General features: G+C 66.3%; 47 protein-coding genes and 1 tRNA gene (1 of these 48 running past the window's edge). 9 read left to right on the forward strand and 39 right to left on the reverse strand.

Annotation, left to right across the window (positions count from 1 at the left end; all coding sequences use genetic code 11):
• Together GAK28_RS20080 and GAK28_RS20085 are read left to right on the forward strand one after the other, a co-directional pair.
• Positions 1-262, forward strand: a 262-nt coding sequence (locus GAK28_RS20080; protein WP_291774508.1) for an IS3 family transposase, incomplete at its 5' end; no start/stop codon positions are given.
• Positions 263-381: 119 nt separating this feature from the next.
• Positions 382-1,344 (forward strand): XVIPCD domain-containing protein, encoded by a 963-nt coding sequence (locus GAK28_RS20085; RefSeq protein WP_291783625.1) that lies wholly within the window; start codon positions 382-384, stop codon positions 1,342-1,344.
• A 543-nt stretch (positions 1,345-1,887) separates the two neighbouring features.
• Here the strand turns inward: GAK28_RS20085 and GAK28_RS20090 are convergent.
• The 19 genes from GAK28_RS20090 to GAK28_RS20180 form a co-directional block, all read right to left on the reverse strand.
• On the reverse strand, positions 1,888-2,193 hold the full coding sequence (locus GAK28_RS20090) for an STAS domain-containing protein (protein ID WP_291783628.1): 306 nt from the start codon (positions 2,191-2,193) through the stop codon (positions 1,888-1,890).
• Between the two features lie 11 nt (positions 2,194-2,204).
• Positions 2,205-3,386, reverse strand: a complete 1,182-nt coding sequence (locus GAK28_RS20095) for a methyl-accepting chemotaxis protein (protein WP_291783630.1) — start codon at positions 3,384-3,386, stop codon at positions 2,205-2,207.
• A gap of 14 nt (positions 3,387-3,400) precedes the next feature.
• Complete coding sequence (locus GAK28_RS20100; RefSeq protein ID WP_291783632.1) at positions 3,401-4,528, reverse strand: chemotaxis response regulator protein-glutamate methylesterase; 1,128 nt, start codon at positions 4,526-4,528, stop codon at positions 3,401-3,403.
• Between the two features lie 73 nt (positions 4,529-4,601).
• Positions 4,602-5,261 (reverse strand): chemoreceptor glutamine deamidase CheD, encoded by a 660-nt coding sequence (gene cheD / locus GAK28_RS20105; protein WP_291783635.1) that lies wholly within the window; start codon positions 5,259-5,261, stop codon positions 4,602-4,604.
• Positions 5,258-6,130 (reverse strand): protein-glutamate O-methyltransferase CheR, encoded by an 873-nt coding sequence (locus GAK28_RS20110; RefSeq protein ID WP_291783637.1) that lies wholly within the window; start codon positions 6,128-6,130, stop codon positions 5,258-5,260. The genes cheD and GAK28_RS20110 overlap by 4 nt, the downstream gene beginning before the upstream one ends.
• 3 nt (positions 6,131-6,133) lie before the next feature.
• On the reverse strand, positions 6,134-7,840 hold the full coding sequence (locus tag GAK28_RS20115) for a methyl-accepting chemotaxis protein (protein ID WP_291783639.1): 1,707 nt from the start codon (positions 7,838-7,840) through the stop codon (positions 6,134-6,136).
• An 84-nt stretch (positions 7,841-7,924) separates the two neighbouring features.
• A complete protein-coding gene (locus GAK28_RS20120) occupies positions 7,925-8,437 on the reverse strand; it encodes a chemotaxis protein CheW (protein ID WP_291783642.1) in 513 nt (170 codons plus the stop codon).
• Between the two features lie 146 nt (positions 8,438-8,583).
• The gene (locus tag GAK28_RS20125; RefSeq protein WP_291783645.1) at positions 8,584-10,545 is read right to left on the reverse strand and encodes a chemotaxis protein CheA; all 1,962 of its coding nucleotides are present in this window, start codon (positions 10,543-10,545) and stop codon (positions 8,584-8,586) included.
• A 37-nt stretch (positions 10,546-10,582) separates the two neighbouring features.
• The gene (locus GAK28_RS20130) at positions 10,583-10,945 is read right to left on the reverse strand and encodes a response regulator (RefSeq protein WP_291783648.1); all 363 of its coding nucleotides are present in this window, start codon (positions 10,943-10,945) and stop codon (positions 10,583-10,585) included.
• A gap of 11 nt (positions 10,946-10,956) precedes the next feature.
• Positions 10,957-11,274, reverse strand: a complete 318-nt coding sequence (locus tag GAK28_RS20135; protein WP_291783650.1) for an STAS domain-containing protein — start codon at positions 11,272-11,274, stop codon at positions 10,957-10,959.
• Positions 11,275-11,353: 79 nt separating this feature from the next.
• On the reverse strand, positions 11,354-12,394 hold the full coding sequence (gene queA, locus GAK28_RS20140) for a tRNA preQ1(34) S-adenosylmethionine ribosyltransferase-isomerase QueA (protein WP_291783653.1): 1,041 nt from the start codon (positions 12,392-12,394) through the stop codon (positions 11,354-11,356).
• Between the two features lie 81 nt (positions 12,395-12,475).
• A complete protein-coding gene (locus GAK28_RS20145) occupies positions 12,476-13,624 on the reverse strand; it encodes a hypothetical protein (RefSeq protein WP_291783656.1) in 1,149 nt (382 codons plus the stop codon).
• A gap of 288 nt (positions 13,625-13,912) precedes the next feature.
• The gene (locus GAK28_RS20150) at positions 13,913-16,285 is read right to left on the reverse strand and encodes a hypothetical protein (protein WP_291783660.1); all 2,373 of its coding nucleotides are present in this window, start codon (positions 16,283-16,285) and stop codon (positions 13,913-13,915) included.
• Positions 16,282-17,475: a DUF3142 domain-containing protein gene (locus GAK28_RS20155; protein WP_291783662.1), complete on the reverse strand. Its 1,194-nt coding sequence runs from the start codon at positions 17,473-17,475 to the stop codon at positions 16,282-16,284. The genes GAK28_RS20150 and GAK28_RS20155 overlap by 4 nt, the downstream gene beginning before the upstream one ends.
• 170 nt (positions 17,476-17,645) lie before the next feature.
• A complete protein-coding gene (locus GAK28_RS20160) occupies positions 17,646-18,248 on the reverse strand; it encodes a response regulator transcription factor (protein WP_291783666.1) in 603 nt (200 codons plus the stop codon).
• The gene (locus GAK28_RS20165) at positions 18,245-19,381 is read right to left on the reverse strand and encodes a sensor histidine kinase (protein WP_291783669.1); all 1,137 of its coding nucleotides are present in this window, start codon (positions 19,379-19,381) and stop codon (positions 18,245-18,247) included. The genes GAK28_RS20160 and GAK28_RS20165 overlap by 4 nt, the downstream gene beginning before the upstream one ends.
• On the reverse strand, positions 19,378-20,550 hold the full coding sequence (locus GAK28_RS20170; RefSeq protein ID WP_291783672.1) for a sensor histidine kinase: 1,173 nt from the start codon (positions 20,548-20,550) through the stop codon (positions 19,378-19,380). The genes GAK28_RS20165 and GAK28_RS20170 overlap by 4 nt, the downstream gene beginning before the upstream one ends.
• A 45-nt stretch (positions 20,551-20,595) precedes the next feature.
• Positions 20,596-21,375 carry an ABC transporter permease gene (locus tag GAK28_RS20175; protein WP_291783674.1) on the reverse strand — a complete coding sequence of 260 codons (780 nt, stop codon included), beginning with the start codon at positions 21,373-21,375 and terminating at the stop codon, positions 20,596-20,598.
• On the reverse strand, positions 21,372-22,295 hold the full coding sequence (locus GAK28_RS20180) for an ABC transporter ATP-binding protein (RefSeq protein WP_291783677.1): 924 nt from the start codon (positions 22,293-22,295) through the stop codon (positions 21,372-21,374). The genes GAK28_RS20175 and GAK28_RS20180 overlap by 4 nt, the downstream gene beginning before the upstream one ends.
• A gap of 231 nt (positions 22,296-22,526) precedes the next feature.
• On the opposite strand from GAK28_RS20180, the gene GAK28_RS20185 reads away from it, so the two are divergent.
• Positions 22,527-24,023, forward strand: a complete 1,497-nt coding sequence (locus GAK28_RS20185; protein ID WP_291783680.1) for an aminotransferase class III-fold pyridoxal phosphate-dependent enzyme — start codon at positions 22,527-22,529, stop codon at positions 24,021-24,023.
• A gap of 20 nt (positions 24,024-24,043) precedes the next feature.
• On the opposite strand, the gene GAK28_RS20190 is transcribed toward GAK28_RS20185, so the two are convergent.
• Positions 24,044-24,388 (reverse strand): hypothetical protein, encoded by a 345-nt coding sequence (locus tag GAK28_RS20190; RefSeq protein WP_291783683.1) that lies wholly within the window; start codon positions 24,386-24,388, stop codon positions 24,044-24,046.
• Between the two features lie 105 nt (positions 24,389-24,493).
• Between GAK28_RS20190 and GAK28_RS20195 the strand changes: the two genes are divergently transcribed.
• Together GAK28_RS20195 and upp are read left to right on the forward strand one after the other, a co-directional pair.
• Positions 24,494-24,817 carry a PsiF family protein gene (locus tag GAK28_RS20195; RefSeq protein WP_291783686.1) on the forward strand — a complete coding sequence of 108 codons (324 nt, stop codon included), beginning with the start codon at positions 24,494-24,496 and terminating at the stop codon, positions 24,815-24,817.
• Positions 24,818-24,964: 147 nt separating this feature from the next.
• Positions 24,965-25,609 carry a uracil phosphoribosyltransferase gene (upp, locus tag GAK28_RS20200; protein ID WP_291783688.1) on the forward strand — a complete coding sequence of 215 codons (645 nt, stop codon included), beginning with the start codon at positions 24,965-24,967 and terminating at the stop codon, positions 25,607-25,609.
• Between the two features lie 34 nt (positions 25,610-25,643).
• On the opposite strand, the gene GAK28_RS20205 is transcribed toward upp, so the two are convergent.
• Together GAK28_RS20205 and GAK28_RS20210 are read right to left on the reverse strand one after the other, a co-directional pair.
• Entirely contained in the window at positions 25,644-26,222 is a 579-nt protein-coding gene (locus GAK28_RS20205) for an XRE family transcriptional regulator (RefSeq protein WP_291783693.1), read from the reverse strand.
• A gap of 3 nt (positions 26,223-26,225) precedes the next feature.
• Positions 26,226-26,672 (reverse strand): SgcJ/EcaC family oxidoreductase, encoded by a 447-nt coding sequence (locus tag GAK28_RS20210; protein ID WP_291783696.1) that lies wholly within the window; start codon positions 26,670-26,672, stop codon positions 26,226-26,228.
• 470 nt (positions 26,673-27,142) lie between these two features.
• On the opposite strand from GAK28_RS20210, the gene GAK28_RS20215 reads away from it, so the two are divergent.
• Positions 27,143-29,446, forward strand: coding sequence for a TonB-dependent receptor (locus GAK28_RS20215; RefSeq protein WP_291783698.1), 2,304 nt, complete (start codon positions 27,143-27,145; stop codon positions 29,444-29,446).
• A 189-nt stretch (positions 29,447-29,635) separates the two neighbouring features.
• Entirely contained in the window at positions 29,636-32,371 is a 2,736-nt protein-coding gene (locus GAK28_RS20220) for a lamin tail domain-containing protein (protein ID WP_291783701.1), read from the forward strand.
• 237 nt (positions 32,372-32,608) lie between these two features.
• On the opposite strand, the gene pip is transcribed toward GAK28_RS20220, so the two are convergent.
• Positions 32,609-33,565, reverse strand: a complete 957-nt coding sequence (gene pip / locus GAK28_RS20225) for a prolyl aminopeptidase (protein ID WP_291783704.1) — start codon at positions 33,563-33,565, stop codon at positions 32,609-32,611.
• A 103-nt stretch (positions 33,566-33,668) separates the two neighbouring features.
• Positions 33,669-35,042, reverse strand: a complete 1,374-nt coding sequence (locus tag GAK28_RS20230; RefSeq protein WP_291783707.1) for an FAD-binding oxidoreductase — start codon at positions 35,040-35,042, stop codon at positions 33,669-33,671.
• Between the two features lie 124 nt (positions 35,043-35,166).
• On the opposite strand from GAK28_RS20230, the gene serA reads away from it, so the two are divergent.
• Positions 35,167-36,402, forward strand: a complete 1,236-nt coding sequence (gene serA, locus GAK28_RS20235; RefSeq protein WP_291783710.1) for a phosphoglycerate dehydrogenase — start codon at positions 35,167-35,169, stop codon at positions 36,400-36,402.
• On the opposite strand, the gene GAK28_RS20240 is transcribed toward serA, so the two are convergent.
• The 12 genes from GAK28_RS20240 to thrS form a co-directional block, all read right to left on the reverse strand.
• Positions 36,396-37,346 (reverse strand): sensor domain-containing diguanylate cyclase, encoded by a 951-nt coding sequence (locus GAK28_RS20240; protein ID WP_291783713.1) that lies wholly within the window; start codon positions 37,344-37,346, stop codon positions 36,396-36,398. The genes serA and GAK28_RS20240 overlap by 7 nt on opposite strands.
• Complete coding sequence (locus GAK28_RS20245; RefSeq protein WP_291783715.1) at positions 37,343-38,659, reverse strand: homocitrate synthase; 1,317 nt, start codon at positions 38,657-38,659, stop codon at positions 37,343-37,345. The genes GAK28_RS20240 and GAK28_RS20245 overlap by 4 nt, the downstream gene beginning before the upstream one ends.
• Positions 38,660-38,766: 107 nt before the next feature.
• Complete coding sequence (locus tag GAK28_RS20250; RefSeq protein ID WP_291783718.1) at positions 38,767-39,624, reverse strand: tetratricopeptide repeat protein; 858 nt, start codon at positions 39,622-39,624, stop codon at positions 38,767-38,769.
• A 260-nt stretch (positions 39,625-39,884) separates the two neighbouring features.
• Positions 39,885-39,961, reverse strand: a tRNA-Pro gene (locus GAK28_RS20255).
• A 46-nt stretch (positions 39,962-40,007) separates the two neighbouring features.
• Positions 40,008-40,364, reverse strand: coding sequence for a MerR family transcriptional regulator (locus GAK28_RS20260; protein WP_036114913.1), 357 nt, complete (start codon positions 40,362-40,364; stop codon positions 40,008-40,010).
• Positions 40,345-40,644, reverse strand: coding sequence for an integration host factor subunit alpha (ihfA, locus tag GAK28_RS20265; protein ID WP_144909793.1), 300 nt, complete (start codon positions 40,642-40,644; stop codon positions 40,345-40,347). Before ihfA ends, GAK28_RS20260 begins: the two co-directional genes overlap by 20 nt.
• Before the next feature lies 1 nt (position 40,645).
• Positions 40,646-43,027 carry a phenylalanine--tRNA ligase subunit beta gene (pheT, locus tag GAK28_RS20270; protein WP_291783768.1) on the reverse strand — a complete coding sequence of 794 codons (2,382 nt, stop codon included), beginning with the start codon at positions 43,025-43,027 and terminating at the stop codon, positions 40,646-40,648.
• A 34-nt stretch (positions 43,028-43,061) separates the two neighbouring features.
• Positions 43,062-44,054: a phenylalanine--tRNA ligase subunit alpha gene (pheS, locus tag GAK28_RS20275; protein WP_291783770.1), complete on the reverse strand. Its 993-nt coding sequence runs from the start codon at positions 44,052-44,054 to the stop codon at positions 43,062-43,064.
• Positions 44,055-44,155: 101 nt separating this feature from the next.
• Complete coding sequence (gene rplT / locus GAK28_RS20280; RefSeq protein ID WP_291783773.1) at positions 44,156-44,515, reverse strand: 50S ribosomal protein L20; 360 nt, start codon at positions 44,513-44,515, stop codon at positions 44,156-44,158.
• 15 nt (positions 44,516-44,530) lie between these two features.
• Positions 44,531-44,728: a 50S ribosomal protein L35 gene (rpmI, locus tag GAK28_RS20285; protein ID WP_036114929.1), complete on the reverse strand. Its 198-nt coding sequence runs from the start codon at positions 44,726-44,728 to the stop codon at positions 44,531-44,533.
• 303 nt (positions 44,729-45,031) lie between these two features.
• Complete coding sequence (infC, locus tag GAK28_RS20290; protein WP_291783831.1) at positions 45,032-45,574, reverse strand: translation initiation factor IF-3; 543 nt, start codon at positions 45,572-45,574, stop codon at positions 45,032-45,034.
• A gap of 27 nt (positions 45,575-45,601) precedes the next feature.
• On the reverse strand, positions 45,602-47,503 hold the full coding sequence (thrS, locus tag GAK28_RS20295; protein ID WP_291783780.1) for a threonine--tRNA ligase: 1,902 nt from the start codon (positions 47,501-47,503) through the stop codon (positions 45,602-45,604).
• A 239-nt stretch (positions 47,504-47,742) separates the two neighbouring features.
• Here thrS and GAK28_RS20300 point away from each other — a divergent pair, with 239 nt between their 5' ends.
• Positions 47,743-48,753, forward strand: coding sequence for an NAD-dependent epimerase (locus tag GAK28_RS20300; RefSeq protein ID WP_291783782.1), 1,011 nt, complete (start codon positions 47,743-47,745; stop codon positions 48,751-48,753).
• Between the two features lie 54 nt (positions 48,754-48,807).
• Here GAK28_RS20300 and recD read toward each other — a convergent pair whose 3' ends face one another.
• The 3 genes in view from recD to recC are tightly spaced (each overlapping or abutting the next) and all read right to left on the reverse strand, a layout consistent with a single transcriptional unit that may run on beyond the window.
• Entirely contained in the window at positions 48,808-50,685 is a 1,878-nt protein-coding gene (gene recD, locus GAK28_RS20305; RefSeq protein WP_291783784.1) for an exodeoxyribonuclease V subunit alpha, read from the reverse strand.
• On the reverse strand, positions 50,682-54,329 hold the full coding sequence (gene recB / locus GAK28_RS20310; RefSeq protein ID WP_291783786.1) for an exodeoxyribonuclease V subunit beta: 3,648 nt from the start codon (positions 54,327-54,329) through the stop codon (positions 50,682-50,684). Before recB ends, recD begins: the two co-directional genes overlap by 4 nt.
• On the reverse strand, positions 54,326-57,671 hold the 3' portion of the coding sequence (gene recC, locus GAK28_RS20315; protein WP_291783788.1) for an exodeoxyribonuclease V subunit gamma. 77 nt of this gene lie beyond the right edge of the window; 3,346 of the gene's 3,423 nt are visible here — the last part of the coding sequence; the start codon falls outside the window, past its right edge; its stop codon occupies positions 54,326-54,328. Before recC ends, recB begins: the two co-directional genes overlap by 4 nt.

A 57,671-nucleotide genomic window follows, 5' to 3' on the forward strand; every position in this document is an offset into this window, starting at 1 on the left:
GCGCGAGCACCGCGCCCTGTTGGAGCAATACGCTTTGATCGCCAGCATGAGTGCCAGAGGCAACTGCTACGACAACGCAGCAATGGAGAGTTGGAACCACAGTCTGAAGGTCGAGGCCATCCATGGTGAACACCTCGCCACACGGGAGCAGGCCAAGGCTCATGTGTTTGACTACATTGAGGTTGACTACAATCGGATCCGGCTGCACTCGACCCTGGGCTACCTCAGCCCAGAGCAGTACGAGCTGGCCAATGTCGCTTAGATAGGTGTCCGTAAATCAGGGGCAAGATCAGCTTTCTCAACATCACTGTTCCTGGCTCTCACTCCGACATCGGCGGCAGCTACCACGTCGACGGCCTCGCCATCCTCAATGGCAACCTGATGACCGATTTCATCAACGCGCATAGCGATGTGCCGTTGCTGGAGCGGCGGCCGGAGCCTGACGATCCTTCGCGTTATGTGATTCATCGTTCCGAGGAACATCTGTTCATCTACGGGACCTCGACCTTCGAACGCGACGGTATGCGCGATGTCGTCGGCTCCCAGATATCGCCGCCGCATTGCCGCCTGGTGGAGGTATGCGCACCGCCGGAGCCGCTTGATCCTGCGTTGCTTCCCCTGATCGGTGAGCGGCATCCGGTGCAGGTCCATGCGCCGGTGATTCCTGAGATGCCCGCGTTGGCTACACAGGGACCCTCCATGGAACAGCAGCCGCCAACCAGTGCCCTGACGGCCGAGCAGGTACACGCCGTGCTGCATGAAAGGACGGTCGACGATGCGCATCGGGTCAATCTCACTCCGGGTAACGAACACGATGTCGCGTCGCCTGCATCGGGTGCGGTCGACTTGCCGTCGCTTTCGTCTCCCCTGTCATCCCTGGAGACATCGTCCTCTTTGGAGCAAGAGGCGGCGGTGTCCACGCGCGACCCGCGCCACCCAGACCATCCCGATAACAGGATGTTCGATGCCATCTCGATCCATCTCGGCGAAATTCACGCGCATGCAGGCATCGACCTTACCCGGGAGCAGATGGATAACCTGAGTGCCGCTGTCCTGGTCGCTGCCAAGAAGAGCGGGCTGGAGAACGTAACCGATGCGATGTTGGGCCGGAACGACAATGGGCAATTGAACGGCACGGTCCATGTGTTCGATGCGTTCCATGGCGATATCCGGGATCCGCGCACGGGGTGGGCGGGGTTGGATGCGTCCAAGGCGATCAATATTCCGGTGGAGGTATCGGTGGATCGGCTGGAGGGCGTCAACCAGGGTATCGAGCAACAGCAACAGGCGATGGCTGTCGAGCGGGCGCAGCAGCAGGGTTTGGGGATGTCGATGGGGTTGTAGGTAATGTTGGGGGCCTTCGGTTTCATGGCGTTCTATAGGGGCGCGCTTGCGCGCGATCGCGGGTTGCCGCGAGCACCCATCGCGCGCAAGCGCGCTCCTACAGGTCAACGGGGGCGCGAGCACCCATCGCCGATCGCATCGGCAATTCCCACAAGGGTGCCTCACCATACGGAGAGCCGTCGGGCCGCCGCCGGGGCGCGACTTGAGGAGCCGAGGGTAGGTGGGCGAAAAAGGCCGCGCAGCGGTGGCGGTTAGGATGACCGCCATTCCTCGCCGAGGCAGGATGCCGAGTCGAGGAACCTCGACCACCTGCCCGAGCCCGAAGGGGCGAAGCCATAAGACACCGGCCGCGCAGCGGCCAACCTTTCCCGAGGGACGGCGGAGCCGGCGCGCCCCGGCGGCGGCCCGGCGGCTCCACTAGCCACGCCCGAGCGCCGATGCGATGCCGCAGGCGAGCCCCACCCTACGAAGCGAACAACAGCCATAAAAAACGCCCCGGTCTCCCGAGGCGTCTCCGTGACATCCCTTTCGGTGTGGGTACCGTCAGTGCACGGTGAAAAGCTTATCGAAGCCCGCAATACGCAGCGTGTTACGAAGCTGGGGACTCGCGTTGACCAGGCGAATGTCCGCGCGGTCGCCGCCAGCATGCTCGCGCAGGAGCATCAGCATGCCCAGCGCGGAGCTGTCCATGGTGGCGACGTCTTCCAGGTCGAACACGTAGCTGCGCGCGGCGGCGATGTCGCCCAGGCAGGCATCATGGAAGACGCGGTGGATCGAGAAGTCGAAGCGCTCACCCAGGTGGAGGGTGAGGCAGCCCTGTTCGGTGTCGTGGTGGATGTTGATGGCCATGATGGAATCCCTCAGAACAGGTCGATGTCGCCGGCGGCCATGGACTGCTGCAGCGCGGGGCCGCGCGAGCGCAGGCGGGCGCGTTCGCGCTGCTCGGCCAGGCGGGTGCGCACGCGCTGGGCGCGGGCACCCAGCTCGTTGGCATCGGTCGGCGCGCAGGCCAGCTCTTCGATATCGCGGGTGCAATCGGCGGTGACTTCCTGCAGCTCGACCAGGCGGGAACGCGTCTGGTGCAGCAGCTGGCTCAGGATGTCCTCGAACTGCAGCGAACGGATGGTGGTGGACACGTCGTTGCCCAGGCCGCGGTTGATCGTGGCGGCCTCGTCGGCGGCGGCGCTGGTGCGGGCATTCGTTTCGGTGATGTTCGACATCATCTCGTCGATGTCACCCTTGGCCTGGAGGGCCACGTTCATGTCCTGCGAGGCCATGTGGCCGACCAGCTCACGCAGCTGCTCCATCGCCGTGCGCGAACGCTCGACGTGGGTACCGATCTTCTCGTTGAACTGGTTGCTGTGCTGGGCGAGGTTGCGGATCTCACCGGCCACCACCGCGAAGCCGCGACCGGATTCACCGGCACGAGCCGCTTCGATGGCCGCGTTCAGCGCCAGCAGGTTGGTCTCTTCGGCGATCGTGTTCACGTTCTTCAGCAGGGCGAACACCGCGTCCATCTCCTTCGCCATGCCGTCGATGCGGTAGACGATGCGCAGGCTTTCGCGCGACAGCTGGACGATCAGGCCGACGAAGTGTTCCAGCAGGCCGGCGGTGCGGGAGGCGAAGTCCTGCACCGAGATGCCCTTGCCGCCGCTCTCGATGATCTCACCGAGCAGCTTCTGCTGCTTGCCGGTCTTCTGCGACAGGCCATTGAAGCCGCCGCCCAGTTCCGCGACGGCGTCGCGCAGCAGGTCCAGGGCCTGATTCAGTTCGCGGCTGGCGTGGCCCAATTCGTCCACGATGGCGCTGCGCACGTCTTCCATGGCTTCGCGCACGGAGGCCGCGTCGCTGGACGTGCTGTTGAGCACCACCTCGACTTCAGGCACGGGCGCCGGGCGCAGGCTGATCGCGATCCAGGTCGCGGTGAGCAGCGCCACCACCACCGGGGCGACCCAGGCCGCGTGGAACACGAGGACCAGGAGCAGCGCGACGCCGCTGGCGGCAAAGCCGAGGCTGCGTTCGTTCTTGGGAATGACCATCATGGAAGTCTCGTTCTTCAGGTGCCGACGCGCGCGGCGGCGGAAACGGGTGTATGGGCAAGCGCGAGCAGCCGCGCGGCGATAGCGTCCAGGGCCAGCATCTCGCTGGCCGCGCCGGCCTTCCAGGCGGCGCCGGGCATGCCCCAGACGACCGAGCTGGCCTCGTCCTGGACGAGGGTCGGCGCGCCGGCTTCCTTGAGTTCGGCCAGGCCACGCGCACCGTCGTCGCCCATGCCGGTCAGCAGGCAGCCGATGGTGGCGGCGCCGACACTCGCGGCCATGGAGCGGAACAACACGTCCACCGACGGCTTGTGCCGGTTCACCGACGGGCCATCGTGCAGGCGGCAGACGTGGCGGGCACCGTCCCACATCACCAGCAGATGCTGGCTGCCGGGGGCGATGTAGGCGTGGCCGGGCTGGATGGGCTGTCCGTCGCGGGCTTCGCAAACCTTCATCGCCGAGCAGGTGTCCATGCGCGCCGCGAAGGGGCCGCTGAAAGCGGCGGGAATATGCTGGGTGATGACGATCGGCGGCGCCGTCGGCGGCATCGCCTCGAGCACCACGCGGATCGCCTCGGTGCCACCCGTGGAGGCGCCGATGGCGATGATGCGGGTACCGCCGCGCGTACCCGGCGTCTGCGCACGCGGCAGCACCGCGTCGGCGGACAGGCGCGGGGCCACGTCGAGCTTCACGACATCGAGCTTGGCCACGTCGATCTTCGACACGGCGGTGCGCTCGCGCGGACGCGCGCCCGCGGCGAGGCGGACCTTCGCGCAGATCTCCGGCGCGTGGTCCATGAAGGTGTTGGCGAGGTCGGCGGCCGGCTTGGTGAAGAAATCCACCGCGCCCAGCTCCAGCGCGCGCAGGGTGACGTCCGCGCCGCGCTCGGTCAGCGTGGAGACCATCACCACCGGCATCGGACGCAGGCGCATGAGGTTCTCGAGGAAGGTCAGGCCGTCCATGCGCGGCATCTCGACGTCGAGCGTGAGCACGTCGGGATTGAGGGCCTTGATCTTCTCGCGCGCGATCAGCGGGTCCGGGGCCGTGCCCACCACCTCGATACCCGGATCGGATTCGAGCATGGCGGTCAGCACCTTACGAACCAGGGCCGAGTCGTCGACGATGAGGACGCGTACTTTCTGCATGGGCTCTTGCCGCTGGGTTGGCTGGACATCCTTGTCGGCAAGCCGACCGGACCGTGGAACAGGAAGCGGAGCGTCAGAACAGCTCCACCTCTCCCTTTATCGGATCGTCGGCCAATCGCTTGAGGTACCGCTTCTCGCGATCGGCCAGGTGTGTGTCGTGGATGGCGCGCAGCTGGCGCACGCGCACCTTGCCGCTCACCGGGAAAAACTGGACATGGCGCGGATAGATGTCACCCACGTCGGCCGCGCAGAGCTTCAGCTTCTCCGTGGCGATGTACCGCTGCACGAAGGCGATGTTGCGCTGGCCGATGTCGGTCATCGTGGACAGCACGCGACCGCCGCCGAAGATTTTCACCTCGAGGTCGTCGCGACGGCCGCCGGCCTTGAGGATGGCGTTGATCAGCTGCTCCATCGCGTCGTTGCCGTAGCGCGCGGCGCGGCCGACGGTGGAGCTCCAGCCGTCGCGCTCGCCCGTGGGCTCGGGCAGCATGAAGTGGTTCATGCCGCCAATGCGACGGCGCGTGTCGCGGATGCAGGCCGAGACGCAGGAGCCAAGCACGGTCGAGATCATCTCTTCCTGCGTGCTCACGTAGTACTCGCCAGGAAGGATCTTCACCGTCACCACTTCCTGGGCGGGATCCCAGAAACGGCGCACGTGCTCGAAGCCGGGCAGCACGCTCTTGGGATCGAACCCCACGAAGGTACGGGGTTGTGCGACGAAGGTGTCGCTCATGTGCGCTTCCGGTAGACCGTGCGGCCGATCAGGTCGAAGTCCTCGGACAGTCCGTACATGGATTCCGAGTGTCCGAGGAAAAGATAGCCGCGGCTTTCCAGCATGCCGGCATAACGAGAGAACAGGCGCTGCTTCGTGGGCTTGTCGAAATAGATGACCACGTTGCGGCAGAAAATGGCATCGAAGCGGCCCTGCATGGGCCATTCGTGCAGCAGATTGAGCGGCTGCACCGTCACGAGTTCGCGCAGGCGCGGATGCACGCGGGCATAGCCGTCGTAGGCACCTTCGCCGCGCTGGAACCAGCGCTTGCGACGGGCGTCGTCCACGCCACCCAAGCGGTCCACCGGATAGACACCCTTGCGGGCGACTTCCAGGGCCTGCGGCGACAGGTCGGTGGCGAGGATCTTCGCGTCGATGGACGCGCCGCTGCGCTCCAGCGCCTCGGCCAGCACCATGGCGATGGCGTAGGGCTCCTCGCCCGTCGAACAACCGGCCGACCAGATACGCAGGCGGCCGCCCTTCTTTTCCGCGAGCCAGCGCGGCAGCAACTCGTCCACCAACATGTCGTAGTGGTGCATCTCGCGGAAGAACGAGGTGACGTTGGTGCTGATGCAGCTAGCCAGCTCGCCCAGCTCGGAGGCGGGATCGTTGCGGAGCACGTCGCAGTACGCGGCGAAGCCCGACAGGTTCAGCGCGCGCAGGCGGCGCAGCAAGCGCCCCTGCACGAGCTGTCGCTTGTGTTCGCCCAGCGAGATACCGCAATGCTGGAGCACGAACTCACGCAGGAAGGTGAACTCGGCTTCGCCGAGGACCGGACCGGAGGCGCCCGCCGGAACGACGGCATCGCCGTTGTTGACGAGCGCGTTCATCGATCAGAACTCCTTCCACACGCCGCTGTCGGCGGATTCCACCGGGCGCGACGGACGGGCCGCCGGGGCGCTGCTGCGCACCTGGGCGAACACGGTCTCCATCTCCACCTGGGTGGCGTCCTTGCGCGGGGCGCGGGCGGCGGCAGCCTGGCCGCTGACCTGGAAGAACGACACCTGGCGGCTCAGCTCGGTGGCCTGCTCGTGCATCGCACGAGCGGCGGCGGCCGACTCTTCCACCAGCGCAGCGTTCTGCTGGGTCATTTCGTCCATCTGCAGCACGGCGTGGTTCACCTGGTCGATACCGGCCGACTGCTCGGAGCTGGCCGCGGCGATCTCGGCGACGATGTCGGTCACCTTCTTCACGCTGTCGACGATCTCGGCGAGCGCCTTGCCCGACTGGTCCACCAGCTCCGAACCGGTCTTGACCTTGTTCGCGCTATCGTTGATGAGGCCCTTGATCTCCTTGGCGGCACCGGCCGAACGCTGGGCCAGGTTACGCACCTCGGTGGCGACCACGGCGAAGCCGCGGCCCTGCTCGCCTGCACGCGCCGCTTCCACGGCGGCGTTGAGCGCCAGCAGGTTGGTCTGGAACGCGATCTCGTCGATGAGGCTGACGATGTCGGAGATCTTCTTCGACGAGGCGTTGATCTCGCGCATGGCGACGACGGTCTGCGCGACGACTTCACCACCCTTCTCCGCCTGCTCGCGGGCACCGCGAGCGAGCTGGTTGGCGTGGCTGGCGTTCTCGGCGTTCTGCTTCACGGTGGAGGTCATTTCCTCCATCGACGAGGCGGTTTCTTCCAGGCTCGAGGCCTGTTCCTGCGTGCGCTGCGACAGGTCGTCGTTGCCGCGCGAGATCTGCTGCGCGGCGGTGCTGACCGAGGTCGAACCGTGGCGCACTTCGGTGACGATGGCGGCGAGGCGGTCGTCCATCGCGCGGAAGGCGGACTGCAGCTGGCCCAGCTCGTCGGTGCGGGTCACCTGGATGTCGTGACCGAGCTTGCCGGCGGCGATTTCGTGAGCGATGGCCACCGTCTGCGACAGCGTGCGGATGACCGAGCGGATGACCAGCACGGCGATGGCGAGGCAGATCACCAGGCCGATGAGCAGCGAGGCGATCGACAGCGCGCGGATCGTCTTGTACTGCGAGGTTTCCTTCTCGAAGATCGCGGCGGCTTCGTCGCGCTTGGCTTCGATCAGCTTGCCGAGCTGGGCCTGGCGGTCCATCAACAGCGGGCGGACCTGCATTTCGAGCACGTCGGTGGAACCCTGGTCACCCTGATTCAGGGCGTCGACCATGTCGTTCTTCGCCGAGCCGTAGTCGTCGTTGGTGGCCTGCCACTTTTCGAACAGCTTCTTGATGTCGTCGGACATCCGCACCTTCAGGAAGGTGGCCTTGTTGGCCTCCATCTCGTTCTGGTACTTCTGGAACTCGGCGACTTTCTGCTTGACCTGGTCGGGGTTGCCGACCTTGGCAGCGGCCTCACCCAGCACCACGAACGACATCAGCGATTCGGTGTTCACCCGGCTCAGCAGCTCGGACGGAACCAGCTCTTCCTCGTAGATCTGGCGCATGCCTTCGTTCTGGAAGTGCATCGCGCCCAGGCCCACCGCCGCGCCGCCGAACAGCATCAGCGTGAGCAGGCCGAGCACGCCGTAGAGGCGTCCGCGAATGGTCAGGGCGGGAATCTTAAAGTTGAACTTCTTCATCACGGTTCCAATCGTCAAGGTGCGGCAAGGACGTTCCGGGCATCACACACCGAACGGAGCTCCCCCCCGCCGGCGTTCTTACGCTCAGGCGACGGCTTTCGCTTCGGGGGAAGCCAGGGCGGCTTCCAGCATTTGTGCGTCCTGCGGCTGAAGCAGGCGATCCACGTCGAGCAGGAGAACCATGCGCTCGCCGACGGAGGTGAGTCCCTTCAGGTATTCGGTATCGACGGTGGTGCCCATGTCGGGCACGGGGCGGACGCTGCCAGGCGCGACCTCCACCACGTCGGAGACGGCATCGACCACGATGCCGAACTGGCGGCCGGCCACCATCACGATGACGCAGACGGTGGTGGCGGTGTATTCCTCGCGGGTAAGGCCGAAGCGCAGGCGCAGGTCCAGCACCGGCACGATGGCGCCGCGCAGGTTGAGCACGCCGAGCACGTAGGACGGGGCCTGCGGGATGCGGGTCACCGCTGTCCAGCCACGGATTTCGCGGACGGCGAGGATATCGACGCCGTATTCCTCGTTACCGAGGTTCACGGTGAGGTACTGCGCGGCCTCGTCGGTCGCGATGGCGCTGATGGCTGGCTGATTCATGTCGTTCCCACGGCGGATCGATACGGCGGCTGTGGCCCCCTTCGGGAGGGGTATCGGCAGGGAACGGGGCGACTTGAGGGAAATCTCGCGCGAAATACGGCCGGATACGGGCATCCCCGGTGGGAGCCGCCCCGGCAAATACCTCGTCAGGCCGCCTTGCGGCGGCCCTGCATGCGGACCAGGCCGGTCACGTCGGCGATCAGGGCCACCGAGCCGTCGGCCAGGATGGTGGCGCCGGAAATGCCCGCGACGCGGCGATAGTTGGCTTCCAGCGACTTGACCACGGCCTGCTGCTGGCCGATCAGTTCGTCCACGAACAGGCCGATGCGGGTGCCTTCGGCCTCCACGATGATGACGATGCCCTGGTCCACGCCCAGCCGGCTACCGTCGCAGCCGAACACGTCGTACAGGCGGACGATGGGCAGCCATTCCTCGCGGAAACGGAACAGCTCGCCGCCGCCGACCACGCTGCGCACGGCATCGGCCTTCACCTGCACCGACTCCACGATGGAGACCAGCGGCACGATGTAGGTCTCGCCGCCCACGGCCGCGGTGAGGCCGTCGATGATCGCGAGGGTGAGCGGCAGCGTGATGGTGAACGTGGTGCCCTTGCCGTGCACGCTGCGGATACTGACCGTACCGCCCAGGTCCATCACGTTGCGGCGGACCACGTCCATGCCCACGCCACGGCCCGAGAGGTCGGTGGTGGCGGCGGCGGTGGAGAAACCCGGCTCGAAGATCAGCTCGGCCACGGCGTCGTCGGACATGCCCTCGCCCGAGGCGATCAGGCCACGCTGCACGGCCTTGGCCACGATGGCGTCGCGGTTGAGGCCCGCGCCGTCGTCGGCCACTTCCACCACGATGGAGCCGCCACGGTGGAAGGCCTCCATGCGCAGGGTGCCGGTGTCGGTCTTGCCGGCGCCGAGGCGCTTGGCCGGAATTTCCAGGCCATGGTCGATGGCATTGCGGACCAGGTGGACCAGCGGGTCGCCGATCTTCTCCAGCACCGTCTTGTCGAGTTCGGTGGTCTCGCCGCGCAGGTCGAGCACCACCTTCTTGTCCAGCTTCTGCGCGAGGTCGCGGACCAGGCGCGGGAAGCGGTTGAACACCGTGCTGATCGGCAGCATGCGGATGCTCATCACGCTCTCCTGCAGCTCGCGCGTGTGGCGCGCCAGCTGGCCAAGGCCGTGACGGAACATCTCCAGCTGCGCATCGGGCACACCGTCGTTGAACTGGCTGAGCATCGCCTGGGTGATGACCAACTCGCCCACCAGGTTGATGAGCATGTCGATCTTCTCGATGCCCACGCGCACCGAGCTGGCTTCGCTATTGGTCGCCACTTCGCGCACGGCGCGCGGTGCGGCGGCCGGGGCCACCGCCACGGGAGCCGCCGGGGCGGCCACGCGCGGGGTGACGGTCAGTTCGCAGTCGCCGTCCACCCAGTCGAACACGCCTTCGACGGCGGCACGCTTGGCGCCGGCATCGAGACGCAGCTGGTAGGCAAGGTACGAGGCCGTCGGGTCCATATCGGCCAGCGACGGCAGCTTCGAGGCGTCCACCGTGGTCGTCAGGGGGCCCAGGGCCTCCAGTTCGCGGAACATGCGCGCCGGATCGTTACCGGACTTCAGCAGGTAGTCGAACGGGCGGAAGGCGATGTCCCAGCCTTCCACCGTCTCTGTCGCGGCAGCGGCCTTGGCCTGTGCCGGGGCAGCCGAGCCGCCGGAGACCATGGCCGACAGCTCGGCCAGCAAGGCCTGGCTTTCGGCGGTGGCACCGGGCTGGCCGGCCATCTGCAACGAGAGCATGTCGCGGATGATGTCGCCCGAGCGCAGCAGCAGCTCGACGACGGCCTTTTCCATCGGACGGCGGCCGCTGCGGACCTCGTCCATCAGGTTCTCGGCCACATGGGTGAAGGCCGCCACGTCGGCAAAACCGAACGTGGCCGCGCCGCCCTTGATCGAGTGGGCGGCACGGAACACGACGTTGATCAATTCCGGATCGTCGGCACCCTCGTCCAGCGCCAGGAGCGCCTGCTCCATGGCGTCGAGGCCGTCGAGGCTTTCCTCGTGGAAGGCCTTGTGGAATTGCGCCAGATCGACTTTGGACATGGTGGAACCCTGGAAAGACCGAACGTCGTGGAGTGGATCAGCCGAGCACGCGGGCGACGGTCGCCAGCAGCTGGTCGGGATCGAACGGCTTGACCAGCCAGCCGGTGGCACCGGCCGCCTTGCCTTCCATCTTCTTGTTGGTGTCCGACTCGGTGGTCAGCATGAGAATGGGCACGCCGCTGTAGCCGGACATCGTGCGCATTTCACGGACCATCGAGATGCCGTCCATGACGGGCATGTTCACGTCGGCCAGCACCAGGTCGAACTTGTGAACACCGGCCTGGTCGAGCGCCGCGCGGCCGTTATCGGCCTCTTCGACGTCATGGCCCGCGCCGCGAAGGGTGAAGGCCACCATGCTGCGCATGGAAGCCGAGTCGTCTACCGCAAGAATCTTTGCCATCGGTGCACCTATCAGTTCACGCCGGCAGGCGCCGGCAGTTCAATCAATTCGTTGAGGCCCAGCACGGCCACGCCGCGCCGGAGGCTGTCGCTCGCGCCGGTCCAGCCAACCGCGAGGCCGGCCACGCGCGCGTCACGGGAAAAGGCGGCCAGCACCTGGAGACCGGCGGTGTCGACCTGGCCGACCGCGCTGCCATCCAGGTCGACGGGAGCGCCAGCGCCGAGGGCGGCCAGCAAGGTATCGCGCAGCGCCGGCGCCGCGCCGATGCGCAGGTCCGCGTCAAGCGCAATGGTCGCGCGTGCGCTGTCTTTGGAGGATTTCCTGGCCATGGTCCCTACCTGTGATTCCCCGTGACACTTCGCCCCGGGGAGGTGTTCGGCAGGCTTATCGGCCCTAGGCCGGAAACCTTTAGGCCGGCCGGACAACCGGCGGCAGGATCAGCATGGCGTCGCCGTAGGAGAAGAAGCGATAGCGCTGGAGCACGGCGTAGCGGTAGGCGTCGAGGATCGCTTCCTTGCCCGCCAGGGCGGAGACCAGCATGAGCAGGGTCGACTGCGGCAGGTGGAAGTTGGTGACCAGCGCGTCCACGCTGGTGATCTTGTAACCGGGGAAGATGAAGATCTGCGTCTCGCCCGCGAACGGACGCAGCACGCCCTCGACCGTGGCGCTTTCCAGCGCACGCACCACCGTGGTGCCCACGGCCACCACGCGGCCGCCGGCGGCACGCGTGGCGCGGATCTTCTCCACTAGCGAAGCGCCCACGTTGAGCCATTCGCGGTGCATGACGTGGTCGCGCACGTCCTCGGCGCGCATGGGCTGGAAGGTGCCCGCGCCCACGTGCAGGGTGACGTAGCCGAAGTCCACGCCACGCTCGCGCAGGCGCTCCAGCAGGGCTTCGTCGAAATGCAGGCCGGCCGTCGGCGCGGCCACCGCGCCCGGCTCGCGGGCGAACACGGTCTGGTAGCGCTCCTTGTCGGAGGTGTCGGCGCCGCGTTCGATGTAGGGCGGCAAGGGCATCTCGCCCAAGCGGGAGAGCACGCGCTCCAACGGCTCGTCGCCCTCGAAGCGCAGCATGAAGAACTCGCCGTCGCGCCCCAGCACAGTGATGACGCTGCCGTCGGCCAGGATGATCCGGCCGCCTTCTTTCGGCTTCTTGCTGACACCGAGCTGGGCCCGCGCCTCGTGGGCGCCGGTGACCCGCTCGATCAGGATCTCGACCGCGCCGCCCGACTCCTTGTGCCCGTGCAGGCGCGCCGGAAGCACGCGGGTGTCGTTGAAGATCAGCAGGTCGCCGGGCTGGAGCATGTCCGGCAGCTCGTAGAACTTGCGGTCCTTCTTGGTGCGCGCCGCCGCGTCGAGCACGAGCAGCCAGCTCCCCGAGCGGCGCTCAAGCGGAGCCTGGGCGATCAGGTCGGGCGGCAGTTCGAAGTCGAAGTCGGATTTCTTCACGAGGCGGGCCGGTGGCGCAGGGGGGCGTCGATTATCGCGCAATCGGCCGGGCCATGGCGGGAGCGCCCCGGCCACGCGCGATCAGGCGCTTCCGATGTCGATGTCGAAGGTGAACAGGATGCCGAGCAAGGTCATGGCCAGCACCGAAATCGACAGCCATAGCGCGCCGAAGCGTGGACGCTCCTCCGCCCAGGCCGCCAGCGCGATGAAGACGCCCGGTGCGACGCCGATGTAGCGCGTCATGGAAATCAGCGTGCCCGTGGACAAGGGAGCCAGCACGGTCAACGCGGTGAACACGGCCAGATCACGCCATCCGCGCCTCCAGCAGGCGACGACGCTGCATAGCGCCACGACGGTGAGCGAAAAATTCAGGAGCCTCGGATTCCAGGGCATCGCGATCTTGAGCGGCCGATTGACGTAGTCCATCAACGCGACCCACGGCGGTTGCAGCTCGCGCCCCCATTTGATCTGGATGTCCTTGAAGGCGAACGGATTGCCGGTGATCTTCCACAGATAGACCATGTAGGCAGCCAGCCCTACCCCGATCAACGCCAGTTTCGCCACGTCCATCGGGCGGCGTTCGCCACGGAACCAGCGATCGATGAAGATGGCTGGCGCGAGGAAGACGCCGTTCACGCGTGCGCCGCTGGCGATGCCGCCCAGGATGGATGCCCACCACAGACGCTCCGATCGGGCCGCCAGGAGCGATGCCGTCGCCAGCAGGAAAAACAACGACTCACTGTGGGGCAACATCATGAAATACGTGGTGGGCCAGAAACACGCGAAGAGCACGGCCATGTCCGCGACACGATCCGAACCCACAAGACGACGCGCCAGCGTCCACAGCATGCCCAGGCCCAGCCAGGTCAGGACGTTGGCGAGAAGCAACCCGGACCATACCCATTCGCCGGTCAATGCGCCGGCGGCGCGCCACGCCAGGGGATGCAGGGGAAAGAACGCCCAGTTGGCCGCGCGCGAGGTGTCGAACGGACGCTTCTCGTACCCCTCCGTCGCGATGGCGCGATAGAACGTCGCATCCGCCCGGATCGCCACGTTCGACAATCCGTCCGCAACCGCCTGCGGAGAAAGCCGCAGGGACATCCGGTCCTCGGCACCCCAGTGATCCGCGAGCCCTTGCTGAAGGAGCGGAATGGCCGTGAAGACCAGCACGAGCAGCAGCCGGGATATCGCAAAAGGCAGAAACGCCCGGCGCACACCGAGCGGAATCATCCTCGCCAAGCATGACCACGATGAACGCCACCGTGACGAAACGGTGGATTCAGAAACGACGACATCCATAGATTCCCCTGCGCCAGCCGACAGTCCTCGAAGCCGCGCGATGTTACGACATCCCGTGAGTCGGCCGCCAAGGCGGCGTGTAAGTCACGAGCTGCTAAGCGGGCCGCCGTGAACCGTGAGCCACGTCGAGCGCACGGTTCACGCTTTACAGCAGGGCGCTTTGTGCCCTGCGACTCACCGCTCCGATCCATCGCGCGCAAGCGCGCTCCTACATGCGAATCACGTGCTTCGCTTGCGGCGGCGGACGACCACCCAACCGATGCCGGCCAGCACGAGCACCACGATGGCGATCTCGGCCGGCAGCCACTGGCGGACCACGTGCTTGACGGCGCGGATCTGCTCGGCGCGCTTCAGTTCACGGGCTCGGGCGAAGTCGGGTTCCTCGCAGTTCCAGCCGAACGAGTCGGCCCAGTCGACATAGGGGCCCTGCTTCACGTAGCGGGCGTAATACGCCTGCGCGCGTCGCTGCCGTTCGTTGAGCGGCTTGCTGGTGTCGCCGTCCTCGGCCTCGTTGTAGTCCGGCGGCCCCTGGAGCATCCAGTGCGTCGCCATGCACAGCGTGGCCGCGAAGGCCTGCGAGCGCGGCGGCAGCAGGTCGGCGGCGGACACGGCCTTGTCGGCCGCGAGATAGCGGTAATGGAAGCGACGGTCCGGCTGTGCGGCGCTGGCCTGGAAGCGCTGGCGCTCCCCTTCCGTCACGTCGTCGCCCTTGAGGTCCTCCAGCTTGTGGCCGCTACCGCCCTGGAAGCCGCCACCGTTGTCGGCGTAGTCGGGGCCTTGCTCGTAGCCGATCAACTCCATGCCGTGTTCGCGCGCGATCTTCGCGGCGGTATAGCGTGCCTCGGCCTTGCCGATGTCGGTCCACGCATGGTCGCCATCGTGCAGCGCCTCGACATAGGCCTTCGCGGTCGCGCGCAGGTCGACTTCGGCATAGCGCTTGTCGATGCCATCCGGGAAATACGCGTAGGCGTCGTCATAGCGTCCCGCGCGCATCAGGCGACGGGCCAGCAGCCAGCGCAGATGATCGGTCACCGGCAGCGGCTGGTAGGCCTGTTCCTTGTCGTCCTTCGCGGGAGCCGGCGACGCCTTCGGCGCATGCGCGTCCACGAAGGACTTCAGCTCGTCCACCGTCAGCACGCGCTCGGCGATGTAGTCCATGTCGTTGCCGTAGCCGATACCGGCGGAATCACCGTCCTCGTCGTACACGTTGCCGTCGCCGCCAACCTGGGTCGCCGCTTCGTACATGTGGTTCATGGCCTCGACGTACTCGCCGCGAGCCAGGGCCAGCACGCCACGCTCGCCCATCACCTGTTCGATGCTGGACGGCTGCAAGGCGGCCTTGGGATCGTCGGCCTTCGGGAAGGCCTTGGCCGCCTCGGCGTACTCGCGCACGGCGGCGTCGCGATCACCCTTGCGCAGCGCCAGCTTGGCGCGCACCCAGGCGGCGAGCGGACCGTCCGCCTTCGCGGCCAGGCGCTCGGCATCGTCGTAACGCCCCAGTTGGTAGTTCAGCGAGGCAAGGCGATCGGCGGCCGCGACCTTGTCGGGCGCCACCTTGGCGATGGCGTCCACGAGCGTCGTCAGCACCGGCTCCGGCTTGCCGTCAGCGGTTTGCGGCGCGACGCGAGCCAGCGCGTAGGTGACCAGCAGGCGCTGCGACACCGGGCCATCGACGAATGCCGCCACCTGATCGGGATGACCCAGCACCGCGCCTGCGATCGCCGCGAGCGACTGCACTGCGCTGTCGGAACCATGGCCCGCCTGCGCCGCGTACAACGCGATGGCGTGTTTCAGGTCGGCCGGCGCCAGCTTGGCGACGCATTCCCGGTCATTGACCAGATCGACCCAGAGGCAGGATTCGCCACCGGCGCGAAGGCTCAGCGCCGCCTCGGCACCGAAGCTCGCCACGGCCAGGCCCTGGGCATCGGACGCGCCAGCCAGCACGCGGGCACGGACCTGCTGGAACGCCTTCGCGGCCGCGTCGCGCTCCGTCGTGGCCTGTGCGCCCGAAGCATCGTCGGCGCGCAGCGTGTGAATCCGGCCCAGCATGTAGGCCGCCCAGGCGCCACGGTGGGTCGCCTGGTCCTGCGGCAGGGCCAGCACGGCCTCGAAGCGAGACTGCGCGGCGTCCAGTCCGGCCCCGTCGACCGCATTGCACGACGATTCGGTGGTCGCGTCGCCCTCGGTATCGGCGGACGCCTGCGCGTTCTGGCAATCGGCGCCCGACAACTTCCAGGCCACCGCGCCCGCGACATAAAGCCGAACGTCTTCCGGCAAACCGGTGCTTGCGGCGTAAGCCTGATCGCTCGACGGCGAATCCATCAACGCCTTCACCTTCGCCATCTGGTCGGCAGGCAGGTCGTCGGCGATCTTGGGCCCGGACTCCCAACGCTCCGCCTCGACCGCCTTCAGTCCGTCGGTGGCGGGCAACAGGTGCGCCGCTTCGAAGGCGAAGGTGTTCTGCGGCACGGTAGCCAGCGAGCCAGCGCGGTCGTCGAGCATCTGCGACGGGAAGTCCGGGCCGCAGGCCCAGGCAACCGCGCCGGCGAACGCGATGGCACAACCGATCGCGAGCGTGGAGGGCTTCATCATGAAACGGGCTTTCCTTGATGGGATGACAGGGAGAGGGTCGTGCCGGGCGCACAGCGCGCCCAGCCGATGGGTCGTGATGCATGAGCCGGCAGCGGACGCGCCTGCACGGCGACAAGCGACAGGCCATCGCCGGTACGGCGTAACGCGTAGCCGTCGATGCCGTCCGCCACCGTGCAACCTGCGGGCAGCGCGACTCGTGAGGGCGCTTCGACGTCCATGCCGCCGGGGTTTTCGATCACGATGTCAGACGGGCCATCGGCTGTCGGGGTGTTCAGGGACACCGTCACCGGCTGGGTATCGACATGGCCAGTGACGACGCCGCGCCAGGTGGCCAGACTCCAGGCGCGCGTGTCTTCCGGCGTCGGCAGGCGAAACCAAACCAGGCCGCCCAACCGGGCAGGACGATGCGCTTCGAGACGCTGCACGAAGGCAAGCACCGTCGATGGCGCCGCGTACAGTTCCGAGGCGACGGCGCCAGAGGCCAACGCGGCGGATTCGCTTTCCACCGCCAGCAGGGAACCGTCCGCGTTCCAGCTCACCCGCGAGCCGTACGTCGGCAACGCCACGCGGAACGGTTTGCGCGTGTGCGCCGAGAAGTCAGTGATCCAGCCAGCGGCTACATCGGGGTCGAACAGCCCCGCCTGCGGTGCCTGCACGGCATGAACCTGAAGCACGGCCTCGTCGGGAACGGCGAGCAAGGCATCCAGATTCGACGAACCCAGCCAGGTCGGCAGCGCGGTGATCGACAGAGGCGTGGCGCCAAGGCGGTCCTTCAGTTGGCGAAGGAAGGTGGTGTAAGCGGGAAGCCGCGAGGTGGGGCAGTCGTAGTCGATCTCGATACCGGCCATGTGGGGCCAGCGTCGACGCACCTCGTCGATGTGTCCGATGAGTTCATCGGTATCGAAACGAGCCAGTCGGCCGTCGATGCGCACCACGGCGATGGCGGGACGTCCGCCTTGCACGGGGAGATCGGGCGTGAACACATGGAAACGACCGTCACGATCGGCCTGCGCCGCCAGGACGCGCCAATCGCGCACGAGATCGTTCGAGGCCGCGATGGCATCGCGAAGGCCCGGGGTCCACTGGCGCTGCCAGATATAGGCGTCATGGGTAAGCGGCGGCGCACGATCGCAGGCGGCGAGCAACGCAAGCGCCACGAGCGACGACACTGTCCGAACGATCTTCCTCACGCCGTGGGCCCCTTACCGCGCGGGATACGCGCCGGGGCATTTTATCCTTTGCAGGCGTGGACGGATGCTGAAGCCCCGGCCCCCTGTTTGGCCGTAGGAGCGCGCCTTGCGCGCGACCCGCGGCAGCGGCAACCTGGCCCGCTGCCGCGGGTCGCGCGCAAGGCGCGCTCCTACAGCCAGCCTTTTTGGCGGGCCAGGCGATAGGCTTCGATGCGATTGGCGGCGCCTAGCTTGCCGATGGCTTCGGACAGGTAGTTGCGGACGGTGCCGTGGGAGAGATTGAGCTGCGTGCCGATGTCGCCAGCCGAATGCCCCTCGCCCGCCAGGCGCAGCACCTGGCGCTCGCGATCGTTCAGCGGATCGGCCTCGGACCAGGCCTCCAGCGCCAGCTGCGGATCGATGGCGCGGCCGCCGCGATGCACCGTGCGCAGCGCGTCGGCGAGGTTCTCCGCCGGCGCGTCTTTCAGCAGATAGCCGCCCACGCCCGCATCCAGCGCACGACGCAGGAAACCGGGACGCGCGAACGTGGTCACGATCACCACCTTCACCGGCAGTTCGTGGCGCCGTACCCGCTGGGCGATCTCCAGGCCGGTCAGGCCGGGCATCTCGATGTCGGTGACCAGCAGGTCGGGTTTCAGGCGTTGCAGTTCGCGCCACGCGGTTTCGCCGTCGGGCGCCGAGCCGAGCACCTCGATATCCGACTCCAGGTTGAGCAGCGCCGACAGCGCACCGCGCACCATCGCTTGGTCTTCGGCCAGCAGCACGCGGATCATGCGGCGGACTCCGACAGGCACGGCACGAGCGACAAGCCGATGTCCAGCGTGGTGCCCTGCCTTGCCGGCGAATCGATTGCCAGCCGGCCGCCGATCTGGCGTATGCGTTCACGCATGCCCGAGACGCCATTGCCGTGCGCGGCGAGCCCGCCGCAACCGTTGTCCGTGATCCGCATCGAGAAATCCTGTCCGTTCCGGGTGATGACCACGCGCGCGACCGTGGCCTGCGAGTGGCGATGAATATTGGTGATGGCCTCGCGCAGTACCAGCGACAGCGAGGCCTGCGCGGATGTCGGCAAATCGAGACCGTCGGGCACCTCGACATGGAAGGCGATGCCGGACGCTTCCAGCATCAACCGCGCGGAAACCAGCTCACTGGCAAGATCCCCTGTGCGCAGACCGGTGACCGCGCTGCGCACCTCGGCGAGCGTGTGCCGCGCGACGCGCTCCACCTCTTCCATCTCGCGCTGCGCCCGCGCCGGATCGGCCAGCGCGAGGCGCCGGGCCAGCTCGGACTTCAGCGTGATCAGCGAGAGCGTATGGCCGAGCAGGTCATGCAGGTCGCGACCGATGCGCTCGCGCTCCGCCAGCGTGGCCAGGCGCCGGACCTCGCCCTGCGACAGGCGCAGCTCGGCATCGCGTCGCGCCGAACGCACGTAGACAAAATTGCTCACCCCGCCGATGACGCCGCTCACAAGCACCAGGGCGACGTGGATCAACGGCACGTGGAATAGCAGGTGCCAGACGGCCGCGACCAGCGTCGCCACCACCGACATGGTCAGCCAGGTACGCAGACGTCCCTCAAAGGCCAGGAGCGACAGGCCGATGACTACGTAGCCCAGGGCCATGGCATTGACCGGCCAGAGCACGAAGCCGACGGACACGATGGCGACCGCGTTCCAGACCAGGCGCCGCAGCGGCCCGAAGAACACCCCCAGGCAACACGCCACATAGATGGGAATCGACAAGGCCGTGGGCACGAACCATGTCCATGCGAAACCCTTCATGGACCACGGTGCCTGGACCAGGGCGATCAGCCAGAAGGTTTGCAGCACGATCTGCCATTTCAGCAGCGCTGGGGAATTGAGGCTCCCCAGCAATGAATCGGCCCGCGCTCGTGGCAGCGCGATCATGACGGCAGGCTCTGTGCCACGGTCGCAAGCGGCTTGGCAAGACGATCGCCTACTTGCATCGGCACCGCGACGCGCAGACGCGTACCCTTGCCGCGCGGCGATTCGATGGTCAGCGTGCCGCCCAGTGCGCGTACGCGTTCACGCATGCCGCCCAGGCCGTTGCCTTCTTCGGTGACGCCACCACGCCCGTTGTCCGCGATGCAAAGCACCAACTGATTGCCGTGCACCTCGACCTTCGCCTCGGCGACGGAGGCCTGGGCGTGCCGATGGATATTGGTCACCGCTTCGCGCAACACCAGCGCGAGGCCGGCTTCGAAACGCTCCGGCAACGCAGGCAGGTCGCTGACGTAGTCGAAGTTCACCATCGACGCGTTGAGCATCAGTCGCGCGGACGCCAGCTCGGCTGCAATGCCGGTGGCACGGATACCGGTGACCGCCGAGCGCACCTCGGCAAGCGCATGGCGAGCCACCTGTTCGGCCTCTTCCATCTCGCGTCGCGCCGCGTCGACATCGCGATCCATCAGGCGACGCGATAGCTCCAGCTTCAGCGTGATCAGCGACAGCGTATGGCCGAGCAGATCGTGCAGGTCGCGGCCGATGCGCTCGCGCTCCACCGTGGCTGCAAGGCGACGCACCTCGTCATGGGAAAGCTTCAGCTCGGCGTCGTGCTGCGCGCTGGTGCGGTAGAACTGGTTGACCAGGCCCACCGAGAAGGCGATCAAGGAGACCATCATCGCGGCCTGCCAGGGCCAGTGCGTGATGAGCATGGCCGCGGCGACGAAACAGCCGATCAGCAGGAAGATCCGTACGAGCGCGATGCGCAGCGGCGCCATCACGCCGATGAAGGAACAGGCGTAGACCATGTAGCAGGCCCCGCCATTGTGGTTGATGTAGAGCGTGGCCAAGCCCATTGCCGCCATTCCCAGCGCGAACAGCACGGCGTAACGCATGGGGCGGATCTGCACCTGCCAGTACATCAGCAGGAACAGCGGCAGCGTCACGGCGGTGACCGCGAGCCAGTGCGGCGGAAGCTTTTCCGTGCCGAGCAGGTCGACGAAGACGTAGACGATCCAGATCAGGTGGAAATAGCTGGCGAAGCGAGCACGCGGCTTGTCGCGGAAGCGGCTCCACAGCGAATCGGGCGTCGGCTGGAACCACGGGCTTGCCATGAGCGTATCCGTCGAGAGTCTTGGCGGGTTGGAGGCCATGCTACTTCAACCGTGGCGGCGCAGGCGACGGGCCGCCAGCGTCAGGAAAACCGCGGTGAAACCGACCAGCACGAGCGCATGGAGCGCCACCCCGCCCTGCCCCAGGCCGACGGCCGAAAGCGCCAGCTGGTCCAGATGGTAGGCCGGCCAGATCGGTGCGATCGCCTGGATGAAACCGGGCATGACCGACAGCGGGAACCACAGGCCCGACAGGAAGGCCATGGGCAGGTAGACGAGGTTCACCGCTCCGGGCGCGCCCTGCCCCTTCACCAGTGTGCTCAGCAGCAGACCGAGGCCGCAGAACGGCAGCGCGCCTAGGATCTCCACGAGGTAGAAGGTCGCGACACGCGTCGGCGTCATGTCGGCGCCGGCCACGAAGATCGCCAGCACGAGCAGGATGGTCGAGACGATCGCCGCGACCAGCAAGGCCATGCACATCTTGCCAACGAGATAGGCACCCGGCGGCATCGGCATCGCACGTTTCAGGGTAAGCAGACCGGAGTCGCGCTCCAGCGCCAGCGATACGCCGAAGCCGAACAGGCCCGGCGCCATGACGCCGAACGTGCCGTACGAGGCGAGCAGGTAGCGCGTCGCCTCCGGACCGTTCGCCTTGGCCAGCACGATGCCGAACATGATGTAGAACACCGGCGAAAACAGCAGTGTCGGCAACAGGAAGCTCGGCGTGCGCAGGTAGCGCAGGCATTCCGCGCGGGCCTCCTGCACGTAGGCGTTGAACAGGCGGCCGGCGGTCATGACCGGGCTAGAGGTGCTGTCGATCATGTTCATGCGGCCTCCCGGGCGGCGTCGGCCGCATCGGTTTCACGGGTGATTTCGGTAAAGGCCTCGGCGAGGCCAGCGCGCTGCACTTCGAGTTCCGAAAGCGACGGGTCCGCGTCGAGCAGGCGGCGCACCACGGACTCGGCACTCGCCGTCGCGATGCTCAAGCGTCCCTCCGGCTGGCGTTCCACGGAGATGACCTCCGGCCAATCGGCGACCACCGTGTCGACCAGCGAGGTCACGCAGCGGATGCGGCGAACGGCGACACGGGCACGCAGGGCATCCACCGTACCTTCGGACACCACCCGTCCCTTCGCGATGACGCACACGCGGTCGGCGAGCGATTCGGCTTCTTCCAGGTAATGCGTGGTGAGCACCACCGCGCAACCCTCGGCGACCAGGCGACGGATCGCCGCCCACAGCGACTGGCGCGAGGTGATGTCCATGCCCACGGTGGGTTCGTCGAGGAACAGCAACTCGGGACGCCCCACGAGGGCCAGCGCGAACTGCACGCGCCGCTGCTGGCCGCCGGACAGGTCCGCATAGCGCCGCTCCATCAGGTCCTGGATCGCGGCCACTTCGGCGCATTCACCCAGCGTGCGCAGCTCCGGGTAGTAGCTGGCGGTAAGGCGCAGCAGTTCGCGCACCTTCAACGTCGGCGGCAGGTTGGCGGACTGGAGCATGACGCCGATGCGCCGACGCGCCTCGATGTCCTGCGGATCCCGGCCGAACAGGCTCACCTGGCCGGCGTCGGCGCGGTGTAAGCCCAGCAGCAAGCCGATGCTGGTGCTCTTGCCGGCCCCGTTGGGCCCGAGCAGCGCGAGCAGTTCGCCGCGGTGGATATCAAGGTCGATGCCGTCCAGCGCGACGATCGCGCCGTATCGCTTGGAAACCTTGTCGAGTCGTGCGATGCGGTTGTCGTAGGTCATATGCCCTCCCTTGCGATGCAACATATTCCGACGCAACCCCTTGGCGGCAGTCGCTTGCGTCATTGTGCGGATGTGACAAGCGTCACCCGGGGGTTACGCGTGTAAAAACCGCATGGTATGCTGGGAAAATAATCCCTTTAGTTATATGCACTTAGGCGCCATTTCGATATATAGACGAAAGGGATATCCCCGCGTTATCGCTGTTACTTCGAATTACTTGAGGAGTGGGTTATGGACGTCATCGGTCTCCTGCGCGAATTGCGTGAGTTTGGTGGTCAGCAGCGCACGCGAGGGTTGCCCGATGCGACCATCGAACGCTTCGCCCGCTCCGATGCCGCCCTGGGCCGCGCCGTGGAAGAAGCCGTGGCCTACCATCGCGCCCTGCGTGCCGACATGGCCGATTTCCTGCGCCTGGACGAAGCCGAGCAGATCCATCGCCTGCAGGCCGGCCTGGTCAACTTCTATCCCGACGACGGCGTGAACCCGTACGTGCCCGCCGCCGCGCGCGGTCCGTGGATCGTTACGCTCAAGGGCGCCGTGCTCCATGACAACGGTGGCTACGGCATGCTCGGTTTCGGCCATAACCCGGAGCACATCATCGAGGCGATGTCGCGCCCGCAGGTGATGGCCAACGTGATGACCGCCAACGTGGCGCAGTTGCGCCTGTCCGAGGCGCTGAACCGCGAACTCGGCCGCAGCCGCGGCGGCAGCCCCTACTCGCACTACCTCTGCCTGAATTCCGGTTCGGAGTCCGTCACGCTGGCCGGCCGCATCGCCGACGTCAACGCCAAGCTGATGACCGATCCGGGCGCGCGCCACGCCGGTCGCACCATCAAGCGCCTGGCCGTGAAGGGCGCCTTCCACGGTCGTACCGAACGTCCCGCCATCTATTCGGATTCCTCGCGCCGCAACTACCAGCAGCACCTGGCCAGCTTCCGCCACGAAGACACCCTGATCACGGTCGAGCCGTACAACGTTGCGCAACTGCGCGAGGCGTTCGCCGAGGCCGATCGCCAGGGCTGGTTCATCGAGGCGATGTTCCTGGAACCGGTGATGGGCGAAGGCGATCCGGGTCGCGCCCTCACGCCGGATTTCTACGCCGCCGCGCGCGAACTCACCCGCGCCCACGGCACCCTGCTGCTGGTCGATTCCATCCAGGCCGGCCTGCGTGCCCATGGCGTGCTGTCCATCATCGATTACCCGGGCTTCGAATCGCTGGAAGCGCCGGACCTCGAGACTTTCTCCAAGGCGCTCAACGCCGGCCAGTACCCGCTGTCGGTGCTGGCGGTGTCCGAACGCGTCGCCGGCCTGTACCGCAAGGGCATCTACGGCAACACGATGACCGCCAACCCGCGCGCGCTGGATGTCGCCATCGCAACGATGCATGAGCTGACCGACGACGTACGTCGCAACATCCGCGAGCGCGGCAAGGAGTTCGTGGACAAGCTCGAGCAGCTGAAGGGCGAACTCGGCGGCCTGATCACCAAGGTGCAGGGCACCGGCCTGCTGTTCTCGTGCGAGCTGGCCCCGGAATTCAAGTGCTACGGCGAAGGCTCCACCGAGGAGTTCATGCGCGAGCGCGGCATCGGCGTGATCCACGGCGGCGCCAATTCGCTGCGTTTCACCCCGCATTTCCGCGTCACCAGCGCCGAGGTCGACCTCATCGTCGAGGAAGTGCGGCACGCACTGACCGAGGGGCCGCGTCGGTCGGAATCGAAAGCCGCCTGACAAGCACGACACGGGGAGCGTCAGCCGCCGCCGACGCTCTCCGACGACTCGCGGACTGCCGAGAAACCGACACATCGGATCTTCAGGCCAACCCCCATGATGGGCTCGACGGAGACCTCCCATTCATCGGAGCCATCCATGCGACGGACCATGATGTAGCCCACGATGCTCTCCGCGAGCGTCCCCTGGATTTCACAGTCACGCACACCATCGAACGACAGCCGGGTACGGAGGTCGTCCATCGCTTCGAAAACGATATCCAGGGTCTCCTCCCTCCAGTGGAGCTCCCTTACGCGTCCGTCGTGATATCCGAAGCCGGAAAGCACGCCTTTCTCCGATACATGCAACGCAAGCTTTGTTTCCATCGATCATGCCCCCTGGACGGCCCGGAAGGTAACAGTCGCCCGTTCATCCGAACAGTCGTAAGCTCCGAGCCGCCGGATTGGCCCGGCGTCACGTAGGGGTTCGCCATGCGTACGCAGTTCCGTGTCCTTGCCGTATCCACCCTCCTCGCCTTCGCCGGGTCCGCGCTCGCGGCCGCCCAGGCGCCCGCCGCCAAGCCCCTGACTCCGCAGCAACAGCGGATGAAGGACTGCAATGCGCAGGCCTCCGGCAAGAAGGGCGACGAGCGTAAAACCTTCATGAGCAGCTGTCTGAAGGGCGAGCAGCCCGCCGCGGCCGCCGCCCCTGCCACGCAGCAGGAAAAGATGAAGACCTGCAACGCCGACGCTACCGGCAAGAGCCTGAAGGGCGACGCGCGCAAGGCGTTCATGAGCACCTGCCTCAAGAAATAAGCCATTCGGCGAACCCGAATCGCGGACACGGTCCGCTCCCACCCCTTCGGTAGTGAGCTTGCTACCAACGGGGTGGGAGCGGACCGTGTCCGCGATACCGGGTTGCGACCGAACTACAATAGGGTTTTCAGACATGCCCGGCTGCCCATGAAGATCGTCGAAGTCCGTCACCCCCTCATCCAGCACAAGCTCGGCCTGATGCGTAAGGCCGGCATCAGCACCAAGGAATTCAGGGAGCTGGCCTCCGAGGTCGCCGCCTTGCTCACCTACGAGGCCACGGCCGACCTGGAAACCGAGACCAAGACGATCGACGGCTGGGCCGGCCCGGTCGAGGTCACCCACATCAAGGGCAAGAAGGTCACCATCGTGCCGATCCTGCGCGCCGGCCTCGGCATGCTGACCGGCGTGCTGGAGATGATCCCCGCCGCCCGCGTGAGCGTGGTGGGCCTGCAGCGCGACGAGGAAACCCTCGAACCCGTGGCCTACTACGAGAAGCTCACCGGCGGCATGGACGAGCGCACGGCGATCATCGTCGACCCCATGCTGGCCACGGCGGGCACCCTGGTCGCCACGGTGGACATGCTCAAGGCGGCCGGTGCCAAGCGCATCAAGGGCCTGTTCCTGGTCGCGGCTCCCGAGGGCCTGGAGCGCGTCAAGGCCGTGCACCCGGACATCGAGATCTACGTGGCCTCGATCGACGACCACCTGAACGAGCTGGGCTACATCATCCCCGGCCTCGGCGATGCCGGCGACAAGATCTTCGGCACCAAGCAGCTGCCGGCGCACCGCTGAGCGCAGCGCGCAAGGATTGAGCGCGCCAGCGCGCTCAATCCTTGAAGATGGCCGGCGTACCCACCCAGATCATCCGCACCTCGTCCGTACCGATGTTGCGCACCCCGTAAGGGTGGCGCTGGTCGAAATGTGCGCTGTCGCCCGCGTTGAGCACGAACTTCTTCTTGCCCACGTTCATTTCCAGCGAACCGCTGAGGATGTACCAGAAGCCCTCGCCTTCGCGATGGATGGTCGGTGCCGCCAACCCCGGCGGCACGACCAGCCGCAAGGCTTCCATCTTGCGCTCGGGATGGCGCCCACTGAGGCGTTCGTAGACCACCGACGAACCCAGGTCGATGCGCTCGTGCTCGTCGGCACGGCGCATGATCTGCCCCGGATTCGGCACGCTGACGAAGTAACCCACGTCCACGCCCAACGCCTGCGCGATCGCCTCCAGCGACAACAGCGACGGTGAGGCCAGGTTGCGCTCCACCTGGGAAAGGAACGGAATCGACAGGCCCGAACCTTCGGCGAACGCCTTGAGCGTCAACCCCAACCCCCGTCGTCGATCGCGGATCGCCGCGCCGATCGTACGCGCGGCGTTCCTGTCGATCGGCGCGTTGCGATACTCCATGCGTCAGGAGGTGTGGTCGTTGGCGATCAGCCATCGACCGCCCTGCTTGTGGAACAACAAGGTGGTGATGCCGGTCGCGGTACTGCCATCGGCCTGATGCAAGGTGTAGCGACCTACGACAAAGGCGTATTGCGAGCCCAGCTCCTTCGCGTCGAGCACCTGGAGGCTCAGCTTGCCCATGTCCGCGCCCTTCTTGAAACGCGGCGCGTACTTGGCCTTGATCGCCTCGTAGCCCTCGGTGACGCCGCTGCTGTTGATGTAGCGCGTGGTGGGCGCGTTTTCGTAGAGCTGCATGAAGGTGTCGAGGTCGCCGGCCATCCACGCCGCGGCGCTGGCGTTCAAGGCCTTCTCGATCGACGCACGCACCGGCTCGGCGGATGTTTCAGCGCGCACCGGTGCCACCACCGCGACGGTGAGGGCCGTGCACAACAGCAGGGTCAGGTTCTTCATGGCGCTCCATGGATGACGATGGAAAAAGATGGGACGAATGGGGAGGCGGCCGCTCGAGGGCGGACGGGCAGGAGCCTGTACGTTGTCCTGGATCGAACATGGATGGATCCCCTGCCCCCCGGCTGGAAAGGGCCACCTACGATGTGTCCGGTGACCTGGGTTGCATCCTAGCCGGAATTGCTTGACGGCATCAAAACTTTTTGATCTAATCAAATCACGTGAAGACACCTTCGCCGACGCGCCTTGCCGGGCGCCGTCGCGCAGGCAGCAAGGGCCAGGGATGCCGACATCCACCGCGCCATCCGTTTTCGCAACGCGCACCACCCGATAGCCCGCCTCTGGGGAGAGAGGGGCACCGCCAGGCAAGGCTTCCGCTCCGGACATCGCGTCCGTGGCACGGCGTCCCATGGTCTTTTTCCAGGCCGCCTGGCGAACGAACGCTTCGACATCAGACAACGAGGGGGTTAGGCATGAACCATCGACACGAACGCGCCCTGCTGTGCACGGCGATCCTGGCCGCCCTTCTGGCTGGCTCCGCGTACGCCCAGGACGCCACGCCGAACAAGCCCGCGGCATCGAAGAAATCCGACGAGGCACCCGTCGCACTGGACAGCATCACGGTCACCGCGACCAAGCGCGAGCAGGACGTGCAAAAGGTGCCGATCAGCATGGCCGCCTATACGGGCGAACAGCTGGAACGCCAGGGCATCACCAGTCTTTCGGACCTGTCGCGCATCGCGCCCGCGCTGAGCGTGGCCTCGTCCGGTCCCGGCGCGAACAACCTGATCGTGCGCGGCATCTCGTCCAGCGCCGGCTCCGCCGCCACCGTCGGCTACTACCTCGACGACGTACCGATCGCCGCGTCCAGCAATGCGGCCCTGATCTCCACGCGCGGTGTGATCGATCCGTCCGTGTTCGACATCCAGCGCGTGGAAGTGCTGCGCGGTCCGCAAGGCACGATCTATGGTTCCAGCTCGATGGGCGGCACGGTGAAGTACGTGACCAACCCGCCCGACGCGAACAGCACCGAGGTGCGTATCAAGGCCGACGCCTCCGGCACCTATCACGGCGGCCCCAACGGCAACATCAACGGCGTGGTGAATATCCCGCTACTGCAGGACAAGGTCGGCCTGCGCATCTCGGCCTACTACCGCGACGACGACGGCTATATCGACCGCTACCGCATCGATCCGAAGAACTACCTCGCGGCCGATCCGAATGGCGGCAAGCAGGACAACGTCAACACGTACAAGACCTACGGCACGCGCGTCGCCCTGCTCATCACCCCGGATGACACGCTGACCATCACGCCGAGCTTCATCTACCAGTACGCGAAGGTCGGCTCGCCGTTCACCTACGACAAGATTCCTGCCACGTTGCAGGACCCTTATCAGGTGCGCGACGTCAGCGAGGCTAACGTCCAGAAATCCACCATATCCAACCTGGCTATCCACAAGCAGTTCGATGCGTTCGAGCTGATGTCGTCGACTTCGTACTTCACGCGCAACATCGACGTGAAGGACGACAGCTCCAAGGTGATCAACTACTTCTTCAACCTGCCGAGCGTGTATCCGACCACGATGTTCGGCCATTACAAGAACAAGGAATTCACCCAGGAAATCCGCGCGACGAGCAAGTTCGACGGTCCGTTCCAGGCCATCGTGGGCGCGTTCTACCACGACGTGGACGCACCGCTGAGTTCGGCGATTCCCTATCCGGCCGGATTCAACCAGACCTTCGGCACGCCCTTCCCCACGTATTCGACCATCTACGCGGGCGCGCGCCATGCCACGCTGGACGAGTACGCACTGTTCGGCGAGCTGTCTTACAACATCACCGACAAGCTCAAGGCCAGCGTCGGCCTGCGCGCCTTCGAAGTGAAGCAGACCTTCCAGCAGAGCGGCGACGGCCCGCTCAACGGCGGCCCCAGCAATATGCGCAACAGCTCCAAGGACTACGGCAGCACGCCGAAGTACACCTTGCAGTACCAGATTTCGCCGGATCACATGATCTATGCGACGGCCTCGCAGGGTTACCGTCCCGGCGGTCCGAACAACCCGGCACCGGCGGCGTTGTGTGGCGCAGAGGTGAACGGACTGGGCTTGAGCCAGTCGCAGCTGAGCAAATATGGCCCGGATTACCTGTGGAACTACGAGATCGGCGCGAAGACGGCATGGCTCGACCATCGCCTGCTGATCAACGCCTCGGTCTACCACATCGACTGGACCAAGGTGCAGCAGCAGATCGTGCTCGGCTGCGGCTACAACATCACGGCCAACTTCGGTGACGCGGTGAGTCAGGGCGGCGAGCTGGAAATCAGCTACATGCCGGTGGCCGGACTGACCCTCGGCGCAGGCTTCGGCTACACCGATGCGCACCTGAAGAGCGATGTGCCCGGCACGCCGGCCAAGAACGGCGACCGCCTGACCAACGTGCCGCGCTTCACCGGCTCGCTGTCCGCGGAATACCGTCGCCGGGTCAACGCCGAGTACATGGGCTTCATGCGTGCGGATATAGGCTTTATCGGCAACGCGACCTTCCTTTACGACCGCACCAGCCCGTTCTATCGCCGTGGCGGCTTCGCCACGACCAACCTACGGGTCGGCGTGGAAGGCAACAGCGGCTTCGATGTCTCGCTGTACGCGACAAACATCTTCGACAAGCGCGGCGAAACAGACCTGCCGGTCGCGATTTCCGCCGACCTGCCCACGACCCGCCGCGTCGCGTTGAACCAGCCGCGTACCGTCGGCGTGACCGTGCAATACCACTACTGAGCCCGTTGCCGGGCCGCGCTCATCGCGGCCCGGCGTCTCTAGCAGAAAGTTTCGTAGGAATCTGTCACATCCCCCTGTCACAAACTTGCGGCACACTCCGCAAGCGGGCCTGACAGGGGGAACGCCGCGCCAGGTCATGGCGGGTGCTTCGGGTCGCGTACAACCTAAGGACTCGAAGGGGAACAACGCATGCGTTCGACCACGACTCGGCGCGCCCTCTGGGCGGCGCTGACCGGCCTTGCCGCCATTGCGCCGCTCCAGGCTGCCGATCTCTCGATCACCCAGTTCCGTGTCCGCGGTCCCGCGGGCGGCAACGACGAATTCATCGAAGTACAGAACACCGGCACCGCGCCGCTGGACCTGTCGGGCTACAAGCTCAACGCGTCGAACGCCAGCGGCACGACCGGTACGCGCTTTACCTTCCCGGCCGGCGCCACCGTGGCCCCCGGTTGCTTCGCCCTGCTCGCCAACATGGCGGCCTCGGGCTACTCCGGCAGCGTCACGCCGGACTTCAAGTACAGCACCGGCATCACCGACGACGGCGGTCTCGCGCTGCTGAACACCTCCGGCACCGTCGTTGACCAGGTCGGCCTCAGCACCGGTTCGGCGTACAAGCTCGGCACCGCGCTCACCAGCCTGGGCAGCAGCAACGCCGACCAGGGCTATGGCCGCAAGACGAACGCCGCCGGCTTCCCGCAGACCACCGGCGATAACGCCGCCGACTGGATCAAGGTCGCACCGACCGCGCCGCGCAACAGCACGTCGCCCTGCGTCGCCCAGGGCCCGGCCCTGTCGATCGCTGACAGCACCGTCAGCCTGCGCAACAGCGATGACGTGCAGATGCCGTTCACCGTCACGCTGACCAAGGCTGGCGGCGAAGACGTCACCGTGCACGCCGCCACCGCCGACGACACCGCCACCGTCGCGGCCGGTGACTACGATGCGCTCAACACCACGCTGACCATCCCGGCCGGCTCGACCAGCGCCACGGTCAACGTCACCGTGCATGGCGCCAAGGCTGCCGGTCCGGACAAGGCGTTCCGCGTGAACCTCACCGACGCCACCGACGGCATCACGATCACCAAGGGTTCCGCCATCGGCGCGATCCTCAACGAGATCCCCGTCGCCGCCGAAATCTGGCAGGTCACCGGTCGTGGCCAGGTCTCGCCGATGCTCGGCAAGCGCGTGTCCACCAAGGGCAATATCGTGACCGCGGTCGGCCCGGCCGGCTTCACGATGCAGACCCCGGACAACCGCGCCGACGACGACGCGCTGACCTCGAACGGCATCTACGTGTTCACCAGCGCGGCCCCGACCGTGAAGATCGGCGACCAGGTGGACGTCGAAGCAACCGTCGACAACTACTACAACCTGCCGGAGCTGAAGAACGCGACGGTCACCACCACGATGCACGGCGCCCGTCTGCCGAAGGCCGTCGTCTTCAACGACAAGGTGCCCTCGTCCGATCCGAACGCCCTGTCGTGCGGCACGACGAACTTCCAGTGCTTCGTCGGCATGCGCGTCACCATCGACGACGGCATGATCACCACCGGCAACCTGCGCTTCAGCAACGAGCCGTTCGCCGAGGTCTATATCACCGCCAACGGCAAGCGCTCACTGCGCGAGCCGGGCGTGCGTTACACCGTGCCGGTGCCCGATGGCGTGAACCTCGGCAACTGGTCGGGTAACCCGCAGGTGCTGAAGATGAACACGGCCGACTACGGCGCCGTGCCGGTCAACACACCGTTCAACGCGGGCACCACCTTCCGTGCGGAAGGCGTGATCTCGTATGCCTTCGGCGCGTACACCTTCATACCGACCAAGGTCACGGTCAAGAAGGCCGCACCGCTGCCGCGTCCGGTCGATGCCCGTCCGTTCTTCGCGGTGCGCGTGGGTGCGCTGAACACGGAGCGCTTCTGCGATACCGAGTTCAACACGACCTTCACCTGCAGCGGCGGTAGCAAGGAGCCGTCCGCCGACGACGTGAAGCTGAAGACGCAGCGTCTGTCTGCGTACATCGGTAGCGTGCTGAAGCTGCCGGACATCCTGTCGGTGGAAGAGGTGAAGAGCCTCACCGTCCTGCAGGGCCTCGCCAAGCAGCTGGGTGACGACTACCCGGCCCAGTACGAAGCCTTCCTGCAGCCGGGCCACGATCCGAGCGGCATCAACGTGGGCTTCCTCGTGCGTACGGATCGCGTGCGCGTGGTGAACGTCCGCCAACTCGACGCCGACGCGACATGGCAGGACCAGGGCAACACCTCGTTCCTGCACGACCATCCGCCGCTGCTGCTGACCGCCGACGTCCCGACCCTGCTCGGCCGCATGCGCGTCAACGTGATCGCGGTGCATCCGAAGGCCCGCCAGAACGTCGACAAGACCGGCACCACGGCTGACCGCGACCGCCAGAAGCGCTTCCTCCAGGCCCAGTCGCTGGCGACCCAGGTGCAGGCGTTGCAGACCGACCGCAAGAACCTCTTCACCCCGCTGCTGGTGGTGGGCGACTTCAACGCCTATCAGTTCACCGACGGCTTTGCGGACGTGGTCGGCCTGATATCGGGCAAGTACGACGACAGCCAGAATCTGCTGAAGCTCGGCAAGAACATCGTCAAGCCCACGCTGTGGAACGCGGTGGATTCGGTACCGGCGAACGACCGCTACTCGTTCCTGTTCACCGAGAACTTCGGCAACGTGCAGGGCCAGGCCCCGCGCTCGGTGCCGACGCACCAGGTGCTCGACCATGCGCTGCTGAACGTCAACGCCCGCGCCCTGTTCCTGCGCATGCAGTACGGCCGAGACAACCTCGACGCGCCGGTGCAAACGCTGGACGACGCGGCCAAGGCCACCGACGCGAAGAAGGCGATGGGTTCGTCCGACCACGACGGTTTCGTGGTGGACATGCTCGCGCTGCCGACCATCCTGCTGTGATGTAAATGAAAAACGCCCGGCGCGATGCCGGGCGTTTTTTTGTGCGAAAGCGCCCGTTTTTACCGGGCGCTTTCTTTTTTTGTAGGAGCGCGCTTGCGCGCGATCCCGCGATAGCGGGCCAGAGTGCCGCTGCCGCGGATCGCGCGCAAGCGCGCTCCTACACGGCGTTAGCCCATCAATCGACGTTAGGCCGTCAACCGCGGTTAGGCCATCAACCGCCGTCAGGCCGCCAATCGATCAGCCGGCGAAACGATCCGTGGCCTTGACCAGCTCGCGCGTGATGCCAGGCTCGAACGCCGAATGGCCGGCGTCCTGCACGACCTTCAGCTCGGCCTCCGGGAAGGCGCGATGCAGGTCCCATGCGCTGCGCATCGGGCAGACCACGTCGTAGCGCCCCTGCACGATCACCGTCGGGATGTCGCGGATCTTGCCCACGTCGCGAAGCAGCTGGCCGTCGACCTCGAAGAAGCCCGCATTGACGAAGTAATGGCATTCGATGCGCGCGAAGGCCAGGGCGAACTCGTCCTCACCGCTGGAGGCGATATGGTCGGGATCCTGGTAGAGGTAGCTGGTGGCGCCCTCCCAGACCGACCACGCGCGCGCCGCGGCGACGCGCACCGCCGGATCGGCGCTGGTGAGGCGACGGTGGTAGGCGCTGATCAGGTCGCCGTGCTCGGCCTGCGGAATCGCCGACAGGTAGGTTTCCCAGGCGTCCGGATACAGGTCGCTGCAACCGGACTGGTAGAACCACTCCAGCTCCGAACGACGCAGCGTGAAGATGCCGCGCAACACCAGCTCGGTGACGCGCGTGGGATGCGTCTCGGCATAAGCCAGCGCCAGCGTGGAACCCCACGAACCGCCGAAGACCTGCCAGGCGTCGATGCCCAGGTGCTCGCGCAGGCGCTCGATGTCGGCGACCAGGTCCCAGGTGGTGTTGTCGGTGAGTTCCGCGTGCGGCGTGGACTTGCCGCAGCCGCGCTGATCGAACAGGACGATGCGGTACTTTGCCGGGTCGAAGAAGCGACGGCAGCGTGGGTTCGTGCCACCGCCCGGACCACCATGCAGGAACACGACCGGCTTGCCGTTCGGGTTGCCGCTTTCCTCGAAGTAGAGCGTGTGGAGGGGCGAAACCTTGAGCGTGCCGCTGTTGTACGGCTCGATCGCCGGATACAGGTCGGTGGAATCCTGGGCCATGACGGGTCCTTGGGAGGGGCGGGGAAATGCCAAGGCTAACTGTGTACGGTGGCCCACGCCACTGTAGGAGCGCGCTTGCGCGCGATCGCGCGCAAGCGCGCTCCTACAGGAGCTTGCCGGGATTCATGATGTTTTTTGGGTCCAGGACGGCCTTGATGCCGCGCATCAGGGCGATTTCCGCCTCGGAGCGCACGCTGCCCAGCCAGGGCTTCTTGACCAGCCCGATGCCGTGCTCGGCCGAGATGCTGCCTTCGTGCTTCCGCAGCGTTTCGACCAGGAGCGCGGTGACATGCTCGCATTGCGCGACGAAGACCGCGTTGTCGAGATCGTCGGGCTTGAGCACGTTGATGTGCAGGTTGCCGTCGCCGATGTGGCCGAACCAGACCACGTCGACATGGGGATATCCCGCCGTGAGCAGTTGCTGCATCTCCTCCATGAAGGCCGGCACCACGGAGATCCGCACCGAAACGTCGTTCTTGTACGGCTTGTAGCGTGCGAGGCTTTCGGTGATGCCTTCGCGCAGACGCCATAGCGCGGCGGCCTGGGCGTCGCTGGAGGCGATCACGCCATCCACCACCCAGCCCTCTTCCACGCAGCGCTCGAAGAAGTCCAGCGCGTTGGCCTCGCCGGCCGCGTCGAACTCCGTCACCACGTAGTACGGATAGTCCTCCGCAAACGGCTTTTGCGCGCCATGGGCCGTCACATGGGCCAGCGCTCGATCAGTGAAGAATTCGAAGGCCTCCAGGCGTAGGCGATGATGGGCCTCAGCGAACACCTTCATCAGGGCGTCCATCGCCGGCACGGCCAGCAGCATGACCTGCGTGCGCGGTGGCGGTGCCGTGAGCCAGAGGGTCGCCTCGACGACGATGCCCAGCGTGCCCTCGGAGCCGATCACGAGGTGGCGCAGGTCGTAGCCGGAAGCGTTTTTTACCAGCGCCTTGTTGAGGTCGAGCAAGTCGCCCGTGCCCGTGACCACCTTCAGGCCGGCGATCCACTGTCGCGTGTTGCCGTAGCGGATCACGCGAATGCCGCCGGCATTGGTCGCGATGTTGCCGCCGATTTGGCAGGAGCCGCGGGCGGCGAAGTCCACCGGATAGACCAGGCCGTGATCGCGGGCGGCTTGCTGCACCGCCTCAAGGGCAATGCCCGGCTGGACGGTGAGGGTGCGGTCGACGGCGTTGAAGTCGAGGACCTTGTTCATCCGGTCGAGGCTAACCACCAGCTCGCCCTGGGCGGCGACGGCGCCGCCCGACAGACCGGTGCGGCCGCCTGAGGGAACGATGGCCACGCCGGCGTCCGCCGCCCAGCGGACGATCGCCTGGACCTGCGCGATATCGGCCGGAAAGGCCACCGCCAGGGGCGCCGGCGTCCAGCGCCGGGTCCAGTCGCGACCATGATGCTCGAGGTCGCCGGGGTCGGTCGACAGCTTGAGGTCGGGCAACAGGCGGGCAAGCTCGGACAGGCGCGGGTCGGTCATGGGCGGCATCGCTCGGGTGATCCGTCGAGGGTGCCAGCGCCAGGCGACGGCGTCCACTGCACTGCAACATTCCTGTCGTCCATCTGGCATAGTGGATGTCCATCCACGCGGAACCTGACCGGCCATGAAGCGCACGTCGTATCCGAAAGAGGACATCAAGGTCTTGCTGCTCGAAGGCGTCAGCCGCAGCGCCCTCGACACCTTCCGCCAGGCCGGATACACGCAGATCGAGTTCCATGAGAAATCCCTGCCCGACGACGAGCTGCGTGAGCGCATCGCCGACGCGCACATCGTGGGCATCCGCTCGCGCACCCATCTCAGCGCCGATGTCCTGGCCCATGCGCGCCGACTGATCGCCGTGGGCTGCTTCTGCATCGGCACCAACCAGGTCGATGCAGCCGAGGCCGAACGCCTGGGCGTGCCGGTCTTCAACGCGCCCTACTCCAACACCCGCAGCGTCGCCGAGCTGGTGATCGCCGAGACGATCCTGCTGGTCCGCCGCATCCCCGAGAAGAACGCCGAATGCCATCGCGGCGGCTGGTCGAAGTCGGCCGCCGGCAGCTTCGAGGTGCGCGACAAGGTGCTGGGCATCGTCGGCTACGGCCATATCGGCACCCAGGTCGGCGTGCTGGCCGAAGCCCTGGGCATGCGAGTGATCTTCCACGACATCGAGCCCAAGCTCTCGCTGGGCAACGCCCGCCCGGCCTCCAGCCTGGAAGACCTGCTGGAACGCGCCGACGTGGTGACCCTGCACGTCCCGGAAACCCCGCAGACCAAGCTCATGATCGGCGCCGCCGAGATCGGCCGCATGCGCCCCGGCGCCATGCTGGTAAACGCGTCGCGCGGTACGGTGGTCGATATCGACGCCCTGGCCGATGCGTTGCGTTCCAGCTACCTGGCCGGTGCCGCCATCGACGTCTTCCCGGTCGAACCCAAGGGCAATGGCGACCCGTTCGTCTCACCCCTGGTGGGCATGGACAACGTGATCCTCACCCCACACGTGGGCGGCAGCACCGCCGAGGCACAGGAGAACATCGGCATCGAGGTCGCGTCCAAACTGGTGCGCTACAGCGACAACGGCAGCACCCTGTCGGCAGTGAACTTCCCCGAGGTGTCACTGCCCGGCCACGCCACCAGCCGCCGCCTGCTGCACATCCACCGCAACATCCCCGGCGTGCTGTCAAAGGTCAACGAGGTGTTTTCGCGCGCCGCCGTGAACATCGACGGCCAGTACCTGCAGACTTCGCCGCAGGTGGGCTACGTGGTGATCGACGTAACCACCAGCGAAGAGCACGCCGCCGCCCTGCGCAACGAACTGGCGGCGATCGAAGGCACCCTGAGGGCGCGCGTCCTCTACTGAGGCGCGTCGTCCGAGACGACCCGCGCCCTGCCCCGCTGCTTGGCGACATAGAGGCGACGGTCGGCCACGGCGATGAAGGGATTCACCTCGTCGCCGTCCTTCGGCACCAGGGTATGCACGCCCGCGCTCAGGGTCAGGCGTCCTGCCGGGCCGGTTCCCGCATGCGGGATCAGGGCGCGATCCACCAGATGCAGGCAGCGCCAGGCCTGAGCCATGGCGGTCGCTTCGTCCGTATCCGGCAGCAGCAGCACGAATTCCTCGCCGCCGAAACGACAGAGCAGGTCACGCGGGCCGCGCAGGATGCCGGTGAGCGTCTTCGCCACGCGCTTCAGGCACTCGTCGCCTTCGAGATGCCCGTAGTGGTCGTTGTACTGCTTGAAGTAGTCGATATCGAGCACGACCACGGACACCGGCTGGCGCAGACGCTTCGCCTCGCGCCACTCCAGGTCCATCATCGCGTCAAAACGACGGCGGTTGGCCACGCCCGTGAGGCCATCCTTGTAGGACAGCTCTTCCAGCTCGCGCTGCATGTCGAGCAGCTTTTCCTCGGTGCGCTTGCGTTCGCTGATATCGAACATGAAGCCGATCAGCGCGTTCGGCGAGCCATCCGGGTTACGGACCACGTGCACGACGTCACGGATCCAGACGAAGGTGCCGTCCTTGCGCAAGGCACGGTAGTCGGCTTCGTGGTCGATACCCGCCTGCGACTGGGCCACGCAGAAGTTGAAGACCCATTCGCGGTCCTCGGGATGCATGCGATCGGCCCAGTCCTGAACGGTCTGCCATGACTTTGGCGACCAGCCAAGCAATTCCTCGATCTGCGGGCCGATGTAGTCGAAACGCAACGTCGCCCAGTCGATTTTCCAGGGGATGGCCCGGGTCGATTCGAGCAGGGTTTTGTAGAGCCCTGGTTCCTCGGTGAGGATCGCGTCGTCGATGCTCATGTGCGTTCTACTGCCTGGGGATACGTCCGCCTCATACGATCCCTCGCACGCTCGTAGAGCGGCACGAGGTTGGCGGGATCATCGTAGTCGATCCGCATGCCGGAGCGTAGTTCCCGGCGCATCAGGAAGATCATGCTCTCGACGACGGGATCACCGAACTCCTCGGGCATGCGCCCGGTGACTTCGGCCAGTCGTCCGCGCACGGCTTCCGCGTCGCTCACCACCGCCGAGATACGGTAGCGATACCTGCCGCCGATACGCTCGGGTGGCAGGTCCATGAAACGACCCTCCCGCTGGCGGTACGCGCCATGGACCAGGCGATAGGCGTTGTGACCCAGCACCGGCACGTCGTCCGGCACCGTCGTTTCGTCATCGAAGGCCTGGAGGGTCGCCGACAGCGGCAACAACCTGCGGAGGCGGTAAGCCTGCTCGACATGGACGTTTCCGACGCGGGCGAGATTGGCCAGCAATTCGCCGAGCGACGCCCCGTCCTGGCGGGAGAAACCACCCCAGACGCCATCGGCGCCATGCAGCAGTGCCTCGATCAACGACGCATTCTCGAATCCTGCGCCGCCGTGGGCATGCACCAGGAGCTTCATCGGCGGCGGCACGAAGGCCCTCACCGCCTCGATGCAGGCGCCCACCTGGAACGGCATGTAGGTGCCTCGGGCGTCCTCCATCAGGATGCCTTCGATCGGCAGGGCGACCAGCTGATCGAGGATGCCGAACGTGTCCTCCGGCACCTCCATGAGGGCGTCGAAGCCGTCGACGAGATTGACGAAGATGCGGGGCGACGCACCGGCTTCGCCTTTCACGTTCTCCATGATCCAGAGCACGTTCTCAGCGAGGCTCCGCCTCAACTCGTCCAGCGTGTACTTGCCCTCCCTGCCCAAGGGACTGACGTGGATCTCCAGCACGGTGTTCGGCACACCGTAGTTGCGGAGCTTCTGTAAGGACGGATCGGGTCGGAAGATGTCCTGCGCATCGATGATGCCGGGCGAGGTGAAGGCATAGCAGCCACGCAGATCGGTACCGATCTGCTGGAGACAGCTCATGAAGTCATCGTCGATGTCGGGAACGTCGGGCATGGCCTGGTTGAGACGGCCCAGCGCGATGTTTCGGAAACCGAAGTCCCGCAGCAACGGCAGGATTTCCAGCTTGTCCTCGAGCGTCTGGCCCACCCGGGAGCCCACCGGGTTCTCATGCAGCGAGATATCGATCAGGAAAGGATCGATCTGGGCCAGCCTGTCCTGCTTGCCGCGCGCCTGCTCCAGCGCGGCACGCGCGCGATCACGAACTACCGATGACGACATCCGACTCCCCCTCCCGCGCGGCCGAATGGCCGCGCCTGTATGACGGGGATATCGGCCGATTCACGGGCGCCTTAAGGGAGCCAGGTCATCCCTGGCTTACCGGACGCTCACCACTGGTTATCGTCGAGCGAGTCGTCGCTGCCGCCGGACGAGCTGTCATCCCACGAATTGTCGTTGTTGCCCATGTCGACGGGATCGCTGCGCAGATCGTCGTAGGCCTGCGCCGAAGGATCGCGATTCACATAGGTATCGCCGGGGCCCAGGTTCCGCAGGGTGTCATTGTCGCGGTGCGAGTGCAGTGCCTCGTCGAGCAAGGCGCCCGCCGCGAGACCGCCCAGGCCAGCAGCCACGGCCGTACCCACGCCGGACGATGCTGGTGCAGGCGGGGCGTAGCCCGGGTAACCTGGATAGCCCGACCCCGGATAACCACCCGACGGCGGCATGCCGTTGTTCATGGGCGGCGCCTGGTTATAGGTGTCGTACGGTCCGTTGGCCGGACGCTGGCGACGCGACCACAGCAGGGCGATCAGCACGACGACACCGCCGATCACGAGGATCGCCGGCAGGATCGACATGCCATGGCCGCCATGGCTCCGCTCACCCTCGGACACGGTCCGGGCGTCGGACAGTCGCGATGCGGACGCCGGGGCCAGCGCGGCGTCGAGCTTGTGCTGGAACTGCTGGAACTTGGCCGGGTCCGTGAAGTGGGTGGCCGGGTCCAGGGTGGCGGCCTTGGACGCCTCGGCCTTCGCCTCACCGATATTGCCCTCGTGGGCCAGCACCTCGGCCAGCACGTAGTGGGCCTTCGCACTCTGGGGGTGTTCGGTGATGGCCTCGCGCAGCAGGGCCTCCGCTCCCGGGTAGTCCCCTCGGGCGAGCAGCGCCTGGACGTCGTGCGGGGAATCCGCGGCGGTCGCCAGACCCGCCAGGGCGAACAGGACAAGGGCGAGAAGCAGCTTCTTCATGGCAGGCTTTCGAGGGTGGAGATGCCATTGGAGTGGCGGTCTCCACGAAAGTTCTCAAGTCACCCCTGCCACCGGTCATGAGCCGTGCATGGGGTGCAACCCGCCCCGCGTATCGCCCGATGCGGCCGCCACCTTGTAGGAGCGCGCTTGCGCGCAATGGGTGCTCGCGGTAACCCCCATCGCGCGCAAGCACGCTCCTACAGGTGAGGATCGGGCAAAAAGCAAAGGCGCCCCTGTCGGGACGCCTTTGCTTCGAATAATGGTCGGGGTGGCGAGATTCGAACTCGCGACCACTACACCCCCAGCGTAGTGCGCTACCAGGCTGCGCTACACCCCGACGAGCTAACGATTGTAACAGCTTCGAGGCCGCCTGCGGAAGCAGGTCAGCGACGAAGCAGGGTGAGGACTTCCTCGAGCTCCAGGCGGACCTGGCGCACGATCTGGTGCGACATGCTCGCCTCCATGCGGGCCTGGGGGCCCTCGAGGCGGGCACGCGCGCCCGTGATGGTGAAGCCCTCGTCGTACAGCAACGAGCGGATCTGCCGGATCATCAGCACGTCGTGGCGCTGGTAATAACGACGGTTGCCGCGACGCTTGACGGGCTTGAGCGCGGGAAACTCCTGCTCCCAATAGCGAAGCACGTGCGGCTTGACGCCGCAAAGCTCGCTGACCTCACCGATGGTGAAGTAGCGCTTCGCCGGGATCGCCGGAAGCTCGGTGTTATTCCCTGGATCCAGCATAGCCCTCGACTCTTACCTTGAGTTTCTGGCCAGGACGGAAGGTGACTACCCGCCGGGCCGAGATGGGGATTTCCTCGCCGGTCTTCGGATTGCGACCGGGCCGCTGATTCTTCTGCCTCAGATCGAAGTTGCCGAAGCCCGACAGCTTCACCTGCTCGCCCTTCTCGAGCGCCTCGCGCACAACCTCGAAATACGCGTCCACGAATTCCTTGGCCTCGCGCTTGTTGAGGCCTACGTCGAGGAAAAGCCGCTCGGCCATTTCCGCCTTGGTCAGCGCCATCTCATCCTCGCATTCTCGCCTTGCATGTCTTCTCCAATACCCCCACCGCTTCTGCCACGCGAGCGTCGGCATCGTCGTCGGTAAGGGTGCGTGAAGCGTCCTGTAAAATCAAGCCCATAGCGAGACTCTTTCGCCCCTCGTCGATTCCCTTGCCGGCGTAGCGATCGAACAGGCGGATCTCCTTCAGCGTGTCGCCGAGCGCGCCGCGAACGGCCGCCTCGACGCTGGCCCAGGTGATCTCTTCCGGCAGTTCGACGGCGATATCGCGGCGAACGGCCGGGAAACGGGCCACACGGGTCGCGCGCGGCAGGCGACGGGCCAGGATCGGCTCCAACGCCAGCTCCATCACGTAGACGTCGGCGCCCAGGTCCAGGGCCTTCGCCAGCGCGGGATGCAGCGCGCCGATGAAGCCAGACGGGTGGCCGTCGCGGAGCACGCGGGCTCCGCGCCCCGGATGCAGCCAGGACGGCAAGTCCGTCGCGTCGGTCGACCAGCGCTCTGGCTCACCGGTGCGTGCGATCAGCGCGTCGAGGTCGCCCTTGAGATCGAAGAAATCCACCGTGCGCGAAGCTTCGCCCCACTGCTCCGCCAAGGCGGAACCGGAGGCGACCACGGCGACGCGGCCGATTTCATCCGGCGCGCCACCGGTGGCGTGGAAGCTGCGGGCCACCTCGAACAGCCGCACGCGCTCTTGCTGGCGGGCGCGGTTGTAGCGCAGCGCCTCGACCAGACCCGGCAGCAACGAAGTGCGCATGACCGCCAGGTCGGCGGACAGCGGATTGGCCAGCGGCACCCAGGCATGGTCGACGCCCCAGGTGGTGAGCAGCTCGGTGCTCACGAAGGACAGCGTCACCGCCTCGAAGTAACCCCGCGCAGCCAACTGGTCGCGCAGCTGCATCTCCGAAAGGCGTGCCTCGGGCTCCGGCGTGAGGGCGATCTCGCCCGCCGGCGTCGTGGTGGGAATACGCTCGTAGCCGTGGATGCGCGCGACTTCCTCGATGAGGTCCTCTTCGCGCTCGATGTCGAAACGGCTGCTCGGCGGGGTGACCTGCCAGCCGTCCGCCACCTCGACCACGCCCATGCCGAGCGCAGTGAAGATGCGGGTGACCTCGGCGGCCGCCACGTCGATACCGAGCACGCGGCGCAGTCGCGCATGACGCAGCAGCACCGGCGCGTGTTCGCGGAGGTCTTCCGGACGCTCGGCGATCGAGACCGGACCGGCCTTGCCGCCGGCGATGACGAGCAGCAGTTCGGTGGCACGTTCCAGCGCGCGACGCGGCAGCGCGGGGTCGACGCCGCGCTCGAAACGATGCGAAGCGTCGGTGTGCAGGCCGAGCTTGCGGGCACGGCCCATGATCGCGGACGGCGCGAAATGCGCAGCTTCAAGGAAAATGTTGCGGGTGTCGTCGGTGACGCGCGAATCGAATCCACCCATCACGCCGGCCACGGCCAGCGCCTTGGCGTCGTCAGCAATGACGACGAAGGACGGATCGAGCTTCGCTTCGCTGCCGTCGAGCAGCTTCAGGGTTTCGCCCTGGGTCGCGTGACGGGCGACGACGGTACCGGACAAGGTGTCGTTGTCGAAGGCATGCAGCGGATGGCCCAGTTCGAGCATCACGTACTGGGTGACGTCGACGATGGCGCTGATCGGACGGATACCCGAGCGACGCAGGCGCTCGGCCAGCCACAGAGGCGACTTCGTGCTGGCGTCGATGCCCTCGATGACACGCCCCAGGTAGCGCGGTGCATCGGCGCCGGCGCCCAGCTTGACGGGACGGCTGGCCGACGACGCGATCGCGGCCTCGCCCACGCCGATCGACTTTACGTGGCTGCCGAACAACGCGGCCACGTCGTGAGCCAGGCCGTTGAGGCCGAGCACGTCCGGACGGTTCGGGGTGATCTTCAGCTCGATGCTGGCGTCCGGCAGGCCGAGGTAGTCGGCCAGCGGCTGGCCGACCGGCGCATCGGCCGGCAGTTCGAGCAGGCCGGAGGCGTCAGCATCGATACCCAGCTCCTTCGCGGAGCAGAGCATGCCGAAGGATTCCACGCCGCGCAGCTTGGCGGCCTTGATCTGGATGCCACCCGGCAGGCTGGCGCCGACCGTGGCCAGCGGGATGCGGATGCCGACGCGAGCGTTGGGCGCGCCGCAGACGATCTGCAGATGCTCGCCCTGCCCTGCGTCCACCTTGCACACCTGCAGGCGGTCGGCTTCGGGGTGCTTCGTGGCTTCGACGATCTCGGCGACGACGACGCCATCCAGGCCTTCGCCCAGCGTCGTGACCTCTTCGACCTCGAGGCCGGCCATGGTCAGCGCGTGTACCAGCGCGGCACGATCCGCGTCGACGGTCACCAGTTCACGCAACCAGTTTTCGGAGAATTTCATGGGAGCGACTCGTATGCGTTGTGGGCGGCGAGGATCAGGCGAACTGGCGCAGGAAGCGCAGGTCGTTCTCGAAGAACGCGCGCAGGTCGCCCACGCCGTAACGCAGCATGGCGAAGCGCTCTACGCCCAGGCCGAACGCGAAGCCGGTGTAGCGCTCCGGATCGATGCCGCAGTTCTTCAGCACGGTGGGATGCACCATGCCGCAACCCAGCACCTCGAGCCAGCGCGTGGAGCCGTCCTCGGCGTCCCAGCGGATATCCACCTCGGCCGACGGCTCGGTGAAGGGGAAATAGCTGGGACGGAAGCGCATCTCGAAATCGCGCTCGAAGAACGCGCGGATGAATTCGGCCAGCGTGCCCTTCAGGTCGGCGAAGCTGGAGGTCTCGTCGACCAGCAGGCCTTCGATCTGGTGGAACATCGGCGAATGGGTCTGGTCCGAATCGCTGCGGTAGACCTTGCCCGGCGCGATGATGCGGATCGGCGGCTGGCGCCCCTGCATCGAACGGATCTGCACCGGCGAGGTATGCGTGCGGAGCAAGCGGCCGTCACCGAAGTAGAAGGTGTCGTGCATCGCGCGCGCGGGATGGTGCGGCGGGAAGTTGAGCGCCTCGAAGTTGTGCCAGTCGTCTTCGATCTCGGGACCGTCGGCGCGCTGGTAGCCCAGGCGGCCGAAGATGTCGGCGATGCGCTCGAGGGCACGGGTAATAGGGTGGATGCCACCGTATTCGCCATCGCGACCCGGCAGGGTCACGTCGATGCGTTCGGAGGCGAGGCGGCGGTCGAGCTCAGCCTGTTCCAGCGCCTGCTTGCGGGCGGCGATGGCGTCGGTGAGGCGCTCCTTGACGCGGTTCACTTCGGCGCCGCGCGCTTTGCGCTCTTCACCAGTGAGCTGGCCCAGGGCCTTGAGGGCGGCGGTGACCGCGCCGTTCTTGCCCAGCAGGGCGACACGCACGCTATCCAGCGCCTCGAGCGAGGCTGCCGATTCGATATCGCGCAGGGAGGCGTCGACGTTCTCGATCGATTCCATCGGTTTTTCCTGACGTGGAAAAAGAAATGGGGAGAAGGCTAGGCCTTCTCCCCACGTCATCCATCATCGCGCGATAGAGTTACCGCGCGTGGTAAAGCGGATTACGCAGCCAGACTGGCCTTGGCCTTCTCTGCGATCGCGCCAAACGCCTTGATGTCGTGCACGGCGAGGTCCGCGAGGACCTTGCGGTCGACCGAGATGTTGGCCTTGGCCAGACCGTTGATGAGACGGCTGTACGACAGGCCGAACTGGCGAGCGGCGGCGTTGATACGGACGATCCACAGCGCGCGGAACTGACGCTTGCGCTGCTTGCGGCCGATGTAGGCGTACTGACCGGCCTTGATGACAGCCTGGTTAGCTACGCGGAAAACCTTGCGACGGGAGTTGTAGTAGCCCTTGGCACGGCCGATGATCTTCTTGTGACGACGACGGGCGGTTACACCACGCTTAACACGAGCCATTGTTCTTAGCCTCCCTTAGAGATACGGCAACATGCGAGCTACACCCTTGGTGTCGCACGCCTTGACGTGGTTGGGAGCGCGCAGGCCGCGCTTACGCTTGGTCGACTTCTTGGTCAGGATGTGCGACTTGAACGCATGGCCTGCCTTGAACTTGCCCGACGCGGTCTTGCGAAAACGCTTCGCGGCCGCCCGGTTGGTCTTGATCTTGGGCATCGGAATGCTCCGTATTCGGTTGCTGACTGATCCGGCGGCGGGTCCAGGGACCTGCGCTTTCCTTCCTGCCGGGTACGGTGATCGGCCCATCCATTCGGACCGAGCCGGCGAGGATACACGAAATCCTCAGGTTTGGCACGCCTGTCGTTGCTGGAAAAACAGGGGTCTAGCGCCTCCGTGCCTTTGGCGTAGGGGGCCCCTCGCGACAACCGACTGCCCGGCGCTGGGTTCCAGCGTTCGCTGGAACGACGAGAAGTCTCACGCAGATATGAGAACGGCGCCCTGGGGCGCCGTTCCATAGGATCAGACCTTTTTCTTCGGGCCGATCATCATGACCATCTGGCGGCCTTCGAGGCGCGGGAAGGACTCCACGACGCCGTCTTCGCCGATGTCCGCCTGAATCTTCTTCGCCAGGTTCTGGCCAAGATCCTGGTGGGACATTTCGCGGCCACGGAAGCGGATGGTGACCTTGACCTTGTCGCCTTCTTCAAGGAACTCACGCATCTTGCGCAGCTTGATGTCGTAGTCGCCCACGTCCGTGACCGGACGGAACTTCACTTCCTTGATTTCGACCTGCTTCTGCTTCTTCTTGGCGGCCTGGGCCTTCTTCTGGGCTTCGAACTTGAACTTGCCGAAATCCATGATCTTGCAGACCGGCGGATCGCCGTTCGGCTGGATTTCGACGAGATCGAGGCCTAGCTCTTCAGCCGCAGTGATGGCATCACGGGTTTCCATGATGCCCATCTGCTCACCTTCGACGCCAAGCACGCGCACGCGCGGCACCTTGATCTCACGGTTCTTGCGATTACCCTTGTTTTCGGTCGTAGCGATACCGCTATCCTCCAGAAGTTAACCCTACGGCGGGTCCGTCGCCTAGCGACGGGCCTCGGCCTCCAGTTTCGCGGCGAAGTCGGCCAGCGGCATGCTGCCCAGGTCCTCTCCACCACGCGTACGTACCGAGATGGTACCCGTCTCCTTCTCGCGGTCACCGACCACGATGAGGTAAGGCACCTTCTGCAGCGTATGCTCGCGGATTTTATATCCGACTTTTTCGTTGCGCAAATCGGCCGCCACCCTGAAGCCTTGCCCCACAAGGGCTTGAGAGACTTCACGGACGTAATCGGCCTGGGCGTCGGTAATGCTGAACACGACCGCCTGAATGGGGGCGAGCCAGGGCGGGAGCAAGCCCGCGTGGTGCTCGATCAGGATGCCGATGAAGCGCTCCATGGAGCCCACGATGGCCCGGTGCAGCATGACCGGGTGCTGGCGCTGGCTGTTCTCGTCCACGTACTCGGCGCCAAGGCGCTCGGGCATCATGAAGTCGACCTGCATCGTGCCCACCTGCCAGGTACGGCCGATGGAGTCCTTCATGTGGTACTCGATCTTCGGGCCGTAGAAGGCGCCCTCGCCCGGCAGTTCTTCCCATTCCACGCCGGCCACGGAGAGGGCCTTGCGCAGAGCGGACTCGGCCTTGTCCCAGACTTCTTCCGCGCCGATGCGCTTTTCCGGGCGCAGCGCGATCTTCATCGCGATGTCCTCGAAGCCGAAGTCCTGATAGACCGCCATCGCCTGGCGATGGAAGGCCGCGACCTCGTCCTCGATCTGCGACGGCATGCAGAAGATGTGGCCATCGTCCTGCGTGAAGGCGCGCACGCGCATGATGCCGTGCAGCGCGCCCGACGGCTCGTTGCGATGGCAGCCGCCAAACTCGCCATAGCGGATCGGCAGGTCGCGGTAGCTGTGCAGGTTGGCGTTGAAGATCTGGATGTGACCCGGGCAGTTCATCGGCTTCAGCGCATAGGTGCGCTTCTCCGACTCCGTGAAGAACATGTTCTCCTGGTAGTTATCCCAGTGGCCGGACTTCTTCCACAGGCTCACGTCCATGATCTGCGGGCCACGCACTTCCTGGTAGCCGCTCTTGCGGTACACGCCACGAACGTACTGCTCCACCACCTGCCAGATGGCCCAGCCCTTGGGATGCCAGAACACCATGCCCGGGGCCTCTTCCTGCAGATGGAACAGGTCGAGCTGCTTGGCGATGCGGCGGTGGTCGCGCTTCTCGGCCTCTTCCAGCTGGTGCAGATAGGCCTTGAGGTCCTTGTCGTTGAGCCACGACGTGCCGTAGATGCGGCTGAGCATCTCGTTGTTCGAATCGCCGCGCCAGTAGGCACCGGCGACCTTCATCAGCTTGAACGCGCGCAGCTTGCCCGTGTTGGGCACGTGCGGGCCGCGGCAGAGGTCGGTGAACTCGCCCTGCGTATAGAGGGAAAGCTCCTCGTTCGCCGGGATGCTTTCGATGATCTGGGCCTTGTATTCCTCACCCAGGCCGCGGAAGAAGCGCACGGCCTCGTCGCGGCCCTTCACCGAACGCGTGACGGGGATGTTTTCCTTGACGATCTTCTCCATCTCGGCCTCGATAGCACCGAGGTCGTCCGGGGTGAAGGGACGCTCGTAGGCGAAGTCGTAATAGAAACCGTTGTCGATCACCGGGCCGATCGTGACCTGCGCGCCCGGGAACAGGCGCTGCACGGCCTGGCCCAGCAGGTGGGCCGTGGAATGGCGCAGGATGTCCAGCGCGTCGGGGCTCTTCTCGGTGACGATCTCGAGCGCGGCGTCGCGATCGATCGTGTAGCTGGCGTCCACCAGCTTGCCGTCGACTTTGCCGGCGAGGGTGGCCTTGGCGAGACCGGCGCCGATCGAGGCGGCGACATCCTGCACGGAGACGGGGTGTTCGAAAGGACGCTGGCTGCCGTCGGGGAGCGTGATCTGGATCATGGGAAGCGGATTCCGGACAAACAAAAAGGGCGCCAAGCGCCCTTCGGATGAAGACGAAGACGTGGCGTGAAAGCTCAGACTGGGGTGTGGGTAGTCCGCATGTCGCACACTCGGCCGGCGTTGCCGCGGGCCACCTCTCGTCTCGTGGATACCTGTTAAAAACTAGTGCAGCCCCGGCGCCATGTCAATCCGGAGCGCTCCGTTACAATGCCCATCCGCTCCAAAGGCAGGTCATTCCCATGCGCATCCTGGTCACCGGCAGTGCCGGCTTCGTCGGCTCCGCCCTCACCGAGCGCCTGCTCGCGCGTGGCGATACCGTGCTCGGTTTCGACAACCACAACGACTACTACGACCCGGCCCTCAAGGAGGCCCGGCTCGCCCGCTTCGCCGCGCACCCGAATTACACCCACGTGCGCGCCGATCTCGCGGAACAGGCGGCCGTGGACAAGGCCTTCGCCGACTTCCAGCCCGAGCGCGTGGTGAACCTCGCCGCCCAGGCCGGCGTGCGCTACTCGCTGACGCATCCGCACACCTATGTGCAGAGCAACCTCGTCGGCTTCGTGAACGTGCTGGAGGCCTGCCGCCGACACCAGATCGGGCATCTGGTCTACGCCTCGTCCAGCTCCGTGTATGGCGCCAACCGCAAGATGCCCTTCGCGGTGGAGGACGCCGTGGATCATCCGGTGAGCCTCTACGCGGCCACGAAGAAATCCAACGAACTGATGGCGCATACCTATAGCCACCTGTTCGGGCTGCCGACCACGGGTCTGCGCTTCTTCACCGTCTATGGCCCCTGGGGGCGCCCGGACATGTCGCCGATCCTGTTCGCCAGCCGCATCCTGCGTGGCGAGCCAATCGACGTGTTCAACCACGGCAACCACAGCCGTGATTTCACCTATATCGACGACATCGTCGAGGGTGTGATCCGCACGTTGGATCATCCCGCGCAGCCGGATCCGTCGTATGACCCGGTGTCGCCGAATCCCGGTTCGTCGGCCGCGCCTTACCGCGTGTACAACATCGGCAACGATGAACCGGTGCAGTTGCTCGATTTTATCGAGCTGCTGGAGAAGCACCTGGGCCGCACCGTCGAGAAACGACTGCTGCCGATGCAGCCGGGCGACGTACCGGACACCTGGGCCGATGTCTCGGCGTTGCGCCGTGATGTGGGTTATGCGCCGTCGACGTCGATCGACGAGGGGTTGCGGCGATTTGCCGAGTGGTACAAGGATTTCTACAAGCAGGTTTGAAACCTTGCGCGCGACCCTGCGTCGCGATGCGCTGGATCGCGCGCAAGCGCGCTCCTACAGGAGGCGGCGGAGGAGGCCGGAGGCGCGCTTTGTCTTGCGGGCGATGGCGTAGGCGACGATATCCGGCGTGGCCAGTAGCGTGAAATGCGTCTTGGCGCGCGTCACGCCCGTGTAGAGCAATTCGCGGGTCAATACCGCCGAGGGCTCGGTCGGCAGCGCCAGCGCCGTGTGCTCGAACTCCGAACCTTGCGACTTGTGCACCGTCATCGCGTACACCGTCTCCACGGCGGCCAGGCGGCTGGGCACCACGAAACGCACCCGTTCGCGGCCGTGTTCGTCGAGCACCGCGAACGCGACGCGCAAGGCCATGCCGCCCTGCCCGTCCGGCACCCATAGCGTGACGCCGACATCGCCGTTCATGAGGCCGATGGCGTAGTCATTACGCGTCACCATCACCGGACGCCCCTCGTACCACTCGCGATCGAGGTCGACCAGCCCGCGCGCAGCAAGGCCTTTCGCGATGCGCTCGTTCTGCGCCGGCACACCGGCGTCGCCATGCCGGGATGCGCACAACAACTGGAATCGGGCATACGCCTTCAGCGCACCGGCACCCCAGGCCTCGAAGGCGTCAGGAGCCGCATCTGCGACCGGGCGTGCCTTTTCGATCCAGTCGAAATAAGCCAGGTAACCCGGGGCCCCGTCCCTGCCTTCGATGGCCAGGGTCGCAATGCCTTCGGCAGTCGGCGAGCGTAGGGCGAGGTCGTCCGCCGCATCGCGCATTGACTGCGCGACGGCCGCGACATCGCCCGCACGGATCGCGTTCGCCAGCGCACCGATGCCGCTACGTTCGCCAAAGCGGCGGCTCCGACGCAGCATCACCACGCGCTGGTCGAGCGGGCGCGCGCTGGCGGATTCGCTCCAGGGCCCGACATCCACGTCGCAGACCGTTTCGAGCCACGCACGCGTCGTCTCGTTGTAGTGCCCTGCCTCGGCGCGGGCGCAGAGATCGCCCAGCACGGCGCCGGCTTCCACGGACGACAACTGGTCCTTGTCGCCCAGCAGGATCAGCCGAGCCTCGCGCGGCAAGGCGTCGAGCGTCGCGGCCATCATTTCCAGGTCGATCATCGAGGCCTCGTCGATGACCAGGACATCCAGGTGCAGCGGATTGTCCCTGTCGTGACGAAACACGCGGCTATCCGGCCGGCTGCCAAGCAGGCGATGCAGGGTCGTGACTTCGGCGGGGATGGCCTGCTTCACCAGCGGGTCGACATCGAGCCGTTCGATCTGTCCCGCAATGGATGCGTTGAGGCGTGCGGCCGCCTTGCCCGTCGGAGCGGCGAGACGGATGCGCAGACGCGGTTCGCCACGACGATGCGCCAGGGTCTGCAACAGCCCCAGAAGGCGCACCACCGTCGTCGTCTTGCCGGTGCCCGGTCCACCCGTGATCACCGCGAAGGCACCTTGAGCGGCGATGGCGCAGGCGACCTTCTGCCAGTCGAGTGAACCCTCTTCCGTCGGGAACAGACGGTTGAGTTCGGTCCCCAGCTCATCTGGCGTCGGCTGCACATCGAGACGGGAGAGGATCGCTTCGGCCACCCCGACCTCGTCACGCCAGAACCGGCGCAGATAGAGCAAGCCGTCGTCGAGCACCAGCGGCGCGGCGGGATCGCCTTCGGGTCCCGCCACCAGCCGCGACGATCCCAGCCATGCCAAGGCATCGGTCAGCCCCGCGTCCTGGGCTTCCAGCGCATCGACATCCACGCAGATATGGCCGTCACCCAGTTCCTTGCTTACGATCGCCGCCGCAGCAAGCACGCGGAAATCGGCGTCGCCATCGAGCGTCGCCAGGAAGCGGGCGAACGCCCGATCCACCGGGCGCAGGCGTTTTTCGTCGACCGCAAGATCGAGCCAGGTGCGTAGATCGATCGTCATGCGCCTCGTCCCTCGAACAGCGCGTCGAGCGCCTCGATCATTGCCAACGGTGGACGCTCCGCATGGATGCCATGCCCTTCGCCATCCACACCGCGCAGGTAGAGATACACCGCACCGCCGACATGCGTGTCGTAATCGTAGGCCTCTCCAAGACGCGAGCGCAGAAGGCGATGCAGCGCCAACAGATAGAGCGCGTATTGCAGTTCGTAGCGGGCATCCAGGATCGAATGACGCATCGCCGCGGCACCATAGGCCTGCGCGTCGGTACCGAGCCAGTTCGACTTGTAGTCGATCACGTACCAGCGCCCTTCGTGCTCCACGATCAGGTCGATGAAGCCCTTGAGCATGCCGTTCACCTTTTCCGCCGCGAGCGAGAGACGGGGCGCGTCGTCCAGCGTATGCGTGCGGACGATGCGATCCAGCGCAAGGGTGTCGACGCCATGCGCCTCGAAAAGAAACTCGAGTTCCGCGCGATAACGCGACGGATCGACCAGCGAACCGAGCGCCACGGCACCACCGGCTGGCAAGGGCAGCGGCGTCGCCAGGAGGGCCAGCAGCCAGTCGGTCAGCGGATCGATCCAATGCGTCCAGCCGTGGCGCTCGCAGCGCCGGGCGACCGTATCGCGCAGGCGCTCGCGATCGTCCGCGACGATGGCGAAACCTTCCTCGGCCATCCATTCCAGCAGGTCGTGCAGGAAGGTGCCGGCGTCGGCGCCACGCGGAAAATCGTGGATGCTCCCTGCCGCGACGGGCACGGCGGGATGTTCCTCCCGGTACTCCACGATGACATCGTCGCTGGGCGTTTCGGGCGCGACATCCTTTTCGTCGTAGCGAAGACCGCTGTAGCTCGCGATCCACCAGGGTTCCGCCTTCGCGATACGCGGCTCGCGCGCAGGCAACGAACGCACGTCGCGCGTCGGCGCCACGTAGATCGCATCGTCCGGTGGCGGCATGTATTCGACGGCGATGGACGAACGCTCGCCCTTCACGTCGCGCAACAGGTTCGCCAACACGCCATTGTCGATCTCGGCACCGCCATGCAGGAGATGACCGAACGCCGAGCGATGCAGCTGCGGTTTCTTCGCCGCGTTGTAGCAGACCGGCGCCACGCCCAGCCAGCATGCGTGGCGCGCGCGGGTCAGCGCGACGTAGAGCAGACGCAGGTCTTCCTGCAGCGCCGCGCGTTCGGCGGCATCCTTCGCGTCGCGAACCCGCTCACCCGCCGCGCCGCTGCTGGCCGAAAGCAATTCCAGCTGGGTCGATTCGCCATCGTGGTAACGATAGCCCTGTCCCGCGCGCAAGCCGCCCTGCGCGCAGACGAAGGGCAAGAAGACGAGCGGGTATTCGAGGCCCTTCGACTTGTGGATCGTGACCACCTTCACCAGGTCGTCGTCGCTTTCCAGCCGAACGACCTGCTCGTCGCCCGTATGTCCCGCGCGGTCGGCGATTCGCTCCGCGAGATGGCGAATGAGCGCCTGCTCGCCTTCAAGCGTCGATGCGGCCTGCTGCAACAGCTCGGCCAGGTGCAGGAGATTGGTGAGGCTGCGCTCGCCCCCCGCCATGGACAACAGGCGCCCCGGCAGGTCGAAATCGTGCAGCAGGCGATGCAGCATCGCGAGCACGCCCGCCTTGCGCCAGACCTCGCGCAACGCGAAGAACTGCTGGCCGCGATGCTCCCAGTGGCGCTCGTCGCGATTGAGTCGCTCCAGCTCGCCGTAACCCAGATCGAGCGTACGCGTGGCGAGCGCGGCGCGCATGGCCACGTCGGACGACGGCTCGGCCACCGCACGCAGCCAGAACAGCAGATCGAAAGCCTCCACGCTGTCGAGCACCGAATCGCGGTCGGACAGGAACACGCTGCGCACGCGCCGCGCCGCCAGGGCCGCGCGAATCTCCGCGGCCTCGTTGTGGCTACGTACGAGGATGGCGATATCCGCCGGCGCCAGCGCCGTGCGTCGACCGTCGTCCGTTTCGAATCCGCAGCGCCCCTGCGCCGATTCGTCCAGCAAGCGGACAATCTCGCTGGCGCAGGCCTCGGCCATCTGCTGGCGATACATGCGTACGCCCACGGGGGCTTCGTCGTCGAGCAGCCAGAGATGCAACGCGGGCTGCGGTTCGTCACCGCGAACGAAGCGCTCCGCCCTGCCCCGGGCCTTCACGGCGTCGAACGGCAGGCCGCGATCGGCGAAATGGAACGCGCCCGTCGGATGGTTCTCTGCGCGGGCGAACAGCGCGTTGACCGCCTCGACCATGCCCACGCTGGAACGGTGGTTCGTATCCAGGCTGTAGTGCGGTGCCATGGCTTCCGAGCGTGCCGTGAGGTACGTGTGGATGTCCGCACCACGAAACGCGTAGATGGCCTGCTTGGGATCGCCGATCAACAGCAGTCCCGTTCCCTCGGCGCCCGCGTACACGGTGCGAAAGATGCGGTACTGGAGTGGATCGGCGTCCTGGAATTCGTCGATCAGCGCCAACGGGAACTGGCGCCGAATCGTATCCGCCAGATCGCCACCAGCCGGGCTGACCAGTGCGGCATCGAGGCGAAGCAACAGGTCGTCGAAGCCGATCTGCGCACGACGGCGCTTCTGTGAGGCGAAACGCTCGCGCACCCAGGTCAACGCCTCGGCGAGAATCGCGTGGCGCACGCCGACCTTGCCGGCCTGCCATTCGTTCCAGTGTTCCAGCGCGCCGAAAGCGGGATGCTCCGGGCGCGCCTTGCCCTTGCCGGTGGCCTTGCCAAGGCGCGTGGTCGCATAGCGCGCGATGTCGAATCCCGCAGGATCGCCGCTGGCGGCCCAGCGACGCATCGACGCCATGTCGGCGGGCATGCGTTCGGGGCGATACCAGCCGTTGTGCAACACCTTGTCGCGGACGGCGCCGACCAGCATCGCGTCGAGTTCATCCGCCGCGTTCCGCCAGCTCGTCGCGGCGATGTCCAGGCGACGACGATCCTCCTCGTCCCACTGCCGACGTTCGGCCAGCACGTCGGACACGACGGCATCCGCGCCAAGCACGTCACCATTTACCCGCAGTACGGCCTCGCCGCCGAACAGCAACGGCTTGAGGTCGCGCATCAGCGCATCGGGCGTGTTCCATTCCTCCAGCACGGGCGCCAACTCGGCCTCGTCCAGTGGATAGAACGCCTTGCGCCAGTAGTCGCGCACGCATTCGGCGAGCAGTTCGGTCTCGTCCGGCTCCAAGGTCTGGGCGAACGCGTGACCGCTGCCGAACGCATGCTGGGTGAGCATGCGCTGGCTCCACCCATGAATGGTGAAGATCGCCGCCTCGTCCATCCATTGCGCGGCAAGTTCCAGGCGGCGCGCGCAGGCCGGCCAGGTGTCCGGTGGCAGGTCCGCAAGTAGCGCGCCGAGGAAGGTCTCTTCCGCACCACCGGCACGAAACGCGCGCGCGGCATCGACGAGGCGCGCTCGGATGCGCTCGCGCAGTTCCTGCGTTGCCGCCTCGGTGAAGGTCACCACGAGGATCTGCGGCGGCAACAGTGGCTGGTCGATGCCATGGCCAAGCACCGCGCGCACGTAGAGCGCGGCGATGGTCCAGGTCTTGCCGGTGCCGGCGCTGGCCTCGATCAGGCGCATGCCGTCCAGCGGCATACCCAAGGGATTCAGGGGCTGGGACGCTATCATGCGGCCTCCACGCGCAAGGCCGCGAGGAAGTCGCGGTACGGTCCCAGGCGGTCCGCGAAACCGCCGTCGCGCAAGGCGTCGAACGAGGGCCACGCGCGGCCGAGATAGGGATCGCCATCGACCTCGCCGTGCACGCGATCCTGGGTGCCTTCATAGGCGGCGCGGGCACGCGCGGGCGCATCCTCCGCGGCCTCGGCCGTCAGCCAGGCCATCGCCGTGCGCACCGCGACCGGCAACGGATAGGTCATGCCGTCGCGCCACGCGCGCAGCAGTCCGCCCAGCATGCGCCGCGCCTCGTCGGGTTCAATCGGCGACATGACGATGGTCGCGTCCGGACCGATATAACGCGTCTCCATGCGCCAATCGGCAGCCTGAGCCACGAGATGGTCGGCCCAGGGCATCACAAGACGATGCAGGCGCGGCACGCCATCGGCGTCCAGGACATTGGCCGGCGATGGCAGGAGCCACGCGAGACGCCCCTCGGGGTCCATGCGCAGGTCGGCCAGCCAGTCCTCGATCGCCATGCCTTCGCTATCGATGCGAATTTCGCGCTTGCCAGCATCGAGGGGCCATGCACGACGTTCCGCAAGGAAACGGCCGTGGACCGCGTCGGCCGCCTCGACGAGATCACGGCGCACCGGCGTCGCGAAACCGCCCATCGGCAAGACGCCGCTGCGCTGGAGGCGCGCGGCGGCGAGATCGATGGCCGCGCTGCCCGCACCCTCACGCAACGCGGCACGCAGGAGCATGTCGGTCATCGCGTAGCGATCCAGGCCGTCGATGCTGAAAGGTTCCAGTTCCTCGCTCGCCACATCCGGCGCCTCGAAACGAACGCCAAGCCGGGCCTGAAAGAACTCGCGCACCGGGTGGCGCAGGAAGCGACGCAGGATGGCCAGCGTGAGTGGGCGTTCCACGATGGGAGCGGCCAGCACGGTGTCATCGATCCGGTTGCGTTCGGCATGCACCTCGCGCCATTCGTTGGCGTAGGTGAACAGGCGCGGATCGCCCTCCTGGAAGTAGGCGCGACCGAAAGGCTGCAAGGGATGCTCGACGGTGAGCGCAGGCAATGAGCCGCTCCCATCGAATCCACGCCAACCCGCTTCGAGGTAGTCACGCAGCTGCCCCACGAGCACCGACGGCGGCCGCTCGCTATTGTCGCGCACACTGCGGCCCACCCAGCCGATATGCAGCGCGTCGCGTGCGGAGAGCAAGGCTTCGAGGAAGAGATAGCGATCGTCCTCGCGACGCGAACGGTCGCCGGGGCGCCAGGCGCCGGCACGCGACATGAGGTCGAAATCCATCGGCGGCCGGGCGCGCGGGTAATCGCCATCGTTCATGCCGAGCAGGCAAACGATGCGGAAGGGAATCGCGCGCATCGGCATCAAGGTGCCGAAACTCACGGCGCCAGCGAGGAAGCGCTTGGACAGGCCGCCATCGTCCAGACCACCTAGCCATGCCTCACGCACGACATCGATGGTCAGCGGCTCGTCGAAACCCGCCTGCATGCAGGCGGTCTCCCAGGCTTCCAGCGCATCGTGCAGGCGTTCCAGGCGCATGCGATCGTCGGCATCGGCGGGATCGACGAAATCGCGCAGCAGGCGGCGCAGGTGCTCCGCCCATGCGGCAGGCGCCAGACGCCCGCTCATCGTGCGCCAGTGCTCGCCCAGGCGATCCAGCAGGTCGGCGAGCGGACCGATCAGGTGCGCGTCGAGGCCACCCACTTCGGCATAAGGTTCGATATCGCCCCACGGCTCGCCGTCGCCGACGGCGTAGCCGAGCAACATGCGACGCAGGCCGAACGCCCAGGTGTTCTGTTCCAGCGCGGGAAGGTCGAGCGAGGCGCGCTGTTCGGCGTCCAGCCCCCAGCGGATCCCCGCACCCTCGATCCAGCGATGCAGCAACGGCAGGTCGTCATCGCCCAGACCGAAACGCTGGCGCACGGCGGGCACGTCGAGCAGATCGGCCAGTTCGCCCGCACCGAAGCGTGATTCCGGCATGGCCATCAACATGTCGAGCGCCATCACCAGCGGCACACTGCCACGCGAGGCGCGATCGGCCACGCTGTAGGGGATGTAACGGGGATCGTCGCGCGGCACCCGTCCGAAGACGGCGTCAATGTGTGGCCCGTAGGTTTCGATGTCCGGCACCATCACGATCACGTCGCGCGGACGGATCGGATCGCCCGCGAGCGTGGATGCCTCGAAGCGCGCCAGCAGCTGGTCGTGAAGGATTTCCACTTCGCGCTGCGGCCCATGGGCCACGTGGAAGGCGATGGACGTGTCGTCGGTCGCGAGCGTGACGGGCGTTTCGGGCAACGGGTCCAGGTCGAGGATGGCCGTCTGCACCTGGCCGAGGAGATGCCTCGTCGACGGCTCCGCGAAGAGATCGATGCGTTGCTCCCATGCGCTGAAACGCTCGCGATACGCCTCGGGGTTGTCGAACTCGTCGAGCAGGCGAATGTAGTCGCGCCCTTGCTTGCCCCACGCCGCCAGCAACGGCTGCGCATAGAGGTGCATGTCTTCGTCCGACAGCAGCGCGGGCATGCCCGGCTTGGCTGCCTGACGGCGGCGCTCCGCGCGCAGCAGTTCGCGGTCGTCCACGATGTCGGCCCAGTAATGCCGGCACGGGTTCATCACCACGAGCACCACCTGAGACCAGCGCCCCAGTGCCGAGAGGGCCTCCAGCGTCTGCCGCGGCAGCGACGACATGCCGAACACCACGATGCGCCGGGGCAAGGTGACGGGACGCTCGGAACCCTCGGCCACGGCCCGCAGGAAGCGTGCATGGACGGCCGCACGGTGACCGTGCGCCTCGTCGGGTCCGACGTCGTCCAGCAGGCGGCGCCAAAGGGCGGCCTGCCAGCGGTCGGCGGCGGCCATGTCCGGCGCGCCGCCTCGGGCGTCGCGAAGGATGTCCTGCCCGCCCGCCCAGTCCTCGAGCCAGTCGGCGCGATACACCTGGTACTGGTCGTAGAGATCGGCCAGTCGCTCGGCGAGCTGGTGACACTTGCGCGCATCCTGCCCATCGCCGAGGAAGGCGGCCAGGGGTTCGAACACCGGCTCCTTCGCCACCGACGGCAACAGGCGCATGAGCCGCCAGACCAGCCGCGACTTGTCGAACGGCGACTCCGGCGGCACGGCATCCCGGCCAAGCACCGCCCGATAGGCCTGCCAGAGGAATCGACCGGGCAGCTGCACGTCCACCGCCGCGGCGATGCCGAGGCCGCCCTCTTCCACGCCGCGCGCCAGCGCCATGCGGAACCACTGCGCGATGCCGTTGGACTGGACCAGCACATGCTCGTCTTCCAGCGGGCCGAGCGGCGCACGACGAAGCCACGCGGCC

Origin of the sequence: Luteibacter sp., assembly GCF_009912395.1 — a bacterium.
GTDB lineage: Bacteria > Pseudomonadota > Gammaproteobacteria > Xanthomonadales > Rhodanobacteraceae > Luteibacter.

Excerpts from the sequence above, each read along its gene's own strand:
- GAK28_RS20085 (WP_291783625.1), top strand. The coding sequence starts at position 382 with ATGACCGATTTCATCAACGCGCATAGCGATGTGCCGTTGCTGGAGCGG.
- GAK28_RS20090 (WP_291783628.1), bottom strand. The coding sequence starts at position 2,193 with ATGGCCATCAACATCCACCACGACACCGAACAGGGCTGCCTCACCCTC.
- GAK28_RS20095 (WP_291783630.1), bottom strand. The coding sequence starts at position 3,386 with ATGATGGTCATTCCCAAGAACGAACGCAGCCTCGGCTTTGCCGCCAGC.
- GAK28_RS20100 (WP_291783632.1), bottom strand. The coding sequence starts at position 4,528 with ATGCAGAAAGTACGCGTCCTCATCGTCGACGACTCGGCCCTGGTTCGT.
- cheD (WP_291783635.1), bottom strand. The coding sequence starts at position 5,261 with ATGAGCGACACCTTCGTCGCACAACCCCGTACCTTCGTGGGGTTCGAT.
- GAK28_RS20110 (WP_291783637.1), bottom strand. The coding sequence starts at position 6,130 with ATGAACGCGCTCGTCAACAACGGCGATGCCGTCGTTCCGGCGGGCGCC.
- GAK28_RS20115 (WP_291783639.1), bottom strand. The coding sequence starts at position 7,840 with ATGAAGAAGTTCAACTTTAAGATTCCCGCCCTGACCATTCGCGGACGC.
- GAK28_RS20120 (WP_291783642.1), bottom strand. The coding sequence starts at position 8,437 with ATGAATCAGCCAGCCATCAGCGCCATCGCGACCGACGAGGCCGCGCAG.
- GAK28_RS20125 (WP_291783645.1), bottom strand. The coding sequence starts at position 10,545 with ATGTCCAAAGTCGATCTGGCGCAATTCCACAAGGCCTTCCACGAGGAA.
- GAK28_RS20130 (WP_291783648.1), bottom strand. The coding sequence starts at position 10,945 with ATGGCAAAGATTCTTGCGGTAGACGACTCGGCTTCCATGCGCAGCATG.
- GAK28_RS20135 (WP_291783650.1), bottom strand. The coding sequence starts at position 11,274 with ATGGCCAGGAAATCCTCCAAAGACAGCGCACGCGCGACCATTGCGCTT.
- GAK28_RS20145 (WP_291783656.1), bottom strand. The coding sequence starts at position 13,624 with ATGATTCCGCTCGGTGTGCGCCGGGCGTTTCTGCCTTTTGCGATATCC.
- GAK28_RS20150 (WP_291783660.1), bottom strand. The coding sequence starts at position 16,285 with ATGATGAAGCCCTCCACGCTCGCGATCGGTTGTGCCATCGCGTTCGCC.
- GAK28_RS20160 (WP_291783666.1), bottom strand. The coding sequence starts at position 18,248 with ATGATCCGCGTGCTGCTGGCCGAAGACCAAGCGATGGTGCGCGGTGCG.
- GAK28_RS20165 (WP_291783669.1), bottom strand. The coding sequence starts at position 19,381 with ATGATCGCGCTGCCACGAGCGCGGGCCGATTCATTGCTGGGGAGCCTC.
- GAK28_RS20170 (WP_291783672.1), bottom strand. The coding sequence starts at position 20,550 with ATGGCAAGCCCGTGGTTCCAGCCGACGCCCGATTCGCTGTGGAGCCGC.
- GAK28_RS20175 (WP_291783674.1), bottom strand. The coding sequence starts at position 21,375 with ATGAACATGATCGACAGCACCTCTAGCCCGGTCATGACCGCCGGCCGC.
- GAK28_RS20180 (WP_291783677.1), bottom strand. The coding sequence starts at position 22,295 with ATGACCTACGACAACCGCATCGCACGACTCGACAAGGTTTCCAAGCGA.
- GAK28_RS20185 (WP_291783680.1), top strand. The coding sequence starts at position 22,527 with ATGGACGTCATCGGTCTCCTGCGCGAATTGCGTGAGTTTGGTGGTCAG.
- GAK28_RS20190 (WP_291783683.1), bottom strand. The coding sequence starts at position 24,388 with ATGGAAACAAAGCTTGCGTTGCATGTATCGGAGAAAGGCGTGCTTTCC.
- GAK28_RS20195 (WP_291783686.1), top strand. The coding sequence starts at position 24,494 with ATGCGTACGCAGTTCCGTGTCCTTGCCGTATCCACCCTCCTCGCCTTC.
- upp (WP_291783688.1), top strand. The coding sequence starts at position 24,965 with ATGAAGATCGTCGAAGTCCGTCACCCCCTCATCCAGCACAAGCTCGGC.
- GAK28_RS20205 (WP_291783693.1), bottom strand. The coding sequence starts at position 26,222 with ATGGAGTATCGCAACGCGCCGATCGACAGGAACGCCGCGCGTACGATC.
- GAK28_RS20210 (WP_291783696.1), bottom strand. The coding sequence starts at position 26,672 with ATGAAGAACCTGACCCTGCTGTTGTGCACGGCCCTCACCGTCGCGGTG.
- GAK28_RS20215 (WP_291783698.1), top strand. The coding sequence starts at position 27,143 with ATGAACCATCGACACGAACGCGCCCTGCTGTGCACGGCGATCCTGGCC.
- GAK28_RS20220 (WP_291783701.1), top strand. The coding sequence starts at position 29,636 with ATGCGTTCGACCACGACTCGGCGCGCCCTCTGGGCGGCGCTGACCGGC.
- pip (WP_291783704.1), bottom strand. The coding sequence starts at position 33,565 with ATGGCCCAGGATTCCACCGACCTGTATCCGGCGATCGAGCCGTACAAC.
- GAK28_RS20230 (WP_291783707.1), bottom strand. The coding sequence starts at position 35,042 with ATGACCGACCCGCGCCTGTCCGAGCTTGCCCGCCTGTTGCCCGACCTC.
- serA (WP_291783710.1), top strand. The coding sequence starts at position 35,167 with ATGAAGCGCACGTCGTATCCGAAAGAGGACATCAAGGTCTTGCTGCTC.
- GAK28_RS20240 (WP_291783713.1), bottom strand. The coding sequence starts at position 37,346 with ATGAGCATCGACGACGCGATCCTCACCGAGGAACCAGGGCTCTACAAA.
- GAK28_RS20245 (WP_291783715.1), bottom strand. The coding sequence starts at position 38,659 with ATGTCGTCATCGGTAGTTCGTGATCGCGCGCGTGCCGCGCTGGAGCAG.
- GAK28_RS20250 (WP_291783718.1), bottom strand. The coding sequence starts at position 39,624 with ATGAAGAAGCTGCTTCTCGCCCTTGTCCTGTTCGCCCTGGCGGGTCTG.
- GAK28_RS20260 (WP_036114913.1), bottom strand. The coding sequence starts at position 40,364 with ATGCTGGATCCAGGGAATAACACCGAGCTTCCGGCGATCCCGGCGAAG.
- ihfA (WP_144909793.1), bottom strand. The coding sequence starts at position 40,644 with ATGGCGCTGACCAAGGCGGAAATGGCCGAGCGGCTTTTCCTCGACGTA.
- pheT (WP_291783768.1), bottom strand. The coding sequence starts at position 43,027 with ATGAAATTCTCCGAAAACTGGTTGCGTGAACTGGTGACCGTCGACGCG.
- pheS (WP_291783770.1), bottom strand. The coding sequence starts at position 44,054 with ATGGAATCGATCGAGAACGTCGACGCCTCCCTGCGCGATATCGAATCG.
- rplT (WP_291783773.1), bottom strand. The coding sequence starts at position 44,515 with ATGGCTCGTGTTAAGCGTGGTGTAACCGCCCGTCGTCGTCACAAGAAG.
- rpmI (WP_036114929.1), bottom strand. The coding sequence starts at position 44,728 with ATGCCCAAGATCAAGACCAACCGGGCGGCCGCGAAGCGTTTTCGCAAG.
- thrS (WP_291783780.1), bottom strand. The coding sequence starts at position 47,503 with ATGATCCAGATCACGCTCCCCGACGGCAGCCAGCGTCCTTTCGAACAC.
- GAK28_RS20300 (WP_291783782.1), top strand. The coding sequence starts at position 47,743 with ATGCGCATCCTGGTCACCGGCAGTGCCGGCTTCGTCGGCTCCGCCCTC.
- recD (WP_291783784.1), bottom strand. The coding sequence starts at position 50,685 with ATGACGATCGATCTACGCACCTGGCTCGATCTTGCGGTCGACGAAAAA.
- recB (WP_291783786.1), bottom strand. The coding sequence starts at position 54,329 with ATGATAGCGTCCCAGCCCCTGAATCCCTTGGGTATGCCGCTGGACGGC.